Genomic DNA, 54922 nt, shown 5'->3' with positions numbered 1-54922 from the left:
TCCACTGTTTAATTCCTCGTCTATTAAAAACCAATTAAAGGGAATTATCAATAGATATCTTTATTATTTTAACATCTTTCTAGTGCGGTTATTTTATCCTTTTGATATGTATGGAATTTATAAAGATCATGACTGATAAAAAACAACTAACTGAAATGGATAATGCGCCCAAGCTTTGGTTTACCAGTGGGGAGCTAGCTGCTATAGGAAAAGAAAAAGCTGACGATCCAACACGTTACCCTGAATATAAAGATATGGATATCCCTACCACAGCGAAAGGCGTTAGAGTCCGTCTAGAGTCAATCACAGCTCTTCATCCCCACTTTCGCAAGAAGAACCCTAATAAGCGTGGCGACCTCTATCATATTGATGCATTTAAGGTGATCCTAAACACTGATGAAAAAGAGCTCATCAAGCAAAACACGCTATCTTCTGAAAGTGCAGATCTTAACCTTTTACTTGAAATCTACAAATCACTGTCAGTTGAGAAAAGAAAAGCGTTATTAAAGAATGCGCTCACAATGAAACAGGAAGACCTAGATTAGTATCTTTTAATACCTTTTGTTATTTTAATAACTGTATTTTCGTCACTGACTCAGAGGCACTATGCAGTTATCTCATCACAACACGCTAGACAGCAGCTATGACCTATTGACAGCTAAAGCCATTGATTATGATGTCATTCTCATTAACAGAGCGTCACCGAGACGTTTACAGCGCCATTTTCGGATAGGATTTCATCGCGCTGAACGAATCATTAATCAACTTGAGTATCTCGGTGTTATAACACCTTTAAACCAATATGATTATCGTGAAGTGCTCGGGTATCCGACTCACGACCGCTCTTTTGATTCATCAGCCTTTGCAGCACCTATAGAGACAGCACAAACCCCATTATTCGCTGAATTACCACTGGATACACAATCCTTAGAATACCGTTGCTTGATTCAGGCTATCGTCTGGCAGCGTATTGTAGTCTGGGTTGAAGAAATCGAGATCGAGAGCGGTACAACCAATATATTGAAATCTGTCTCACCGTTTGAATACCTGATTGATACCCACAGCGATGACATTTATCAGGATACACTCCGCAACAACGCCAGTTCTTACCGTTTTCTTGCCACCCTTCGCCCTGAAGCCCCATTGGAAGTGTTACGACAACATGGACGAATTAGTTTTCAGCCGTGCTGGAGGCTGCCCCGTATAGCACAAGAAGAATGGCAAGGTTTATGGATACCGAATGAAGCAGGATGGGAAAGCCTAAGTGAGGAAAACATTCATCAAACAAGAGGGATTGGTGAGTGGCCTGACTTGCCCCATAAAAGCATGAAACCGTTGGTGCATGGGCTGCAAGAGGATGGCGGGGACTATTTACGGTATTTGATTTATTGGAAAAGTCAGTTTTAACCATTGCGAATATAATCAATTAATAATCACAATTTCTAAAAAAGTTTATCATAAACTATGATTTATATAAGCATAAATCATACTCCCTCCACCATTGACTTTAGTTCATAAATTTAAAAATCTACTTACCATCATCCCAAGAGTTCAGAAAATCAGCCAATATATCTCCATGACAGGCCTGTGGCTTACAAAAGCATCCCAACCTTTTCCCAGACAAACTATAAACCTTTGATTTATCTACATTTAAAAATTTATCATAATCGAAGTCATACTTGAATTTTCTGATAACTTCATCTCGATCTCCATCCTCAAACATTGAGTAGGGATTTCCCCAGTATGATCCCCTACCAATGTATTCATAGTGAGGAGTACATTTTTCAGCTTTATACTTTGTATCAGACTTTATATTAATCACCCTAGTTATCTGAATATGTATAAATCTCAGAGGGATTTTAGATTTTGTCAATAATTCAAACTCTAAAACAAATTCCTCTCCATCATCAAAAACAATCGCATGTGTTATATCATCACATGACCACTTTGGTAAATGATTAGAACTTACAGTACCTATATTCTCCGAACAAAAAACTTCAATCAGCTTGTTTGGATCTTCAGGATAAAGCAATTCCACATCATCTAAATTCGATGTTATCTTACCCACTTTCCTTGCAAATTTTGAATAGCAATTAAAAAGCTTAGGGTACAAAATCAATATCTTAGCCATTAGTACAGGTGCTTAACATTAAAGTTTAAATCAGTATGTTCGTTTAGGTATTCTATCACTAAACGCCTGTGACATAAATGAGGTTCGTGCTCACTACAAAGTAAACAGCCTTGATCAAATAGCGGGAGTTTTGCAAAGCGTTCGATGTTACGCTTTGCCATTAAATTTAAGAACCTATCTTCATACATCTCCCAAGATATATCACCTTTTTTGTATGGATTAAGTATTTCTTTAGTTGGTGCCAATTCAGGCATATGAACATATTCTGAGCCACATAGCTCCTTCAAAAAGAATTTCAAATCATCTTTTTTTGCAAAACCAGCCAATTGAGATACATTATTCAGACGCACATCAATTAGTGTTTTTACTTTTGATTTTTTCAAGTATCCAAAAAATGTTTCAGCTTTCTTTTGAGTAAATCCTATTGTATATATACGCATAATATCCCTCAGAAAATTGTAGCAACAAGTTTATAACAATAACCTAAGTATTGTTCCCCTAAACTCAGACATAGAATACCTGACAGTTGCAAATTTTTCGCTACAATCTCATCAAATTTAGGATCCGTCACTGCAAAATCATAATCTATCCCTCTATATGTGAATGAAGCTCTCCTTTTATCATCCACGGTATAATAAAGCCTTAAGTTTTGTACTCGCACTAGATACAACGATTGAGGCACAAGATACAAACCAGCTGTTATATGAGTAAAATCGATTCTATTCGTTGTCCCCCAAAGATCTACAGGGGAATCTAGTAGAGTATGCAATTGCTCAGAATTAAATGAATAATTTTGAATCCACTCAGTGTCATTAATCAAATAATTTTCAGGCTGATGAGGAAGAGGGACGTGCTCTTCTAATTCCATAAGCACTTTTTGAAATGGCTTAACATTAAAAGTACCGTGAGGGTTTCTGATTTTAGCTTGTTGATGACTTAACTCCCCACCTTGTATATTTGAAACTGGTCTTATCCATCTACCTGTACTAACACATTTTCCTGCAACACAATGTTGGCCATGCTTAATAGAATTAGCTAATACCACAATTTCATATTGAGCCATATAATCTCCTAATGAACACAACATTACTCAAAAATAAAGTAAATATTTATTAGTCAGTAAGTTATATCACATCCATAAAAATTTACTTTGAAAGCAATCACTCTTTGAGTGAAATTCATTAGGATAAAGTCAAATATTCAATTATTAGCAATAACTGGCTAGCTAAATTAATCAGATAACGCAGGTAAAAAGACTTTCCTCAGTGGCACAAGCAATTTAGTCTCAATATCAACGTGCTCATAATACTCAATCAAAGTGCGCACTAAGTCATCTAATGTCCAAAGTGATAACGGGATTTTTGATCGCTCCGCTTCATAGCGTGCATCTTTAGTAAATCCTCCCGTACTGACATATAAGCCACGATCATCATGATGACGCCCACCGATAAATCCTCTTAAATCTTGGCTGCCTATTTGCCCTTTACGATGCTTAACTTCAACCACAATTCTTGGGTTTTCAAATCCAAAACCGTCAGGCGATGCGATAATATCTTTGCCTCTATCTGAACCACTATTTGGCGAAACTTGGGTTTTATATCCCATCCCACGCAGAATACCGGCAACTAATAATTCCATTTCATCCGCATCAAGGGTAATTATTTTATCTTTAATACGTTCTAACGCTTGAATTTCCATATCCTTTAATGGATCAGATACAATTTCTTCATCGTCTATATTTGAAATATTAGCGTTTTTTTCGCTGTCAGATAATGGTTTATTACCCAATAATTCTTTCACTGCAAAATCAGGAAGTTTAAAAACAGTCAATGTAGAACCTAGGGTATTTTTGGTTTTAGTTGATAAGGTATCCCGATCAATTTCATCAGTATTCCATTTAATCTGACGCGCAATTCCCATCCCCATAGAACAAAGATCAGCACGGTATTGAAACTCAGAAACAACCTGCCCTAATAAATAGGTACGGTTAGCAGGTGAATAAGTAATTACCCAATCGCTAACTTTAATTTCATTAACAAAACGCCATACTTGAGATGCGCCTGAACGCGCTGTACCGAGTTTCGTTGCTGGGTCTACTTGACGGTATAATTTCAGTATCTCTTTTCTTGATTGCCCAATTTTCAATAATGGAGCTAAGCCAGACCAGCCTAAACCAACCAGTTCTTTTTCTCGAAAATCATCATATAACTTCCCTGAATCACCACGAACCATCCACATTTTATGACTCATTAATCTATTCCTGCGTTAAAGATAAATCGGTTAAAGTAAAACCCACTAATTTGATTTCAACAATTCATTCGATAGTAACTCCGCTTGCGCCAAGACGGTTTCCGTTGCCAATACAGACATATCAGGCGGATAGCCATAACGGTTAAGTAACCGTTTAACAATAACGCGTATTTTTGCTCTTGCAGACTCTTTGATAGTCCAATCTAATGTGACGTTATTGCGGATCATTTCAGTTAGTACAACCGCTAATTCCCTTAGTTTTGATTTTCCGATTAGTTCTTGAGCACTATCATTTTCAGCCACAGCCGTATAGAAAGCATATTCATAAGGTGATAAATTCAGGTCATTCGCTTCGCTATCAACCTTATTGATATCTTTCGCCAATTTAATTAACTCATCAATGACTTCAGCTGCCGTCAAAATTTTATTTTGATAGCTTTTAATCGCCCCAGTGAGCATATCCATCAGCTTTTTACCTTGAATAACGCTCATTTTTGTTCGCACATTGATTTCATCTGCTAATAATTTTTTCAAGGTTTCCAACGCGATATTTTTATGTTGGTAATCCTGCATCTCCATTAAAAAATCATCAGAGAGAATTGATATATCTGGTTTTTTAATCCCTGCGGCATCAAATACATCGACTACCGTATCAGTCACTAAGGCTTGATCAATAGTCTGTTTAACGCGAACTTCCATGCTGTCATCACCGATAATGCCACTTCCTCCAGTTGAATCAAACTTGTTCAATCTGGCTTTTACAGCTTGGAAAAAGGCTATTTCAGGTGCCGCCTCCATCGCTTCAGGGTGTGGCGTTGCTAATGCAAAGGCTTGAGATAAAGCGGTTACCGCTGTTAAAAAACGCACTTTCCCCTGACCTTCATCAATCCCTAAAATAAAATCTTCTGCTTCTAAGATAATGGCTAGTTTACGAGATGTGGATGCGGTGAAATATTCACGATAATCAAAACCAAAGAGCATTCCGTCAAGGATGTCTAATTTCTCTTTCATGACCTCAACGGCTTTTTCTTGAGTAAGTGCAGGATCACCTTTACCACCCGCATCTGAGTAAAACGACAGTGCCGATTTTAAATCAGCCGCAATTCCCAAATAATCGACAACTAAGCCACCTGATTTATCTTTATAGACTCGGTTAACACGGGCAATCGCCTGCATCAGGTTGTGCCCTTTCATCGGTTTATCAATGTATAACGTGTGCATACTCGGTGCATCAAACCCCGTTAACCACATATCGCGCACAATGACTAATTTCAGCTTGTCATCTTCATCTTTCATGCGATTAGCGAGTACTTGCCTGTCTTTCTTAGTCGTATGGTGTTTCGCGATATCAGGGCCATCAGATGCGGAAGACGTCATCACGACCTTAATCACACCATCATTGAGATCATCACTGTGCCATTCAGGTTTGAGTGCCACGATTTCCTCATACAATGCCGCAGCAATCCGACGTGACATAGCAACGACCATGCCTTTACCGTGATCCGCATTCGCCACTAACCGTTCTTCAAAGTGCGAGACTAAATCTTTAGCGATCGCTTTGATACGCTCTTTACTGCCAATAATACTTTCAACTCGCGCCCATTTAGCCCGTTGTTGCTGAGTCTGTGTTAAGTCTTCATCGGTGAAGCTTTCATCGAACGCTTCAATCAGTTCGCGGCCTTCATCGCTAATTTGGACTTTTGCTAAACGACTTTCATAGTAGATAGGCACTGTCGCCCCATCTTCTACAGCCTGAGCGATATCATAGATATCAACATAGTTACCAAATACCGCGGGAGTATTTACATCTGTTTTTTCAATGGGTGTCCCCGTAAAGCCTAAGTAAGTCGCATTTGGTAAAGCATCGCGCATATATTTGGCAAAACCATAAACAGTGCGCTTACCGACAACATTACCGTGCGCATCTTTCACATCGACTTCTTTTGCGGAAAAACCATATTGAGAACGATGTGCCTCGTCAGCAATGACAATGATATTGCTGCGATCAGACAGTAGTTCATAAACACTACTACCATCATCAGGTTGGAACTTTTGAATAGTGGTAAATATCACGCCACCTGAGCCAACTTTCAGTAATTCTTTTAATTCTTCTCTATTTTCAGCTTGTTTCGGGGTTTGACGTAACAATTGTACCGCAGAAGAAAAAGTGCCAAATAATTGGTCGTCTAAGTCATTACGGTCGGTGATCACCACAACCGTTGGGTTATCGAGGGCTAAAACAATCTTCCCTGTATAAAACACCATTGAAAGAGACTTACCCGAACCTTGGGTATGCCATACCACACCTGCTTTTCTATCGCCTGCTTTTTGTTCTAATACGAGGTGTTGTTGGTTTCTACCTTGTTGCTGTAACGCTACTTCCGCAGAGGGTGAATTCGCATTGACATTTGAAGCGCGAATGGTCGAAAGTACCGCCGCATTCACTGCATAGTATTGGTGATAGGCAGCCATTTTTTTGACAGTTTTAATAGAAATGATACCGTTGCTATCTTCCTGTTTACTGGATTCAAACACGATAAAATAGCGGATCATATCTAATAGCGTAACAGGGTTAAGTAAACCTTGAATTAACACTTCTAACTGTGGCTGAGTATTTTTAGCCTCAGTCATGCCATTATGGGTTTTCCATGCCATAAAACGGCTAAAATCGGCAGAAATAGTCCCTGATTTTGCCTCTAATCCATCAGAAATCACACTAAAGGCATTGTAGGTAAATAATGAAGGAATTTGCTGTTGATAGGTTTTAATTTGATTATATGCCCCTTCAATAGTGGCATTTTCATCAATCGCATTTTTTAGTTCAATTACGACCAGTGGTAAACCATTAATATAGATAATCACATCAGGGCGACGTTCTTTGCGATCTTCTCGAATTGTGACCTGATTGACTACTAGAAATTCATTATTATCCGGTTGATTAAAATCCACCAGCCACACATATTCGCCTTGAGTATTGCCATCTTTACTGACCTCAATGTTGATCCCTTCTGTCAGTAAACGATGAAAACTCAGGTTATTTGCCATTAAATCAGGCGAGTTAATTTGTGTGACTTGTTTTAAGGCTTCCTCACATTTATCTTCTGTTAAATGTGGGTTTAAGCGTTGTATCGCTTCTAATACTTTTTGCTGAAGAATGACTTGCTGATAAGTACGCAGGGGATTTGTACCCGATGGCTCAATGTCTGGACCATACACATATTCATAACCTAAGGCTTGTAACTGCTCAATGGTCATGGTTTCGATATCGGATTCTGTCATTTTTGACATTATTTTGTCATCCTTTAGCAAAAGGGAATAAAAAAGCAGCGCCGAAGGTACGCTGCCTAATACGATTATTGTTTTATTTCTTCTGGTGTATAATTAACGCGTACTTCTCCACTCATTAATTTAGGGAGTAACGTGTCGCGAAAGTTTTCTAAAGTTTGGATTTGCTTTTGATTTTGATTAATTTTATTCCACATTGCTCCCACAACATTATGATAATCATTTAATTTTTCTTTTGGAGGTAATGCAAATAACACATTTCCAATATCTTCAGGTTTCAATGATGGATAAGTCGATGTAGAACCTTCAGCTATAGAATGCAAATATTCGGTCATATCTTCGGATGTTAATAAATAATAGATAAAATATGGTGTAATAGTGTCACAAGTTATCGTACAAAACCCCGTTGATACCACTAGATTTGCTTCAGGTTTAAAGCAAAAACCATAATGGCACTGGTCAGGTCTTACAGTTGAAATTAATATATCAAGATGTTGGACTAATCTTTTAGCTCGACTAGGTGCCTCCGATAAAATTAATGGTTTCAACTCACTAATATAGCCTTTAGTTAGAGAGCTTGTATCTAAATATAGAATATTTTGATGATCATATTTTTTAGTTATCGAGCTTTTATTTAATGTTACAAAATGACTAACTTTAACCTCAACCCAATCATCCTGCGCCTCTTCCACAAACCACTGACGAAAAAGTGTTTCTGCCATCGCTTCTAACGTTTTATTTTGACGATGAAGTAAGTCGATTTTGTTGTCTAATGAGGAAAGAACAGAAGCAATGGCTTTTTGTTCTATACAATCAAGCGTTGTTTCTACCTCAATTGCATTTAGTAATGTCTGTGTTAACAAAGGGTGGCTTGAACCCTGAGCATACTGGTTTAAATCTAAATACTTAAATAAATAGTATAAATAATTAGAATTATTATTACCTAACGCCTTGGCTGATAATGCATTATCAGAAACCCATACAGGACTTTTCTCCAAATACGTCGCCCCACAATACGCCCCAACTCGACCAATAATCAGTGTGTTACCAACATAATTATACTTATCAGTGAAATCTAATATTCCATTACCACCATAAACAGGTATTTTCCCTTTTTCTTTTGGTCTACTTTTACCATTTCCAAATTTGACTAACTGTTTAAGAGCCACATTTTGCCACTCACTCATACCATCACCTTCGCCAAATTCTCAGCAATCGCCTGATTAAGCTTTGCCTCTTCTTCTAATTGTGCTTCAAACTCGGCTTTTAGTGCAGTAAAACGCTCTTTAAAGTCAAAGTCATCTTCTTCATCAGCAAGACCCACATAGCGACCTGGTGTAAGCACATAATCCAGCTCAGCCACTTTTTCGATAGCGACAGAGGCACAAAAACCAGCAACATCTTCATATTCGCCACCTTTATTACGCCAATTATGATAGGTATCTGAAATCAGTTTAATATCTTCATCAGATAACACTTTAGTTCGGCGGTTAATTAAATGACCAAGATTTCGTGCATCAATGAACAGAATTTCACCGCTGCGATCTTGATAAACCGAAGAGTTATTACGATCACGGCGCATAAACCATAGAGCGGCAGGGATCTGCGTATTTAGGAACAACTTAGCAGGCAAGTTAACAATACAATCAATCACGTTAGCATCTTTTACTAATGCAGCACGGATATCGCCTTCACCCGACGTTTTCGAGGTTAGCGCGCCTTTAGCTAGTACCACTCCCGCTTGCCCTTTCGGTGACAAGTGGTATAAAAAGTGCTGCATCCATGCAAAGTTTGCATTCCCTGCTGGTGGCGCACCGTATTGCCAGCGGGCATCTTTACGTAATTGTTCACCAGACCAATCAGAGACGTTGAACGGTGGATTAGCAATAATAAAATCCGCACGTAAATCTTTATGGGCATCGTTTAAAAACGAGCCTTCATTGTTCCATTTTACTTGCTCAGAGTTAATACCCCGAATAGCCAAGTTCATTTTCGCCAAACGCCATGTGGTTTGGTTAGACTCTTGACCATAAATAGAAATGTTATCAATATTCCCTTGGTGGGATTCAACAAATTTTTCTGATTGAACAAACATACCGCCAGAGCCACAGCATGGATCAAAAATACGTCCTTCATAAGGCTCTAGCATGTGAACCAGTAAGGAAACAATTGACTTTGGCGTATAGAACTGACCGCCCTGTTTACCTTCTGCTAACGCAAATTCACCTAAGAAATATTCAAAAACATGACCTAGTACATCCGCAGAGCGTGATTTAGCATCACCTAGTGCAATATCTCCTACAAGGTCAATTAACTCGCCAAGTACCGTTGCATCAAGGTTTTGACGTGCATAAACTTTTGGTAATACCCCTTTTAATTGCGGGTTATCTTCTTCGATGGCTTCCATAGCATCATCGACTAATTTACCGATATTGGGCTGTTTTGCATTATTGAGTAAATTTGTCCAACGTGCTTTTTCAGGCACAAAGAACACATTGTAAGCAAGATACTCATCACTATCTTCGGGATCTGCCCCTGCAAACTCGCCTTGACCTGCTTTAAGCTTCTCATAATGAGACTCGAAGGAATCAGAAATATACTTTAAGAATATTAATCCCAGTACAACATGCTTGTATTCTGCTGCATCTATATTCTTACGCAATTTATCAGCGGCTTTCCACAGGATAACTTCTAACGGTTCAGATTTGGTTTCTTTCGGTTTTTTAGCCATTGTTCCATTACTTACATCAGTAAAAATAATGGAACTATTGTTACCTATTTATAGCCAGAAATCTAATAGAATAGGCTGATAACTTGTGATAGTTATCAAAAGGATGGATTATCAGCAAATGTCATATTTCATACTTCAACGCTGCTTTCAAATTATAAATATTAGATAATAATTTTTTCTCAATTCTTCTTGAGGCAATAACTGCATCAAGCTACTATGGTCAATCTGTTTTATTTCAAATAATAAACGCTAAGCTTAACGCAAAAAACACTATTTTCTGTATAGCTCTACACTCTATTTATTTCCACTCAATATCTATAGCATAAACTTGTAGTTATACGTTTAGTTATACATAAATTTCATTAAAATAAAATATAATTAAAAATCAATTAAATAGATATCAGATTCAACTTACGCCAGCCCAAATTTGGTGGGTCAGTGATAGGACAACAGGTTTAAAAACAGGAAGTTAGCAAAATCAGTTGGACTAGACACTGGCAACATTAAGACTAGAAAGTGCACGTGAAATGCACGCGCATTTGAAAGTTACTAAAAGCCCACTTCGGTGGGCTTTTTTATTGCACCTCAAAAAATTAGAGGTTATGCGTCTCAGCCAACAATATTAAATTATCTACTAGTGATACATTTCGCCATTACTCCTGCGAAAATAACATAACTAAAATTCAGTAATCTGCTTCATTTATCATAGATACGTATTCATATCGCTAATATAATGGATTATAAGGTTTTTTAGTATTCACATGATTTATGTTACTGAGGCTCATAATGCAACAACGTAAAAAGACCGTTCCGATTTTAATTGCACTTATCGTCATACTCGCAATTACTGCTATCGTGTTTAATCGCATGTATATGAAATACAGGCATGAAAACAAAGTATTGCAAAGTACCATCGGTACCGAGACCCTTATCAATAATGGTTTATCATATGAAAAAACCGGTATTGATAAGACGGTCAAAGCGCTATATGAAAATACAGCAAAGGATTGTGGTGCAAACTCACCAGCCTATGAGTGTTCAGGTTTAGTTACCCATGGCCTGAGATTGCAAGAACAACAATCGCCATGGTCACACCGACCAATCGATGAAAATAATAGTGTCGCATTCTCTTTTTTACGCGAAGATCATAAGTTTTCATCTTCTGCTGACTACGGCAGCGGTATTATTTTCTTCCCTTTAAAATCAATTCCGCAAGGTAAAGATAGCTATACCGTTCTTTGTGCATACCCTGCTGACGGTTCAACGGATGCTAAAAAAACAAATAATTTTGGTTGTGGGCCTTTAGTTGATTCCACAATTAATGATTATTTTTCTAAGGACATTCTTGAAAAAGTTAAAACTATTGGGATTGAAAAAAACTCAGGTAACTGCCTTGATTATGATCTAACCACAGCGCAAAAATGGTTTGATTTTCATGTTAAAAATCATTATTTCCAAGATAAATCTATCATTATGAATATGTTCTCTTGCTCATACCCAATGGCAGGTAATGAAAAGAGTGCAGAATCATTCAGTGTAGTCACTGATATTAGAAAGTTACTCGATGAGAAAGAAGAATATAAACCTAACAACTGGAATAACGAACTACTCGTTGCCGCATGGAATGGCAGTAGACCAGAAACCCTTCCAGTTATGGCTATATTTTATACGATTGGAGAAACCTCAACGTTAAATAATGCGTTGTTATATCAACGTAGTTTCTTTGATAAGACGGGCGAGATCATTCCTCTTGTGGGTATAAAATTCCCTGCAGATAAAAATGATGAAGCGGAATTTGTTGAGTTTGTAAATCAAGTCGATAAATAACATCATACTAAGCGTGCATCTCGTGCACGCTTTTATTTTTAACTAATTCGATACCAGCCCATCAACATGATATAAGCATTTGTTACTGCTAAAACTGCTCCTGAACCTAAGTTTTCTGTATTCCCTGAATAGGTATGAGAGTGCCCCCCATGTTGAGATGTACTACCACTCCACGTACTTGCTGCATTAAAGATATATTTACGCGACCCCGTATTATTATTCCCAGTATATCCTCCATTACCAGCTCCACCTGCTAAAGAAAATGCCCCCGTTGCATATGAGTATTGCGCGGAGTCGCTTCGCATATACCCAAGCTCACCCGTGATATTCATCGTGCCTCGCGTGTGATCGTGAGCACCACCGGAAGCCGTTGTACCTGAGAATTTCAATGGAGTAGCAGGGAGATGGTTTTTACCTATAGTCACTGAATCCGAACCACCGGTTGTTAACACATTCGCACCACTTGCAGCAGCTAATCGAATGGTTTTATTTTCGCCGATGTACTGCCATTTCGTACCAGGGAATAAGGTATTGGGGTTCTTGTTTTGCGCGAACCACACAACAATACCAATAGGGTAAATGGTATTAAGATTGACCGCGTTTTGTAATGCATCGGTGACGGCTTTCTGACTCATCACGCTAGTTGTTGATGCGCCAGTCGATTGGACGACACTACTTGTATTGAGCTTATTATTAAGCCCGTTATTAAGCGCTGTGTTTGTTGCATAATCCCCCGACGGTTGATAACTCCCCTTAGCTTGGTACCGTGTATCCCCTTCCGCTTTGGTGTAACTGTCACCTTTGAGTGCATAATTACCTGCGGGGGCATAATTGCCTTTGGGTTGATAATTAGTGTCAGATTCTGCTTTAGAATAGCTGTAACCTGCAGGCTGATAGTTGCCTAATGGCTGGAAGCGCTTGTCAGATTCCGTTTTGGTATACACATTGATATCACCGGCACTTAAATCGGCTTTCAGTTCCTGCCATGCTGTACCAGCGACAGGCTCAACATTGTTATTTTCAATCTTCGACTGCCACGTTTTGTTTTTATGATAAACAATAGCGCGGATTGGGTATGGCCTGCCTTCTGCTGCCCACTTAGGAAAACCAAAGCTCTGCAACTCGCCAATGGCTTGCGTAATATCGTGAAATATCCCGTTCATCTTTTCACGTTCAATATCTTTGGCAGCCGGATCAGTTTGTTGGTCACGCTCATAATCGTAACTATAGCCTTGCGTGTATGAAACTGCGCCATCGGCTTGCACATCATCAGGAATAGAAGTCCTGTCCCCTTGTGTTGCAAAGGGGATTTTAAAGATTTTTGTCATGAGTTTTAGGCTCCGAAATTACTGCTAAGGAAGTTTTTGCGATGTTGGCCGTGACCGAAGGCTTTTTTCGTCACGATACGGTATTTGACCCCCACACCCGATGGGCGAGGCATAAGATCAAAGTTTTCAAGAAGGACCCGTAAACGTTCGTCCGGGTTGAAATTAAACACGTAATACAGATAGGTCATATCGAGCGGATCAAGCACAAATACCTTGCTGTCGTCCAGCCAGAAGAACCGTTTAAGAAATTCGTTAATATTGGTGACCGTTGGGCTTTGCGTGAGGTTAAAATAACGCATACGCACGATGAGACGCTTTTGGTCGACAGTCAGCGATAAGGTGTAATCGGCATTACGTCGAAAGTTGGCTTTAAAATTAGCGTTCTTTTTACCGAAACCAAAGCCGATTTTCGTTTTATCGCTAGGCGGGACATCAATCCCCAACGGCACATCGAGTATGCGCGCCCAAATATTTAACCCAAACTCGTTCGCAGTATCGATATTAAACACATCACGGTACCAATCACGCCAAAACTGGACTGTGGATTGTTCAAAATAGTCCGCTTTGTATTTGGCTAACGCCTTAAGGTTTGTCGCATCTTCATATTGCCAAAGGATCGCCTTTAATAAATCAGAGTGAAAATCAAATGATTGGATTTTGCTCATACCAGCACCACCTGTACCGCACTGCGTTTAAGCCTTGCCACCTCATTCATTTTGATTTCATAGTTATTTGATGACCAGGCTTTGCCATCGGTTGAAAGCTCGACTCGTGTAATAAACAACCGAGGCTCGACGACATTGATACCGGCTGATATTTCAAAAGGTGATACATCGCGCCCCACCACTAAACCGCCCTCGCCATCGAGCTCCCCATTTGCCCATAACTCAACTGCGGCGGGAATAATCGTTTGTGCATCGACGGTAGCTTTTTTCACCATTACTCGGCAGAACAAAACAATTTCTTTCGCCCTATCGAATTTAACGGGATAAATTTGGCCGCTGATGGTTTCTAATACGTCAACTTCTTCACTACCGTTAAAAGCTGCCCCGAGCGTTTTTGTATGCAACAGCGAACGAGCAATCGCCTCTTTATCGCCTCCTTCAACACACACATAAATGCTATGGGGAACTAACGTGATCCCATCAAACATCATCGGTTGGTCTGTGTAATTTTCTCGATACGACAACGAACGTACCCCTTCCAATTCATACAATGCAGAGGTAATCGCCTCCCCCACACTGACGGTGTTTTTGGCTAACGTCTGCTTACGTCGTCGCCTTGATTGCAAGTCTGATTCAGCATCTCGCCCCAACACCGCATTGCTGGGGTTATGAACGGTTTCCCAACCTAATACCGAACTGGCCACTTTATTGAGTTGGCCCACACCGCACTCAATCGCTCCCGTTTCAATGGCGCGCATATCCCCAGTGACTGAGCCATCTTTACCGATAATTAAAGTTTTGGTGGTTTCGAATAAGTCGCCATTCAGCGTGGCTGCTTGTGACCCCTTGGGGATAATGGTCTCGGCAATCCCAGTGAATTTCACCTGCGATAAAAAGGAGTGGGTCGCATCAAAACGCTGCCCGCCCATTAAGGCCCATATTGCATCAAGGAAAATACCACCGGCTAAATCGGGGTTAATTTGATTGGCCAACTCTGCATTATTGCGCACAACGGCGTCCCGATTTTCGACCTCCATGGTGATCAATGCGCCTTGCGGGGTTTCGGGATTAACATCTAAATACTGACCAAACACACTTCTATATTCGCTTTCGACATCATCACGTAAGGTGCGTGCATCCGGCACAATTACACCCTGTGACGTAATATATTGATAATCAGCCATTAAGCGTTATCTCCCCATAAATGGTTTGGATCACCGCGGTATAGTTCAGCGAGTTATCCGCAATTAATGCCGAAAATGACACCACCGATATCACATCATCCAGCTCACGCAGCCGGTCACGAAACGCCGCTTCAAATAACGGAATGTCCGCCTGTCGCCCAAAGGTGGTTTTCCAGTAGGGGATCCCCATGTCGAGCTTATGCAGCATTTCACCGCGGAGTGCTTTCACATAGTGTTCGCAACGATTTTTTGATGCCCGTTCACCACTCACAATCGACAAGTTTCCGTCATTGCCAAGATGGATGTCGTTATTGCTGTCGACATTAAATGTTTTCATACGGCGACTCCTGAATTGCTATTACCACTTTGAATACCGCTGTGTTTATGTGTTGAGCCGATATCTTTACCGTTGTGTTTCATCGTGCCCCCATTTGAGTCGCTGTTACCGTTTACGGCCTGATTGCCATTCACCGTGACATTGCCGTTAAACGTGGTTTCGGGCACATTGACTTCAAGAACGGGCGAATCTAAAACTGCTTTACCCTCATGCAGTGACAAACACACGGAGCCATCCATTGACTGAATGACTAACGCATCAGCATTTTTGCCATCAATTAACCAGTCTTTAAGCGTGTCGGGAAAGAACATGGCATCGCTAAAGGTATGCAAACGTGCTGTATTGGGTTCATCCTCCAAACCACCACGCTGAAAGATTAAACTGATGTCGCGGTCATTGGCTTTAAGCCAGCCAAAGTCCCCGGCTTTAATCGGCATACGGATAAAAAAACCCCCGCCACCAAAACGGAAAACGGGAATATTCGGAACCGCTGCTCGTCCGATTTTTTGACCTTCCGTCGACACCATCATGACGAGTGGCTTAATAACTGCGCGGTTAGTTTTATCGTCATAACTCACCACTGTCGCGGGGAGCATGTCGTCAATATTCATCAATAGGCTACGAAACGCAGCCATAAACTGCCCTGCCAAGCTGCCTTCGCTAGCAATATCATTATTGGGTTGGTTCATGGTTTACACTCGTTTGCAGGTCGCTTGGTAAAAGAAGGGATCGTCGTGTGAGGCAATGTCGAACTTGAGTTGCTCAATAATGTAGTCGCCATTTAAGGCAGGATTAAACTTGCTTTCAAGGCGTAACATGCCACCCAATGACGACTCACTATCAATTAAATAAGTGACATCGACACCTTTTTCCGTGGCTTTCGGTATCCCTACCATGCCCGATTTTTGGTTAAGAATACGCAAGCGGCCACTTAGAGCTTTGTTTTGGTCTTTCACATACAACATGTCATCGTCGATAAACGCTTTCACATTGCCCGTATCTTGCAGTCGTTCCACTTGTTTGAGTGCCGGCCCACAAAAATACCAATTGGCAATATTTTTATCGGTGGCTTGATAGTCCAGTTTAACCCCGCAATCCTGTGCTATGTTCTTAGCCAACTCGCTCATTTTACTTATGGCACTACCCGATGAAGAAACAATATCTCGGGCGTTTGTATTGTTGGTTTTCGCTTTTAAGGTCAATGTCACATCCGGCGGTGAGGCGATTTCTGCACTAACAATATCCCCGACATAAATGCGAAAAATACCGGTGCTAACACGACCAGCTTCGACAATTAAACGATGCGATTTCTTCGCTTGGGTATAAGGGCTAGTTTCGGTCAGCAACATATTGCGTGTTGTCGCATTGAGCCCATCGATATTGACCGTGCATTCATTTTGCAGGGGATTGGCATATTTAGTGCCGTTGGCACGAATACGCAGCCCCTCATACCATTGCAGCCGACCATTAACTTCAATCCCTAATCGGATACGACGTAAATCAATCATCATCCCCCCACCAAACAAGACTGTGCGATTGCCCAAACTGCGCCCACCACGGATATTCATCATTTTCTGTGATAAACGCAAAATTACCGTTACCTGATAAATAGCGGTAGGGGATCAGCGGTTGATTGGGCATCACACGAATGCCTTGCAGTAAAACCACATCATTGCGTTTGATATCGCAGCACATTGTTGTTCGTGCCACTTTAACCGTCAGCTCCCACTCATCACCGCCAAGGCTCACGCGCAAACGTTGATTAGGCACGGCATTTAAAGGGATCTCTTGCATGGATTACCACCCTAACGTAAATTCACCATCAGCAATTTTGGTTGCTGCCGATTTTTTCTTTTTGTCCGGCACTGTGGATGTTTGCACTTTTCCACGATTCACCGTACTCGATTGCTCTTTTTTTGCCACCTTACGGGGCGGCAGGTCGCCATATTCTGGCTCAACCGTTCGCCACTCACTAAAGCGCAGCGAGAGTTTAATCGCATCGGCCATCTCTGGAATTTCATCGTGATAGAGATTCACTAGCAACATCGGTTGGTAGGTTTTCACCCGCGTTTGGATACCCACTAACTGATGTTTATCGTAGGCTTGCTGTAGGGTTTCAAAGGCACTTTTCATTTCGCCGGCTAAAATTAAATCCATGCCAATTTCAACGGGTTGAACCACCACATGATCACTGCGTGTTTCCCCCGACTCAACGGTAAACTGTGTCGCTTTGTGTTCGTCACGGACGTTAATTTGAATCGGATTGGCCGTTTCAAATAACGCCGAAAAGTTATCGACATTGAAGATTTTCACCTCGGTGATCATTTGCTTACCCCCGAACTGGTTTGATGGGCTAAATCTTGTAGCTGGGATTGCAGCGCATCTTTCGTGCCATTCGCCATACCTTGCGCGTCCGTCGCTTGGGTTTCCACTTTGATTTCCCCTATGGATAGATTGGTTTCGTTAGTAGTACTGGATTGATTACTGATAGCTTGGCTGGTCATCGGGTTGATTGGATTAGCTGACATGCCATTAATTTGTTGGCTCAGTCCTTTTACTAACAACGCAGTATCTTCCTCAGATAACTTGGGCTGTTCGGGAATTTGGTGCTCTATCGTGCCGTCGGTCGTGACTTTGCGTTCAACCGTTTGAGTCACTTGTGCATCCTCAAAACCAAACCACCCTTTGACGGTACTCCAGCCATTTTTAATGGCGTCTAAGCCGTCATTAATCCAACCTAAATACTGTTTGATTTGCGCCCAAAGCCATTTAAAAATACCCACAACAGCATCAGAAACGGTATCAAAGACGCCTTCAAACTGTTTGCCCCAACCCGTTAGGTCATCAATAAACTCATTGAGCCATTTCCAAAATTGCTTACCTCCATCAACAATAAAGTTAAAAGCTGACACTGCCACATCGGCGACGACCTGAGACAAGGCAATGACAAAATCAAAGAAGGCTTTAAACGCATCCCACAACGCAATAATGACGGCTTTAAGTTCGGGGTATTCATCCAAAATACGCCCTATCATCGAATCATTACCGTCAATAAAGTTCATGATATCGTCATAAACTAAGGCAAACGCCGCAGCCAGTAAGGCAATAACCGCGATAATCGCCAAAATGGGCCATGTTGCTGCCAAGGTTGTGGCTGCCGCCGATAACATCGCAGGCACATAAAACACCGCAATAGCCGAACCTATTGCAATAAAGAACCCTACAATGAGCGACTTGTTTTCTTTGCAAAAGCTCACAAAGCGGTTAACCCACTCTAGCCCTTTGGTTAAAACAGGAATAACCATTTCTAAGAAGCTGTTTTTCAATAAGCCTGATGATTGCTTAAAGCCTTGCATGGCTTTGTTGAATTTGATGGATTGTTCAATACTCTCTTTGTTGATGCCTGAGTATTCTTTTTGAATGCCCATCATGCGCTCGAGTTCTTTGCGCCCTTTCATCATCAGTTCGACGGTTTTATCATCTGTCACGCCCAACCCCGCAAGCGTGGCCTTGGCTTTGTCGAACTTCATCCCCTGTACTTTATCTGCGGTCTGAAGCACTTTCTCCATTGAGTTTTTCGCAAACCCAAAGGATTTTGCCATTGCAGATAAATCGGCTTGAGCCGCATCACGTGTCCCACCAAGCTCTGCCATTGAACCCGCGAAAGCGTCCACATCGGCAGTCGCCACGTTGATTTTTTTACCCAGTTTATCGAGCGTTTCAATATCAGCCGAACGTGAAATTGACTCCCCCACCAAGGCAGTCGCCCCCATCAATAAGCCAACCGCCCCCAATGCCTTTTTGGCAAACGATATGACAGTATTACCAGCTTGCTGGTATTTGGTTTCGGTATTCTCAAGGGCTTTTTGCACCGATTGCTGAGCTTTAATTTCACTGGTCGCCGCTTCAATTCCCTTCACTTTCATGGTGTCCACAAGACGAATTAACTCACTGTAATTACCTTGTAGCGCTTGAATAATGGCGTTGGACAGTTGCTTCGCGGTGATACCTTGGTGTTCGGCTAACGTGAGGTCGGTGACACCTTGATTAAGTTGAATAACGTCTTGCTGCAGTGCCTGGTAGTTTGCATCGAGCTCGCCCAAAACGCCCTGAGTGGATTGCATGCCTGCATCAGATATTGACCGCTGTGCCTCAAGGTTAGCCATCGAATCTGTTACTGTCTCTAATTGTGTTTTAACCAAACCAGTTTGGGCAATAACCTCATCTGCATTAGTGACAAAATCAATCGAATGTTCAACCGATAAGCCTTGCACCGATTGGCGTAAGTCTGCCATCACACGTTCAATTTCTGTGGCGCCATCGGCAGTGGTAGTCGGGATTTTTTGCAGCTCGTTAATATACTCACTGACCGAGCCTTTTACCTGTTCTAATGCGGTTTTTTGGTCACCCGCAGATAATGAGCCGAGGTCGTTTTTTAATTGGGTGATTTCAGCTTGCAGTGATTGCCCCCAATCCCCTAGCGCATCTCCCGCGAAGACCCAAGCAGCGTCTGCATTTTGCCGTTGCTCATCCAATGCGCTTAATGATGAACCCACCGCATCTAACCTATCCACGATGTGGCTTGTCTCAGTACTGACCTCGCTGGCATTGGTGGTGAACAAAATGGCATGTTCGGTCGACAGCCCTTGCAACGATTGCCAAAGCTCTGTCATGACACTCCCGATGGTCAGTGAACTTTGCTGCGCCGCCTGTTGGGTTTGTTTCATGCCGTCAATAATGTCATCGGTCGAACGTTGCACCTTTTTAAATGCCCCATCCGCTTGCCTTGTATCAAACTCAAAGACCTGCACAAAGGTATCCATTAATGACATTAGCGATCCTTTGAAGCCGCAAGGGCTTCGTTATAACGGTTAGTGATGGCAATTTCCCACAGGTCCATTGCTTCTTCTAAATCTATTGAGGTTTTGAGTTCGGTGAAGGTGGCGAGACGTTCGCTGACGATGACGGCAAAGAACCCATCAGCGTTTTTATAATCGACGGGAGTGAACCGCTTACCTTGCTGAGCAGGAAGTGGAGGAAACCTGGGCTCCCGTCGTTGCCGAAAAAACTGGTGTTGTATTTCAACATTTCCAGCTCTAAGCGGATCAACGATTCGCCATCGGGCACATGGTTATCAATGAGGGTTTGTGTTTTAAGGGGGATTTCTTCACCATCGATAGTGACGCACACATAGGCCATCATTTTCAGCATGGCCTCTTTACTCACTTCGTAGTCACCAATTTTGGGGGCGTTAGATAACGGGTATTTGGCTAGGATTTCACGCCCGACTGTTGCGGGTAGGCGGCTAATCACAAACAACTTTTCAACGCCATCAACGTCTTTGATAGCCACTTCTTTAGGTTTTATAAGCATGGTAAAACACCGATAAAAAAGGCGGGAAACCCCGCCAGAAATTGAAATAAATTAACGGACGCGTGTACTATCAAAATCTTGAAACACAAAGGTATAGGCTTTGGATTTCAAACGTCCCGCAGAGGCAGCAGAGTTGCCACGACTGCCATTGGTAATTTTGCCGTTACGCGCCGTGACCGTTGAACCATCACCGTAAGAGGCGACAAAGGTAATGATATCCCCTGCGTGTCGACGCCCTTTTTTCGCGGTATTCGCCTCGAGCAAAATAGACAAGTTTTGATCTTCTTCGCTACCAGCTAAAACGTTGATGGTGACGGTTTGTGGTGTCGGTGTGGACCAACTCACCAAGTTACCGTTAATGTCCATACCGGTTTGTGCAATATCGACAGCCGGTAAATCCAGCGGGTCAGCATCGTCAGCAAAGGCGGTAATTAAAATCCCAGTGGGAAAGGTTTTGCTGGCTTGAATGGTAAAACTCAAGCCGGTTGCAGATACATCATGCATGTTCTACTCCTAGACTAAATTATGAGAGCCTTCGACCTTACGAACCCAATCGCCTTTGCCGTAAATCAGCACGTATTTCATGACATACTCAGGCAAGTCGCTTTCACCCGTGTTTTCAACAATCTGCGCGTTATACCAATAGCCTTTATCTTGTACGTCATACCACGCAAGGTCATCGCCAGACGCATCCGCAATAGCAAGCTTTTGCACCTCAGAGAGCGTTTTACCGGCTAAAATCGTGCCGTTATTAATCGCTTTGGTGACCGCACCAGCAATCACCATCAATGCACGTGCTTCACCGTCTTTATTAGCAGGAACACCGCGTGTCGCCAACAACACACTAAACCATTGTTGAGCAATATAGGCCTTCAACCATTGCTCATTGGCATGCACACTCATATCCAGCGGATTAGAGGAGCCACCACACAAGAAGCCCCGCTGATAGAAACGAATTTGCGAGCCGGCTATTGCGGTTTCACCGTAATAGTTCACGCGTAACTTATCGAAGCGATCCGCATCCGTATCGGTAGTGACCTGTGCAGGAAAGGTGACACCCAACTGACGAAACATGTAGTTTGTTGTAGCATTAGTCCGGTCATAATCGGTTGCTGCCATGACCGCCATCGGTAAGGCTTGGATAAAATAGTTATCCTCCGTTTTAAGGTTTAACCCAACCGAAGCCGTCCCCATCAAGGCGGCGCTAAAATCTTCAACCTGACTTTTGCTCACACTGAGGTGTAATTGGTATTTGACATTTTCACCGGAAACATACTGCGCCAATGGCACCGCTTGCTCTAACGTCAATTCATCCAAGAATGTCGCACTACCAAATGAATCGGATACTTGCTCAGCAGCCATAAACGCTTCCAGCGGCGTTTGTGCGGGGTTACCTTCAGATGCAGTACCGGAAGACAACCCCATGGCATTCGCCAGTACCGAATATTCAACACTAATGGATGCGCGTTCTTGCACACCGCCACTCAGCTCAAAGGCGCTATCGAGTGAATTAAACGTCAAATAGCTACTGGAAAATTGTGGTTCTCTTTCTGCATTGAGTTTTGCTTGAATAGTGGATGCAATATCCGCATAAGATTTTGCTTCCGATAAATCAATGTCTTTGTAGCTTTTAGTGACGCTACCAATCGTGACTGATAGCGTTCCATCCGCAATAATTTTTAAATCTGCTAATGCGGCGGCTTTTGTCCCAAATAACGTAGGCGCTCGCCCGACGGGCTCATAAGACGCAATTTGTAATTCCTTCGGCTTACTCACCGGTGCAGGGCTAACATAGCTAAAGTATTGTCGTGCAAAGTTAGCTTCGGGAGAATCAATACCCAGTAAATCATCGACCTGACCACTGGCGAATTCTAAAACTTTACCGGCGGGAATTTTGGGGTTAGTGGAAAATAGACGGCCGGTTAATTTACGCATCGGAACAGCAGACGCGCCAATAACCGCCGATGCGATATCAACGTATCGAGTTTGTTTAATTGGCATAATAAAACCTTATATGCGGTGGATATCAGGATAGAGCGCGCTTATGGCAGCTGTATCAGGGAAAAGAGAGCGTTTATACGTCACATTAAAATCAAACGAGGGGTTTTGTTCGTAGTCACCATAGTCGTTCACAAAGTAAGGCTGGCGAACGGATGTTGCCCGTTGTACACCAATACCTTGCTTTCTCAGTGTGGTCACAAAAGGCAGTGAATTGACAACCATTCGGGCAATGGCGGCAATATCATTGGCGGTATACGGGCCTAATTGGGTAATGAATGCCTGAACTTGGTACGTTTTTTCGGATAATTGGTTTTCTTGGTGATTGGCATTGTTACCTTGGACATTGTAATTGCGACCTTGCCAACCATGCCCACTTTCATTGATGGAAAAGAACATCACCATATTATCTTCACGACCTTGCTTGGTGGATTGAAAACCCGCTTTCACAGGGATATCAATACCAACTTCAGTTAGCTGCCGTAATAGCTGTTTGCGGATCGCAATATCAACGTCATTATCCGTCATAGGCACCTACCTCGATGCAAATCACCGATTTCCAGCCGTCCTGCTCATACCAATCCGCATCCCCCATCACATCGTATTTCTTGCCATTAAAAACAAAGTAATCGGGAGACGTACCACGCTGAATGCCTTTGATATCATGGGAGGTATAAAAACGTCGATAAACCATGTTTGAATCAAAGCCCATTGATTGAGCATCTTGAGTATCGACGGCTTGCCAACTCCCCCGAATATCCACTGGCTCATGATATTGGTTTTGGTCATGCCCTCGCTCATCGGGCTCACGGTTTTTAAAGCGAAACCACTGGGCTGTTTGCTGAGGAATATAGCGAGAAGCGATACGGTGTAAATTTCCGAACATTACTTATCCTCCACGGTAAAACTGACGGCTTGTAACATCTGCCCTGTGTCGACTAAGGGCTTATCGGTGGATTTCCCTTTGCTATGGCGCCGCGCTCTGGCTTTTATCGTTGAATCATCCAAGGCAGGTGTGGTTACCGCTTTAATGGCCAGTTTCACATCCCCAGCCGCTTTTGCGCCTACTTGGGTTAGCTCATCGGTAACGGAAATATTGCCAGCGGCCGCCGCTTTGGCCACACGGAAAATTAACTGACCATACTCTGCTTTTTTATCACTCATCGTCGGGCGAAAAAAAGAACGGGGAGGAATGCCACCGGCGGGGTAACCCAATTCTTGAATAGCCGCAATATAGGCAATGGGCGTGCCATCGGGATACTTCGAGTGTTCAAAGAAACCCACTTTCAGTTGTTTCTTGGCTAACTCATCATAGACTTTTTTCAACTGAGCTAATTTCGTCATTAACGTAACCGCCCCCCTCGTGTGAACCGGCCACCCACACCGCGAAATGCCGAACGTTCACCTGCACCACCAATATATTGCGGTACGCTACAGCGCTTAATGAGTGCTAAGAACTGTTGGCCGTAGGTCGTCATTTTGAACCAGTGAGACCAATCGGAACCTGCAGGGGGCGCAGAGAATGACACGCTGATTTTGTCCATGGTGATGCTGGTGACAACACCGGTTGGCGCGGCGCCCTCTGCAATTTGTTGATTTAAGTCCAACATGTGGGCGACAACCAGCATCCACAATTCATTGGTACAAACACCACGACAAGGGGAAAAATAGTTCAGCGCGGATTGGGCAATAATATAAATATCATCATCAGGCACCCCGCAGAACTGTGGACGGAGCACACGAAATGACGTTAGGGGAAATGTGCTCGCCTCCATCATTATTTACCCTTTTTGTTGGTTTTCGGGACAGCTTGTTTTTCTGCTTCCAATGATTCCACGGTATCCGGCGCTGACTTATCGCTGGCTTCCATATTGGTGGCCACTTTTTCAGGGTCTTCTTTGCGGTTTTCAACGCTGATAAACCCGTTTTCTTTATGCAGTTGAAATACATGGTTATCTTTAAGTTGAGCGTATTGTTCGTCGCTGATTTCCGTGACACGCCCACGCGGGGTATACATGTGCTTGGTCATGATATTGGCTTGACCCGCAATAAACACTTTGCCATCCGTAACCGAGTAGTTTTGGTCATTCGATAGCGTGCAATAGACATAGAGAGACATGGCTTTCTCCGATAAAAAAGCCCTCATTTGAGGGCGTAAAAAAAAGTGGTCAGGTTAGATGCCTGTGAGACGGGTGATAGCCCAAGGTCGGGTAACAAAGACACCCGCTGTCGCATTGGTCGCATCCTCTAAATACCCTTTGATTTGCGCTTGTGAGCCCAACAATTGGTATTTAACGGGTACCACTTGTAAGATGGTCGCGCTGGTTGCGGTTGAGCCATCATCGATGGTATCTGCGAACATATACGCCACATCCGCACCACCATTCGCCCCGACAAATTCAGGTGAGAACACAAAGCGCAGGTTTGGATAGTTCTCTTTCACCCATTGATACACCGTTTCACCACGCGCCACAGGGTTAGCGACGTTTAGCGTTGAACGGTAACCTAACGGTAACGTCAATGTGATAGCGATATCGTCTTTGATAATCCCGCCTGAACTCATTTCAATGCGCGAGAACATATTGGTAATATCTTGGGTGATATCGGCAAACGTGCCGCCCTTCCATTTTTTCGATGCGGTTTCATAAGCGGGTAGATTCGGTTCATTCATCAAGCCAAATACACGTGTTTCAGGGCTATTAAACCCATAGTAACCAATCCGCTCACGCCCTTGCTCTAAAGATTCCGTCGCTGAATTACGTTTTTCCGCAGCGGCTTCAAACCCAGCTGCAGATTGGCGCGCTTCCTCTAACTTACCGACTTGAAAACCTTGTTCAAAACGCACGATACCGCGACGTTCTTGGTCTTGAATGTAAGACGCTAACGGCACGTTGGTATGGTCGCCGTAAAGTTCAGCCTTACCGGTTGGTGTTGCCACGTTCAGAATGATTTCCTCATCGTGCCATTCACCCGCATTCAATACACCGGTGATTTCATCCAACACACGAACACGGGTGGCGGTACGAATGAGACCAGGAAGAACGTGTTGCAACATTTCACGCTGAATCAACCCACCTTGCATGGCTGCGCCCGTGATCGCGGAGTCCATCGACGCCAAACCACCAAAACCAATTTGCTCCAGTTCGCGATATGTCCACTGTTGGTTAGGTTGGATATTAAGTTGACCATGCTTGCGAATATCGCGGCCAGACATATAAAACTTTTGCTTGCTAACTGGCATTATTCACCTTCCTTTACTGCCGCTGGATATGGGATTTCTGTTAAGCGAATAACGCTCAAATGGGCTGATTCACTGGATTCAACGTGACGACTAACAAAACCAATCACTCGGTCACCAGCAGCAGGAACAAGCTTGGAGGAAAGTGAGCCGTCCGTTTCATCAAAGACAACTGGTGCATTGATTTTACCTACCCCTTCTTCGAGTTCGACGTATACTTCGCCCATTGCCAAAAACTCGCCTTGGGTGCCATTGCGCGCATGGTTCACTTCAATACGATACGCTTTCGGGTTAATCATGATCCCCGCAAATGCCCCCTTACCACCCACTTGCACAGACTCCACCGAATCATTTTTGTAGGTGTAAGCCCGACCGAAGATATTTTGCTTTTCATCCGCTGAGCTGAGAATGGCGGCAACGGCACGGATAGGCCCTGCATGACTGATTTCACCCACTACGCCAGACGTTAAGCCATGCGCCACTGATTTAGGAATTGCCATTATTTCGCTCCCCATTTATCCATAATTGATTGATTGCTCACCGCAGAGTCCATCGTCACTGTGGCTTTCTGTGAATCAGGCACACGCCCTTGCATCCACGCATCTAAAGCAATGGCTTCATTGCCCTTGCCACATTGAATACCGAGCTTATCAACGCCATACTCCGCCACTTGTTGCTTGGTCATGGCAGCATGGTCGAACACACCAAGGAATGGGGTCAGCTTATGGGCTAACGAATCACGCTCACCGATTTGCTTTAACAGTGCGCCAGTATCCATCGTGGGCTTTGACGCTTCCAAACGCTTAATTTTGCGCTTTAAAGATGCAATCTCATCCATTGTGCCGATGCCGTTTTTCAAGCGTTTGAGTCGGCGATTTAAGCTATCAGTTGTCGCTTGGTCGAGATGCTCCTTGGCTTCTTCAATCGCTTCAACGGCGGTCTCAATCGCCACCTCGGCAGCTTCTACGGCTTCAGGTGTACCGGTTGTGGCTTCCTCTGCTGCAACTTCAGCGGCTGCCACGGCTTCTTCCGCTTTTTGCTCTTCTTCAGGATCAGCATCAGTAGATTTCTTTTCTTCTTCCAGATTTTCATCGGTTGAAGGCTTAGTTTGTGCAATCACCTCTGCAATAATGCTTTTCAGCGCAGTGACTTGCTCCGCTGTAAACGCACCTTCATCAGCGGTTTGCTTCTCTTTGTTTTCTTCTTCGTTCATGCGAATAAGTTCCTTTGTGTCGATAGTGATAACGAGGTGATCTTGCACAGCGACGTCAGGGCCAGTTCGCCCTTCATCCACTAATGCGAGGTGATTGCCACGTAGGTGACGCTGAATGGCGTCATAGTGTTGGCCTTCATAAATGCCAGAGGTGAATTCATATTTACTGCGATAACCAGGTGAAAGGTCGATTTTGCCGCTATCGATATTGCTAAGCGCCACATCTGAAAAGATCTTGATATTGGCTCTAAGATACGGAGGGTCAAAATAGACATTCTCACCAATCACCCCTTGAATGCCTTTTTTCTCCACTGGGGTCGCGTGTTTGCCTAACATTTCATGTTCAATGATGAACGGGGTAAGTTTGAAAGAGTTAATTGTCGCTTCGCTGGCCAGTTCTTCCGGTGGCCGCAATACGCGATAGATTTTATCGGGTACCGGCGCACCAATCTCTGCCCCCAAATAATCAAAAACCCCAACTTTTGAGATGGGGTTATCTGTCACTTCGAGCCAGCCGTTGTTGTCATAGGTTCGTTTTGTCATGTCTCCTCACCACTTTCTATTCCACTGAAATCGATAACGGGCGTCCAAAAGCACTTGCAGTTAGGTAATTGCCCCGGCAATCCACGCTCACCCGTTTTGGGGTCAATAATCGGTGGGTTGTCTAAATCAAACACTTCACCATCCAGCTGTAGATGCCATTCTCTAGGTTCAGCGCTTCCACCAGAGTGATGCCAAATAGCCTTACGAATTCCCGCTGATTTCATGCGCTCATAGTTTGCCGCAGTCGTGATTTTTCGCGTTTGGTCAACGGCGATAAAATTCGCTCGGCTCTCTGTTACGCAGCCTGTGTGCCTGATTTCATCTAATAAGGTTTTTGCGCCCTCGCCTCCTTGGGAAATAGAGCGTAACGCTGCACTCTCGATACGTTGATGAAATTGGCTAGGGATGGATTTAATCAGGGAAACATTTTCAGCCGTGGCGGCTATCATTCGGTCTTTTAACGCATCAGGCATTGCAGGGGTTTTAATCGTAATGCCACCGGAAAGCTGTTTAAGGGAATCGTCTAAATTACGCTGCGCACCTATATCGGCTTGTGAAACAAACTTATCGGCCATGGCGCTAGACTGCGTATTAAAAATTTTATCCCACTTGCGTTTTAGCCGGTTGAGCCAAATCCGTGTTTGACTCGCAATGCTGGCATCCATCGTGGCGCCATCAAAATCCTCCTTCAATTCACTAAATACGTTTTCATAGTCTTTAATCATTGAGCTGATTAACCGTGACATCTCACGTTGATAACGGCTAGATGGCGCTGCTGAATACTGTAGGGGCTTGCCCTTCAATACCGCTTGGCGGGAGGTTGCCCACTTCGCCTTTTTCGTTCGGACTCGTATTCGTCTCGACATAGTCACTCTCGTTCACATCAATGCCGTAATAGCTCGACTCTTTATCTGCAGCCAGTTTTTTACGGATATCCAACCCATCAATTGCACCCGTAGCCGCTAGAGCCGCGTCCATCTGAGCTGATTTCAACTCAATATCGGCACTCTCTGCCGCCGTTGGGCTATCGAGTGGCGCCCACGTAACCGATATTTCAGTCAGCGGTAATTCTTCGCTGCGCATCAACATGTCGTAATGACGCTGCAAAAGTTCTTCTAAGTCGTTTGATTGCACACTTTCCAGCTCTTCACGGTAGTTCGACTCTTCATATTCACCCGTCGCATTAAAGCCCTTCGGTGTTGTACCCAGTAACTTAGTTGCTGGCACATTTGCCGCCGCGGCCACCAGCTGGTATTGCGTCATAATGGTGGCATCTAAATCCGCTAGCGAAGTATCGAACTGCTGTGCAACGTCCTCTTTCCCCATTACCTGCACGCCATAGTTATCGCGCATCTCCATAAAATAAAGCATGTTTTCCTGAATGGTGTTCTTATCCGCACCTTCAGGGTCTGCCATACCGATAGTCAATAACCGTTTGGTCATCGCCAGTTGTGGGGCTTCATTTGCTGTACGTTCGGAAGCATAGACCCGCTCATAAATACGCTCTGGTACCGAAACACCAAAGTAGTTATACAGCGGCTTTAGCACGTTAGGCACGGGAAACGGGACAAACTTAATAAAGTGCGATTTATGGTATTTGCGCCCCGCGATCACATAATAGGTTGGGTCGTAAAAATCCATGCTGGCAGGGTCTTGGATATTGGAATCAGTTAAATCAGGCGTCACCCATTGTGGGTCAATTTGCTTGATCCCCTTGTACATCCCTTTAGTCACGCCATCGAGGTTAAACGGGTTTTCGTACCATTCTTTCGGGTTTGATGTCTCTACAACAAACAGTGCTAATCGGCCGCCATACACACGCCCAAAGTGAATAAGCTCTTTCAAATGATGCTGTATGCGGTACTTTTTATCGCGCTTGCGTAGCTTCTTGCTGATAGCGCTGTCATCGTCATTATCGCAATCAATATCATACCCTTGGCGAATGGCATCACGGGCAGGCATATTACAGGCCTTATCCACCAGCCAATGTTTCGCAATAATGGCGCACATATTGTTGCCAATAAACATTTGGCTCGCATACCAAGCCGCTTGCGATTCGGGCACGCCATACACTTGCTCACCTTTAAATGAGGGAACGGAAGTATCAATACTGTCCATCCCCACACCGTTAATCATCGGCTGTGGTAGAGCTAACCCGTTAAACCCATTTTCTTTTGCTAATGCAGGGTACAAATCTGTGGTAAATGCTGACCGCTTAGGCGGTGCAATCTGTTCTGCAATTTTTCGCCTTTTAAACGGCCACATAGAATTACCTCTTGGTTGTGAAGAAACCGCCTTTTTTCTTCTGATATAAATCACGCAACGCTTGTGTCATCGCATCCACCGTGTCGTCATGGCCAGCGAATGGGAACGTGGTAATTTCCTCCACGGTTTCCACTATCCACGGCGCAATGTCTTTGTGTGGTAGCCACACGTTACCCGCCTCCCACTCGGCGGTACATGCGTGAGCGCGCGCGATTTTGCTGCCGTCTGGCTCAACAGGAATTAAGCCTGACACGGTAGATTTCAACGAATCAATTACCGCTGGGCCATTGGCTTTGTCTTCCACCAGCTTACGGCGCCCTTCAGGGAATTTTTCCACGAGCAGCTTCACGGCATCCTTAGTTTGGGTGAAGCTCATGCGTTTTCGGATTTGATAGAGCAAATAGGCATTGGCATCTTTCTTGCCCCAAACCTGCCCCACTACATAGTCGGTACCGTCGCTGTCTTTAAAGGTCATATCCCAACTATGAATAACCTTGTCGAATTTATCAGGTAGGTCTTTAGGTAAGTAATAGCGAACAAACTCTTCATGGAATATCTGGCCATCACCCGGCTTCGGTGATTGTTGATACATGGCAGACCAAAAGTAATCACCCAGTATTGCTTTAGTTTCAAGCAGTTTGTCGATTGGGTGAAGTTCTGGTACCAGCGCTTCCCCTTGCTCATTAATGGCAGGGAATGCAAGCACCTTGGTTTCAGGGGCTTTTTCTTTTAATTGGCCAGATAAGTCATCGGTCGCCCAGCGGGTCGCCATGATGATCTCGCCACTGTTTTTTGATAAGCGGGTCTTGAATGTCGATACGTACCAGTTCCAAATCGATTTTTTAACCGTCGGGCTAAGTGCTTCTTTCGAGTTTTTTATCGGGTCATCGATAATACCTAGGTCAACTTTCTTACCTGTTAATGGCCCACCCACACCGGCACATACATAGCTGCCTTTGTGATTGGCAATGCCGAATTCGTCAGAGTTACGTTTAACAGCGATGCCATTCTCGGGCTTGTTGCCTAACCAGCTCTTAGGAAATAACGCACGATATTCAGCCGACATCATAATTCGCTGAACATCGGTGTTCATATCACCGGCTAAATCAGACGAATACGACAACGCCCCAACACGCATATTCGGGTATTTTCCAAAGAAATAAGCGGGAAGATAGCGGGAAACAATATCAGACTTGCCGTGCTGTGGCGGTGCACCCAATATTAATTTAGGGCGCTTCCCTTCCATCATATCAACCAAGAACTGGTCGAGCGCATCACATACCGTTTGAGAGAAATGGCTTGTGATGTATTCAGGGTTTATATACTGAATAAATTCATGCAAACTACGGCGTGCTATCTCCCTTTCGATCTCTTCATCAAGTAGGCTGAAATCGATATCCATAGTCACACCTAAAATGGAATAAATAGCCCTTTCACCTCCAAATGACAGTGAAATGGAAAGTGAGTTTTTGATAACAAATTAGCAATAAATAAAAAGCCTAAATTCAGGAATAAGATTTAGACTTTTATCAGTTTGAGGTGACATTTTAGCTGAGTTGAAAAGTCGCAGGGCATGTAAGAGTCATTATGTTAAATAACCACTTTTTTTAAAAAATAACCGCTCCCAAGAACTAACTGTTTTAGTTAAATCAAACCGCCATGAAAAACACTCTCAATTTAAAGAGTAATGTTAGAGATCTTTTGCATCTAAAGAGGAAATTATGCTTTGGACACGGTTCAAATCTTTCCCATATAAAACAACAGTTCCTTTGATTTCATCAAGAAATAAAGTATTACCATTATTTGTCCAGATATGCACTTTTGGGCGAGCGCCACGGGCTGGAGGACCAAATTTCTTTGTCATAGCACTAAGTACACCTGCTTGGCTAAAACCTGTTATTTGAGATAGAGATAATCGTACAACTGATACTTTTTCATTCAATAAGGCAACTGTATTTGATTTAACCTCCATACCACCATAGCTCTTAATATCAAGATGACATAACCTAACATCTCCAAAAACTTCACCTTGCAAGCTATTGCACCTAATACTATCCCCAATACTAATATCTTTTATTTCTAATGGATGGTCTGTATGGCTTGTTAAGCCAGGAACAGCACATCCCGAAATTAATACTGATAACAACAAAACTTTAATTCTATTCATTAGATACACCTGAAAATTACATATAAAAATAGTTAATAATGCAGGTATATAATAATTTGGTATTTAACTATCAATAGCTTGATGAAGTGGCTTATATTATGCATTTAAGTCGAATTGATAAGAATCATTCAGTTTTCTGGCTTTTTCTCAACTTCATAAGTTGTTCAAAACTCAAGTGACTAAGGTCAATTCCTGTCGATTGAATAGGCCCACCATCTTTACCGAAGTGCTCATTGCTAACTTGCTCTTTAAACGCTTGTACAACAACGTGTTTGCCTAATAACTCAAGATTACGTACCTTATCTGGCCATTTTATTTTCTTCATGATACCGACTTGGTCGCGCTCACCATCCTTAGACTCAAACATTTCCGCTAAATCCATACCACTTAATGATGTGCGCCAAACTTTAGGCCATAGATGTATTGGCTTAATGCCACCATCATCATGAAGAATATCCAATACATCCATCTGGTCTATATCAACCAAGCGCTTAAGCACATAATCAGCATCAATCTCAATTCGTTCATTCCTATTTAACTTAAGTTCAGACATTCTTAATTGGATATCAGGTTTTGACAGGTTTTCAGATGCTGTACGGTTTGCAGTTTTTTTGCTGTACCCCGCACGAATAGCCGCTTGTGTGGCGTTTAAATCGATGAGGTACTCGCGACAAAACATTTCTTGTTTGTCTGTGAGTGCCATTTATTTACCTTAACTAGGATGATGAAATGATTAATTTGAAAGATCTTAAAAACACTTATGGAGAAGATAATTTTAAATGGAAGCTAATCTCTAGCCTTTTAGGTGTTATTAGCTATCTTTTTTGTTGTTACCTTGCATCAATATACACTGACACATCTATCGATACTGCAATTGTATTTCTCATTGCCGCAGCTATGAGTATGCAATTATGCATTGCAGATATAAAAATAGTTAAACCATTTTGGTTTTTCTTTTCTAAATTTTTTCAATGGGTGCCAATTATTTTTGCAGTTGTTCCAGCATTAAGTAAGGTAGCTACAATATAATAAAAACCAGTTGTAGTGAGTTATTAATACATCACTATAGTGTGTTGCTTTTTTGCGCAAATTGCGCAGCTGGCTTTTTAATATATCGTCGTGCTGTTGTGTAATTAAGTCCCTGGTCTTCACACCACCCTTTAGGGGATACTCCTGATTTAGCATGTTCGGTGAGGAACTGTTGCTGTAGCGTCCCCCAATCCGGTTTAGCCATCGTGTTTATCTCCTTAGCCCATTAGAAAGTCTACTTGTAGGAATAAACTTTTTGATTAGCTATTTCCCTCAATAAAAAACCCGCACTTGACGGGTCATGCATTGATTTATTAAGTTTTCACAAGGAATAAATACTATTGAAATATCAATATTCTTTGCCTATCAAAACCATAGCTACTTGCAAAACTAAGGTATTCCTTTAATAACTCTGGTGGCATAGTTGGAGTACGCGATAGTACCCACAGATAATCTTTGTTAGGGCCAACAACTAATGAATATTGATAGTTATCATCGAGCTTAATAATATTATAACCGCCATAAAAAGGACCGAAGAATGAAACCTTCAAAGCCCCTACATCAGAAGATTCAACAAAGTAAGCTTTTCCGATACTTTCTTTCCATTTTTTATTCTCCGAATCCCATCCTTTGTTTACTACTTTTACGCCTCCATCATCACGAAGGGAATAATTAGCAGAGACCTTACTTAATCCTTTTTCAAATCGATTATCTATTCTAGCTACCTCATACCACTCCCCAAGATAACGAGACAAATCAAAATTCTTAACAGGTGAAATATCCTTTGGCACTTTAACACTGCAACCGTTAAGTAGCAGCATACTTAAAAACATTAATGTGGACTTTATCTGCATTGTAATCTCACTCAGAATTCGCTGATGAGATACTTTCGCATAAAAAATGCTGCTGAGCGACCTATTCAATATTCGGTAAGTACATCTGAGCTTCTTTCACTACTCGCTCTCTTGCGGTTAGTAGTAATTGCTTCCTACCACCAACTCCCCAGTTAGCCATTGTTCTTGCACAGCTACTTACATTTTTGGTTTCAGTGTTGATGACGTGATCTAACTTATTAAGCTTAGCCATAACATCCAAACCTTTCCTTGCTGCATCTTTGAATGTGTTGTAAACGAGAATTTCAAACTCAGGCTTTAACCAAGCAGCATATCTAATGACAACTAACTCTAAAGCCCATACTCCATGATTTAGCCCACCATTGATAACTTTAACCGCAGTGCAATTTTGCATTGCGCTTAATTTATCAACAAATGCCTTTATCTGCTTACTTCTCAAGAACTGGCTAGGGTTTTGATTTTCTCTTGCTTCCCCATTAATTACTGCTGAGGCATGCAAATCGTTCAAGCTGTATCTGCCTTCATTATCAACTCTGACGGATACTCCATTAACACTTACTCTTGGATAACTCATGATGTATTACCTTTCAAAAAAGAGACCTCAGTTCTCACAGAACAAGCCTGACCCGAGCACACCTATAACAGGCTGTCCTCTGAAGTCGCTTTTGTGAATGGTCTCGGGGTTGTGATGTTTGCGTGTGAGATACGCTTTGAATAGAGATAAGCAATCGGTACGCACGGATTGAGGTTGCCCCAATATGAGTACCTATTTTTATTTACTGATTTTATTGGGTTTATTTTTTGCAACCATCATCACGTATCACTACGTTACTTTTGTCACTTACGGCTTACCCGTCAGCAAGATATGGACCTCACTTAATTGCGAAGAAGCCATTAAAAAGCCCCGCTATTGCGAGGCTCATGGTGAATTCTTGTTATCTATTTAATATCTGATGGCATGTCGGGCATTGATTTAGGAATTTCTTTTTCACCATATTCTTCAGCTATGGCCATTACATCCTTATATGGGCGAACATACGGACCAACTACAACAGTAATGTTTTTCCTTTCTGCCTCTTCATGCGTTAACTTCATAGCTTCGACTGTCATCACCAAGGCTACTTTCAAAGCCGCACCTGTCCATGGTAAATACTTAATATCGTCCTCTTCACTACCTGCCATGACAGCCTCCCTAAATGCTACTCACTTACTAGATTCTACCCTACAAAAAAGACTGATGCCTTGCCTAACCAATTTGGTATGGCTATTGATGTTAATAATAAGAGAAAACCAATTACAAAGTATTGGAAAACATAAAGCATGCGGATAAATAGCTCTTTTAATATCATAGAGTGTACCCTTTATTGCTAATGTTGATTAGTCACCAAAACAAGTATTAACACTTAAAATATAGCAGCTCATTTTCATTTGTCAGGTACCGCAAGCCACACCAATCCCACATAAACATGATGGTTTAATACTAGTATTACAGCTCTATGCAGATAAAAATGGTAATCAAATTGTTCTGCTATAATTAAAAGTGATCTTTTGTAACTTATAACTTCACACTAAAAGGAAGAAAATATGTTGAAAAAAATCAGTTTCCTCATCTGCTCATTAGCTGTTGCTTTCACATTAACTGCCTGTAACACCACTAAAGGTGTTGGTGAAGACATAGAGGCTGGAGGAGAGGCAATACAAAGAGCAGCTCAGTAAAAAATCTACTCTCATGTCTAAAACACTAGAAGTTATATTTATTCTTCTAGTGTTTCTCTGGACATTTAACGACACTCAATTCTGTATTTTCTTTTCCGTATTTGCTTACACTTAATTCATGTGAAAACTTTGCTAATCATCTATGCTGATAGTGTATTCAAATTATTGCTTCGTTTTATTTCGCCCCTAAACTGGGGCTTTTCTTTGTTTTTACTGCGTATTTTCTCATACCTCCCTTATAAAAACTGGTATAGGCTGGCTATTATGTATTATTATTTTCCATCATTTACTATATCTACTCTCATTTTTAATATAGATGACAACGCCTTCATTGAATAAAGTTGTGACTCAAACAATCTTTTTTCACTATCTGGTAGTTTATTAAATACTCTACTTTGTATAAATTTGACTAAATATCTAATTCTTACATCTAAGAGTGCTGAATCATTTAGTAATTGTTGACTTCTGTTTTTCATACCACTTTCGTACAATCATTTACATTAATTATGGGTATTTAAAGGGTAGATGTGAATCCAGATATTTCAAATTATCAATGACTGATCATACCAGGCTAAAGGCTGCTGTGAGACCTATCCAATATCTGACTACTAAAAAGCCCCAAAATGGAGGCTCATTGTTCACTTAATCGACTATAAATTTAAATTCTTAGAAATCATTTTGCATACTTTGAAATACCGACTATGTTTAAAGAGATATTCAATTGTATAAAGCAACATCTTTTAGCCTACTGCTGTGTAGGCTTTTTTTGTTAAGGATATATTTTACTATTTGATAAGAATTCCATCACAAAGAGAGCTGTATCAATATATATGTATACTTACCCCATTGCGCTCTTACTCATATCTATCCCTATCCTTATCTACATCCTATTCATTATTAGTAAAGATAAAAAACAACCAGATATAACGACGCTTTTTTTAAAGTTTTCCATCTACTTATTAAGTGCCCTTACCCTCATAAGTTTAATTTTTTTTGCAAGAGCATTTACCGATTGGTATTAACGTAAACACTCCGTTCTAATGTAATCCTGCAATCCAAGTATCATTTGCTTGGACTCTGCAATTCGTTGTCTGAGTAACCAATAATTTCGGATAGCGGAGTCAGTAGGTCTGGCGGTGATTGCATCATCCAAGCCGGTGGCGGTAATGCTTTTGGGTTTTTTACAACTGGCTTTGATATACACCCGCTCAGGATTACGCTCAGCAGCAATACGCAACTTATCAATTTCACTTTTTGCATTGGCTAGTTCCTGAATATGTTTAGTATCGAGTTTATGAAGTGATTGAATTCGTTCTTGATAAGCTTCATTGATTTTGACTTGCTCTGTCAGCTCGACGAGTAATACGGCATTCTTGGTGTTTAGCTCACCTATTCTCTCATGTTGCTTCCACATTCCCCATATGGCTACCCACGCTGCGATAAATAACGCGACTCTGACTGTATTCATAGCGATTACCATATAGGAGATTAAAAATTAACTTGCTGACCTTTATAATGATCGATGGCTTTCTGGCAGCGCTTTTCTAAACTGACTTTATCAATACTGCATGTATTGTCTGTGAGTCTGTAGGCACCAAATACAATCATTGATATCGCAAGTAGCATAAAGAAAATTACAACCACTATAGGTTTCCATGACATATGGCCGCCTCCGCCTCTCTACGATTAACTAGCCCACGCCATACCTTACCACCAGCGTAAACCCATTTTTTTAGTTCTTCACAAGCACCGTATTGGTCACCTACATTTAGCCTTTTCAACATTGTCGACTTAGCAAATGCGCTGGTACCAACATTAAATGCAAATGAATAAAGCGCTGCTTTTGTATATTCATCAACAGGAACTTTAACCAGGCGATCTACTTGCAGTTTAGTTCTCATAAAATCCAACTCTAACAATTCGTTGCATTCTTCTTTTGAATAAATTTTATCAGGGACAATGTCTTTTCCCGTATGCCCATAGCAAACCGTTAATACCCCGCCGACATCTTCATAGGGTTCATATCTAACACCTTCAAAATGTGCAATCACCGTTAAAGCGATAGCCGAAGCTCCTGCGCCAACAAGCACCGTTAATTTTTGTTTGAGTGACATTAAATATCCTTAGGGGCTTTCGCCATAAGTTCGGCGGCTTTTCGTGCAGTAGCTGAAGGGTTTTGTGGGTCGGTTTTATTGACGAGTTCTTCAAATAAACGTGTTCGCTTTCGTTGCTCCCGTCTATTAATAAAGAAAGTGGCCAATCCTAGAATGATGCTGAACGCCATCCCGATAATAAAGCCCCATTCATAAAGCGATAGGCTCGCGAAAAATGCTGTAAGCCCAGCACTACCGTAGACTGCGTTGCTATATTTATCCATACGCATGATTTCACCCCCTACGGAGTGCCCAAAATTAAATTAATAGAAAACCACCAGCAAATTAATTACAGTAATTAAACATGTTGATAGTAATTTGCTGTAGCTATATACGAAAAAGGCCACGCAATGCGCAGCCCTTGGAATTTTTGTGGGTTAATATAACGACAGGAAGTTACAAATCAGATTCAATGCTGAACGGTACTTTATTATCATTAGGGGGTGTGACTATCACTGCTGATAAAACTTCAATACCGAAAGTATTTGTTTTCGTCTCAACTATCGCTTCACCACTCTCTCTTATTTTCCCCAAAACAAGATGGGAGCATACCTTTACATTCCCTTCTACATCATCGGTAACAATAATACCTGGGCAGGACTTTCTACCACCAACAGCTTTAGTGTAATCACTATTAATAATGGTGGTTACCCCACTAGATAGAAAAGCTGCATAAGATAAAAATAAATATAAAACAATAAAAATTAAAAACGTAAAACACAAAAGAGATTGTGCGCATATTTTTAATGATATAGAAAACTTTCTTTTTCTATAAAGTATGTAAGTCAATATTAAAGAGCCTAAAGCTGATGCTAGCCCTGATGTTTTTAAAAGATGCTTAGATACTGAAACATACTGTCTTATATCTACATACCAATATACACAAAACAGAATTAATAAAATTCCAATCAACGTGTATTTAATCAATATTGGATATGTGTATTTGTCTGTTTCTTGCATAAAAATTCAATCTATGACGTAAAATTATTGTTAATATACTCGCTCAACACTTCATTATTATCAATATAAAAATAGAAATCCACACCATATGACCTATTGATATTGATTATTGTGGAGGCATACGTTGAGAATGTATGCGTTTAGATTCCCCATGGCGTGTGTGCTTCTATCCTGATAAGTACAGATAACCCATGCGAGTTAGCCAATCAGCCTTGACATTCTCCACAATGAAAAGGTAACTCCCAGCTTTGCGGGTAGATTTCAAGAGCGGCAGGTCTACCACTTGAAGTTACCTTATCATTATAGAAAAGACACACTTTTACAGTCGCCCATTTTCACAGCGCTAGATATTTTGAAATGTGTTTTCTTCGATATTTTCTTTGATTAATCCCGCTATCTCTAGTTGCGTTAATATCAACTGACAGCGAGATTTTACTAATTCAGTATAACCTGAGATTTCTTCTATTGTTGCCCACCAAGAGTGTGGAACAACTTCTAAAACAATTTTTGCCTCTTCTGTCATATCAATATGTTTTAACATGATATTTTCAAACCTTTGGTCAGTTATTGGTCGTGAATACACATGTAACTCTGAACAAAGGTGACAGCAAGCTTTACTTGCTTTAGAAAGCAAAAAACCCAGCGCATTGGCTGGGTTAGTTCGTCACAGTTACTAAAACGGCAACTTATACGTAAATAGTGGATCATTGGTTCAAAGAAGTCAACACGTTCTTACCATTATTTTTCTTTTTCCACTCACTATCGCGTATTTTAAATGCATTATAGAGATGTGGATAAATTAAATACTCGGCAGAACGGATGATTTCTTTTACCTCACGGCGGCATGTGGCCATCGAGGGTTTTCGATATTCAAGGGTGCGATTTCTGCGAACCATCTGGCGTGGCTGTGCAATACCATAATAATAACGAGCAATGGCACGATCGGAGCTCACAAAAGCATAGCGTAATAACAATAATGTGAATGCGACTTGGTCTATATGATAAATTTTATCGACCACCTTGGTGATTAACATTCCATCGTCGTCATTACACATTTCCCTTTCGGGATAATCACGCTTTTCCACAGTAGCCATAAATTCAGCGATGATACTGCTTTGGCGTTTCTCTAATCTACCGCTGTAAACCCAAGCACCGAATTTGGATAGCCAACCTTGCAACCAAGCTTCTTGTTCAGTATCAAGTACAAGCCCATCAGAAATACTTTTTATACTCGACATGCTCGCAGCTCCATGACTTCTCTTTTCGTTTGTTCCAGTAGTTCAGTTTCGGTACCGTGAATTTCCTGCCATGTTTTAGGCGCGGCATGAAAACCAGTGTCATAACTAGGCCTGTGATGAGGGGGGCATAACGGTAAAACATCTTTATGGCTAGCTCGTTGAGCCATGCCCTGCCCTGTTCGTGTATGATGAATTTCCGCTGGTGATGGCCCATACCCCATATTGCGACAGCAAATACAGCCAAGTTCGGCTACATCTGATAGCCACTGTTTATCTTCTTTGGTCTTTGATTTTTTGGTCATTGGTCTTGCCTCTAGGTAAAATCTAATAACTTAGCCGCCGCATTTTCAGCTGCTTCTTGGGTGGGAAATTTACGAAATAGAATGAAGTTCCAAAGCACATCGAGGGTTGATTTATAGAGTTCGCCAAAGGCTAGGTCATCCATTTTGGCAAAGCTGATTGATTTGGCTACACGGCGTAGGCTACCGTCTGGCATTTCAAAGGTTTCATAATGGCCGGATTGCTCTACCACCCAATAGCGGAAAGCATCAAAGGATTTGGTCGCTGAAATATTGTGAGCGCGTTTCTGTGCTATATCATCGAGGTAAACATCAGCGGCAGATTGAAGAGCATCGTCGTTATCGGTGTAGTAAGCGAGGAATTTAACGTAACCACGCACCAATTCTTTTTCTTCAGGCGAAATGGTACCGCCGGTTGGTTCCCAGTATTCATACCCTAGATTGAGTAAAGCGAAGTATTTACGGTGAAAGCGTGGGTTACGAGCTTTCTTGAAATCAGCTGAAAGCACATCACCACACTTGATTTTTGAATGCAAAAAATCCCTTGCCGCTGGATTAGCAGGTACAAGAGTGTCATTAGACATTTTGATAAAGCTATGCTGTGCCATACGTTTCTCTCAGTAGACACAGCAAGTGTTAAGATTGGGTGTTCAGACCAATTAACCCTATTCTACTTTTTACTTCAAAAAAAAGCTATCCACCAATTGTGTTTGCCTTCTTTTTCATTTTGCACCTAGAGAAATGGCATACATCAATATCAAATAAAAATACTCAAGTTGAGTCATAATAGTCATCACATCTACGGTTATTATGACCACACAAAAGATAAACTTTAAATCATAAAGATTGAATATGTTCTGTTATTTTATCTTTAGCTTTATTGTATCCACCGTAAGGAACCATATATGTATCAAATACAAATATATCACTTGCGATTCTCTTAATTGACTCTTTATTTTCTAACACTAAAGTTTCAATTGTATCTTTCGCATTAAGAATGTCATTTTTTTTAAAGTCACTCAATGTCACATTAAATAACGTATCCATAGCTAATATTTGTGCGTTTAAATTGGATAGGTTGAAAAATATATCCATAGATGACATGGCCGAGTTAATTAAAACCTCGTGGCTAAAATATTTGGGGATTTCCGGAACCCTATCTGATGGAATTGGTGTACCATCAGCCTTCAAAAAGTAAATGTTCTTCCATAATAATTCACTTGAAAGTTCAGTATCAATTTCAACAATATCACTAGATAGCATCTTGTTTAAATCTATAAAAAAATTAAATAATTGCAGCAACATGTACGCCTCTTTACCAGCTGTCACCATCACGGCTTTATTTAAATTTTCAGTTTGCTTCTTTCTGTTATCTTCATCATCTTTCTTTTGCTTTTCATATAATTCAATTGATGTATCTATTGATTGCTTAGCAGCTTGTAATGATTTACTTGCGATATCCGTCGAACGCTTAGTTAGTTCCAATGAATTACTAGCTATTTTATTTGCCTTATCTGTTTTCTTTAGAGCCCTGGCTGTAAAAATCAACGATATAACAGCGATAGCGCCACCCCAACTCCAACTCTCATAAATCAAGTTCCATACATCCCCAATACAGCTATCTTCTAAAGCTAAACATTCAAGCATTCATATGAATCCATTAATATTATTTTCCTGTTATTCTACCTCCAATTTTATATCATGCCACCCTCTGGTTACCCAACACTTAGAATCACCATCAAGACAACATTCCGTCACAGGTAACCGTTCACCACATTTACCACAACAACGGTTAGATAATTCCGCAATCTCGCGCTTAAGTCTTACATCATCATTTCGTATGAACATTTGAATATATTCTCTTTCATCATATGGCCCACGTCCTGGTCTACGCAATGCACAATTACGCTTAATCATTTCATGTTCTTCAGATTCAACTTGCCACTGCGGGGTAATAAAGCCAGCTTCACGCTGGCGTTTGCATTTGCGTTGGGCAGCTTTGCGTTCTGCCACTGTTTTTGCCATTGGTCTTGCCTCTTTTAGTACAACTGCTCACAAATAATTTAATCACTAAAGTTAAATTCAAATAAAAGAGAACCGTGCCTAGAATGGATCACAAAAATGTCCCATCGTATTGCATACCAAATTGGTGGGGATATATTCACCCTGTATATTGAAGAACCAATCGTGTATGGCTGAATTAAATCCCTAAAGCCAACGACTAAATTTTTTAGTAAATCCGAATGCTTTGCAGCAATACCTAGCTGAAAAAACCATTCTTCCACTATCTTAATCATGTCGTTTTCGCTGATTTGATCTAACGAAACATGCCAATCCTCAATGGGGTTCTTATCGCTATGGCGAACAATTACTGACTGAACTGAGCTAAGTAAAGTCGTTTTTTCTTCAACATAAGTGCATTCATACTCAGGGGCAACATTAGGCTCTCTATTCAACGACTCAACAGCGCATAAGTAGCCATTGATTTTTTCAACATCCAACAAAACAAACTCTTTAGGCATCGGTTTATATTTCATTTTTCATCGCTTTTATTTAGTTTATGTTCCACTATATACAATATATTAAGCCAATAGCTAATCATCTATCCCGATCTAAAATTTTAGCCCTAATTTCGTTTAACGCTTGCTGACCAATCAGTCGATATTTACCCTCTTTATCAATTAACTCTGACGTAGAAACCCCTCTTTTAGTTTGGCCTATTAACGGCTTGATTGGTGGGATTGGCTTACCTTCCTGTATTTGGTTGTAATAGGCTATCAGTTGCTTCTTGATGGATTCCCTAATCTCTTTATCGGACAAGTTATACTGTGTCATGCGTCGCCTTGCTTCTGGCACAATCCAATACATAACCGCTGATTTCCAAGGGAATGACTCAACAGATGGATATCGCCACTCCATGTTGCTATAGCGCTTCATTTCAGCCATAACCTCACAAACTGAAGGTAGACCCATAGCTTGCATCATTCCCTCGCGGCACCAACTGATAAATTTTCCACAAGAGGGGAAAAAGTCGGATTCTTGCTGCCTAGCCACACTCATTCCAGCTTTCAATTGCTCAACGGAAGTTATGCCATTTTCGATAAATGCCAGCACCCATTGCCGTTTGGTTGCTGAAATATCTTCTTGGTTTGAAAATACGGTATGCTTTGCAGCTGGAAAAATTTGCACTAAGTTATCAAACAGCATATCAACCAACTTTTCCGCATGTTCATTGATGCCAGCAGGTTTATTGACTGGCTGAATTAGGCTCGATAATTTTTTGCCATTTCGGGTTTCAATTGCTGAGAGAAGACTTTTCATAGTGTGTTCTCCCACGCTTCAGGGCTATTCCAATGAGCTTGTGCAGGCAAACAATCTTCACCCTGTGGAATTTCAGCAAATTTTAATACTAGTTTGTCCCATTGCTTTCGAAGTGTGCTTGGGCTAAGAATATTTTTGCACCAAAATGGGTCCTTATTGGCCCTATCAAACAACCGGCAAATCTGCCTATGCGTCCTGCCATCAATCGTGCGCATCAACCGTACCTCATTGGCCCATAAAGCCCAGTTAGGTTCTTTTGGGGGTTTGATGTCGTCATCAGATTCAGATGCATTTTCGTAAAGCTCAGTCACCCGTTTGGATATCCACTGCGCACAAAGCAAATCATCCGATGTTCCCCATTGTCGTTTCTTTGCACTGAACACAACGGCATCAGGGTGGCGAGCCACAAACGAATTATCATTCGTATTTTCGTCAGGTTGTGAAACGACCGGACAAGAAGGGTTTATATTCTCTGTTGTAATCTCTGTAGGATCGAACTGCGGATTTGTTTCACCGCCACCGTCGAATTTGTCTTGTGGCGGCCGTTCATTTTGTTGTTTCGCCAAATCCCCATTGTGACTTTCCCCGATTGCGCTTTGCGCATTTGGGAGATTATCAATGGGTTGCGTCATAATTTGGTCAATTTGGTCACAATCTATACGGTAATATATTTTGTGTTCTAAACGCCTATCTGTTTCAATTAAAATCCCACGTTTAACAAGATGCTTTCTGGCGGTGAGTTGCTCGCGATAGCTTAACCCAGTTTCGGCTGTAATATCTTCAGAGGACTTATAGACCCCTAATTCAGAATCCGTTTTATCCTGCCAATAAAATATCTGGCTAAAAAATATTACCGCATTGACGCTACCAAAGCGTTTAACTAGACCAGGGTAGTAAGCCACTGGCCGCCCAAAATCGAGCAACAAGTCTGATGGTCTCATTTCACACCCCCAGCGCTTTAGCGATATCGCGGCAAGCGTTCTGGTACTGCTCAGGCGACAATTTCTTTAAAAGTAGCTTTTGTTTTTGTTGTTCATATTGCTCCCCAATATTGAGCGCTATCGCCCTTCTTCCCTCAAAAATATCTTGGATTTGTTTTCTGTCTGCTGGCTTTCCATTCAATAAAAAGCCATTGCAGTAGGTAATCAATTCAGTCGTTCTTAGCATTGGTCTTGCCTCTTGAATTAGTGCACGCTGGTCGGGCGTGATATTGCATTGAGTGCGTTAACGGCATTATTTATTCGATGTGACATGTCACGCCCCTCTAATAAAATTTCGGTCATAGCTTCTGCAAATCGCTGTATGGCCACTGATGCTAAATAGTTTTTCGTGTCGCCTCGCACTCGAGCTAACCTCGAAGCTGGCAACGCCATTTCAATCGCAGGCATCAGCTCTGCTAATTTCTTCATTGATGCGTTAGAATCGCCTCGTAACCACCGAAATATCTGTTGTCGGTTATTGTTAATCGCTTTCCAATCCGCTTGCCCGCGTTCATCTTCAATCACATGCAAGCGGCTCTGTGATTTGTCTCGCGTGATCTGCAAATACGCTCGGCTTATCTCAATCGCCACGTGCTCTTGACCATGTTCTGTAGCCCAGCTCTCAATTTCAGAGCGGACAATATCGATATCAAAACTCATCTCTGCGTCTCCTGTCGCAAAATTGATTATGAATAATCAGTTTTTTAAATTTCTTGTTGATATATTCGCTTTCATACAACTCTCTCATTGCCATTGATGAGCCACGTTGGGTCACAATTTAAAACCTTCGCAATTTCAACAATAAACCGGGGTCTTTTAATAAGGCCCGACTCGATTTGCTGAATTGATTGCTGTTTTAGCCCAACTCTGTCTGCAAGTTCTGACTGAGTTAAATGGAGCTCTATACGACGAGTCTTAACTCGTTCAGATAACGTTTCCATCCTCACCTCCTTTTACAAAATTTCTTGTATTCAAAAACAAATTAGTTTGTTTGTCAATTACAGGTTTTCTTGTAATTATCCTCTAGAGCTATAAAGGGGTTTATATGTCAATTTCTGAACGCGTAAAAAATAAAAGAATCCTTCTCGGTCTCACTCAAACAGAGTTAGCCGAAACCGTTGGCACTACACAGCAGTCAATAGAGCAATTAGAAAGCGGGAAAACAAAACGTCCTCGCTTTCTACCCGAACTTGCAGCTGCCTTAAAATGTTCTGTTAGCTGGTTGGTTACTGGAGAAGAAGACAAAAACGATACCCTACCTCCTGAAAATGAATGGGGAGGGATAAAGTCTTGGGATAATAAAACGCCTTTGGATTACGATGAAGTAGAAGTGCCATTCTATAAAGATATTGAATTTGCTTGTGGTACCGGCGGTAGTATTGATGTGGATTACAACGGTTTTAAATTAAGGTTTGCCAAATCAACACTGCGCAAGATTGGTGCCCCTACTGATGGCTCAACAATTATTTGTTTTCCAGCAAGTGGCGATAGTATGGAGCCAGTAATACCAGATGGTTCTGCTATTGCCATTGATGTATCTAATAAAAAAATTATTGATGGAAAAGTTTACGCTATCGATCAAGATGGCTTGAAACGTTTAAAAATGCTTTATCGAAAACCAGGTGGAAAACTTATTATTCGCAGTTATAACCGTGAAGAATACGACGATGAAGAGGCTGATGAAAACAGCGTCATGATTATTGGCAGAATGTTTTGGTATTCTGTTCTTGATTACTAAGGTAACCCTATGGAAAATTTCAAGTTAAAGCTTAAAAATCATGTAGATCATGTAAAACAAGTTGGGCAACATTGCTCAACAGAGGAGACAACTAAACAGGCATTAATCTTGCCTTTCCTTGATATCCTCGGCTTTAGCCCTTATGACCCTCAAAAAGTCAAAGCAGAATACGGTGCTGACTTCCCTGGTGTAAAAGCAAATGAACGTGTTGACTATGCACTATTCTGTCAAGACGTCCCCGTTATGTTTATCGAAGCCAAATGTTATTTTGAAAAATTAGATAACCATTGTCCTCAGCTTTCTAGATATTTTAACTCGACTCCTGAAGTTACAATCTCAGCAATAACCAATGGGCTAGAGTGGCGTTTTTTCACTGATTTAAAACAAAAAAATGTTATGGACCCTACTCCATTCTTACGCATTAGAATGGATGAAATTAGTGATTCAGACGCAAGCCAATTATTCCGTTTTAGACATGATAAATTCAAACCAGAAGCATTAAGAACACTGGCTGAAGAGAGCGTATATTTATCTGCTTTCACTAAAACCATTAGCTCGAGCCTCAGAGATGTTGATAGTGAATTCGTTCGCTATGTCGCGAGCCGTTCTAATGTTGAAAGACAATTAAATCAGCGTTTTATTGACTCTATTACACCACTAGTAAAACAAGCCGTTGAGCGTTCTGTTAGTGCGATGGTAGTTTCTGGCTTATCTGGTAAATTTACTTACGGTGAAGAGCCTGTTGAAGCGGCAGCAGAGGAAACTCAAGAGTCTAATGAATTAAAAGATATTATCGATCCCGATAATCCAAACATTATTACCACAACGACTGAATTAACTTTATTTGAAAAAATAAAGCAGATCACTGGATGTGATGAAATTGAATATAAAGATACTGAGTCTTACTTTGGTGTCCTATATCAAGGCAAGGTTAATCGTTGGATAGTTAGATTCTACGATAAGAAAAATAGCGCTTATATCATGGTTCCTATAGAGATTACTGATCTGCTAGGTAATGAAATAAAGCGTGCAGGTTTAGAATTAACGAATAACCGAATCACCATTCAATCCCCTGAAGATATATTAAGAATAACAGGCATCATTCTTGACTCGTTTGAATATGTGAAAAATGATGAAAACTTCAGAAAAAAGTCAGCTAGCGAATAAGTTATAATTTATCTATATCCACCCTTGTTCATTAAAGCACAAGGGTTTTTTGTATGTTTCCTAAATTTTCATCTCTCAGTTTAAAGGCCTCAATAACCCATTTGTAGTATTCCCTGCTATTTAAACGTGACCGCCTCCCTGTTTTCACAAAATTAAACAAAATAAATCATCCTGTAAAAACAATTAATTACAATTAAAATCACGACAGAATACAATTTAATACAAATTTAATTGTTTACAGGCATACAAGATATTTTGTATATTACAAATATCGAAACAAACACAGCAAGTGTTTAGATAAGTGTTCAGACTTAAAAATTAGCCCGCATCAGGGAAACAGTTAGACCAACGCTTGAGGCAAGACCAGACAGCTCGGAAAGACGAGTATTGATTTGCAGACGTAAAAAAACCCACCGAAGTGGGTTCCTTTACCTCGGGTCGCCGACCAAAGCTAACCGAGAGTTCTACTAGCGCGACCAAACGCTAGAAGAGGCAAGACCAATGATAAATCACTGATCACAGTTATTTTAAAGGAGCTGCTATGAAAGCACAACCTGAAACCCTAAGTGTTACGCTTTATATCCACGCACAAAAGCAATTTGACGGTTCATATAAATACCGCCCTTATCCATTCAAATATGATATTGAATCTGGTTTAGGCTTTGCCATTGCTGAGCATACTATCGACATTCCCTTTACTGCTCCGTCAAATACTGAGCTAGTTCAATTAGAGATTGACTCACTCAAAGCTGAGCAAAGCAAAATTCTTGCTGATGCTCAGGTGAAATCAAGCCTACTGGAAGACCAAATCCAGATGCTGCTGTGCTTAGAAGGCAAACCCATTTCTAAAACTGACGAACAAATCCCTTATTAAGAGGCCAGACCAATGACAACTTTTATCTGTGTATTTGAGCCTACGACCGAGGCTCGAACCAATGGCGCTGTACCTTTAACCATCGCTTTCAATGCAGCGAATGCCAAAATTGCTGCAGCAACTGCAATGATTAAGCTATCTGAGGTTTACCCTGATTCTATGGATAACTTTAATATTGATAAGCCGATTATTTGTGAAGATGCTGTAGGTTCCCCTCGCCCTGCACTCGATCAGTTTGATGAAAAATTTGCTGTTGAAAATGAATTTGACGGTGAGAAATGGCAACCCATTAAATATAAAGAATTTAAAAAGCTTGCAACTAAACCTCGCGTAGCTGCTTTACTGATGTTTGGTAAAACTCAAATTACTGATAAAGAATACACTTTCATACTGAAGTATCTCAATGAAAGTGTAGAGGACCCAAAAGTTCGTAATATTGCTACTGGCCTTGCAGAAATCACCAAAGTGTCATTAATGGATGCCGATGAAACAATAGAAATTGCGCAGGCAGTTTATGAATATGCTGATGATAATGTCACCGTCGAAGAAGCTACCGCACTTGGTGAAAGTTGGTTGAAAGATGAGCCAAAAGTCGAAACTATTGAAATAGAAACGACACCAGAAGAACCAATACTAAAGCGTGATTACGCAATGATTGATACCGAAATCGCCCTTGCGTTAATTGGTGGTGTAGATTTTGATGCAATCCGTAGTGCTGATATCCGCAAAGCTAAAGAGCTAATTAGCAATGATGATAAAGCATGGAAACGCTTATCAATGGATTTGCGCACATTCCCTAGCGTTCTAGATATCCCTCGCGAGAACATATTTGCACTAGTGACAGAAGCACGTGAACAACCTGAATTATTTGATGATGCTAATGCCCGTAAAGCGTTTATTGATTCAAAACTTGGTACCAATAGCCCTAAGGTAACCTCACTCGGTAGTGGTCGTTTTGCAGTTGATAATTTAGATACTAAGCCGGCTAACGATGAAACACCTGAGCAACCGGCTAAATCAGAAAAAACAAAACGTACAAGCAAGAAAAAAGACACACTGGCTAAAGTAGAAAAAGAACCAGTTGTGATTGAGACACCTGTTATTTCTACGCCAATTGCCACTGAACAAGATGACTTTCAACAACGCGCAGCAGTCATTGATGAAGTGATCGATAGTAATAATGACCACCTCAATATTTGGAAACGAGTTCAGCGTACTGATGCGCGATTTACCAAACCGCTTGATGGGGTTGGTTATACCGGAACCAGTATTAACAGCACTTACATGTTTATGCGTGCGACTGAAATATTCGGCCCTATTGGTGAAGGCTGGGGTTATGAAATCGTTGAAGAGAAATTCGTGAATGGCAAGCCTCTTACTGAACCAGTTCTCGATGAACGCAACAAACAAGTCGCAACGCGTTTTTTACGAGACGGTGACGGCTCTTTATTCTGCGAACAGAACCACTCACTCAAGATCCGCTTTTGGTACACCATAGAATGTGAAACGCGAGGTGAATTTGAAAGCTACGGCGCTACACCTTACCGCTATCAAACCACCTATGGTATTAAGGTTGACGGTGAAGTGTTTAAAAAATCGCTGACTGATGCCATCAAAAAAGCCCTTTCCATGCTTGGCTTTAGCTCTGACGTCTATATGGGAATGCATGATAACCCTGAATATGTTGCAAGCAATAAGCTCGAGTACGAAATCAAAGCCGCTAGCGATAACGCTGAAGATGCTACCCGCATTCGTAAAGAGTTAGACGAGAAGTTCACGCGACACACTGAAACGATGCGCAGCGCGGTGACGCCAAACGAATTACGGGGTATCACATCCACCCTCACCCGCGAAATTTCAACACATGCCAAGTTGGCCAAACAACGTGGCGACAGTGAATATGAAAAATATTTAAACGGCCGTTTGCGTCGACTAAATGAAATTGAAAAAGAATGTTTAGACCAACTGAAACAAAAAGAAGAGGCAATCTAATGACCAAGACAACTGCTATTGCAATGGCTGCTGACTACAGCAAATTACAACAACTCGTCGAAACAGGTGAATTCACCGCAGAAGATGTCGCCGATACCTTAGAGGGCATCGAGTGTGAACTAGGCGATAAACTGGATGCAATTATGCTTCATGCCCGTAATTTAGAATGGCAAGCTAAAACGCTGGATGAAGAGTCAAAACGTTTGGCTGATCGTAAAAAATCATTCGAAAACCAAGTTAAGAACTTGAAAAAATATGCATTGGATTGCTTGTTAACATCAGGCAAAGACAAGTTAAAAACCACGAAAAACACCTTTACGGCTCGCGCTGGTGTTGTGCGTGTCATCATCGATAACGAAGCAGCTTTGCCCGATGAATTGGTGGATGTTCAGACCATTACTGCCCCCGACAAGAAACGCATTAAAGAAGCAATTGAAAACGGTATTGAAATACCTGGTGCTCACTTAGAAGTTGGTGACCGTTCATTAATGGTTCGTTAATCACTTTAGCGCCCAGCCATGGGCGCATATCAGGAGATATTTTTATGGCCATGAAATTAGAGGTCATCATTACTCATGATGAAACTAACAATAAATGCAGCGTTGAGTGGACTACGGCATCGACTCAACAAGTCACCCGCCAAGAAGAACAAACGCTATCACTGGTAAAAAAAGCGCTGTTACTTCAACTGGGTTACCCAACGGCACCGGCTGTTATCCATTAATGTGACATGTCACAAACGAGGCAAGACCAATGCTAAGACACGAACATCAAAAAGACCAGGAAATCAAAATCACCCTACCCGATGGCTCGCACGGGTTTGTTTCAACAGATAGACGTTGCAAGGTTTCTTATGACTTTCCTGCACATATTAGAATAGAAATACAGCCTACTCAGGCAGAACTACAAAGGAGTAAACAATGATTTATGGTTTATTCCTGCTAATTTGCAGCGGTGCTGATTGTTTATATAAGTCTAACGGATATACCTATCCCGATGAACAGAATTGTTTAATGGATAAAGACGCCCTAACTCAACGAGGTGTTTTGTCTGAATGCTATCCTATCGAAGCGATTATTCGGGCCAATAATTGATTAAGCATAATCAGTTTTATTCTGCATTTTTTCTTACTGTGGTGGTTTATTCAAAACCAATGGATAACCACCATGAAACAACCGCAACTAACCCCTTGGGAACCCAAGGAACAATTATTAACTGAGTTTGATATTAAGTTAGGCAAATTAGCTGCCAGTGTAAAAAACAGACCATGTACTGAAGCTGATATCAAGCATGCCTGCGACATTGCTGACCAACTTATTTTAATAATGATGAGGCAAGACCAAGATGAGACAAAATATCACAGAAGGCTATGATTTTTTTCCCCACGACATTAAGCAAGCGGATATAGGAGGAAGTTATGTTATATGAATGTTTGCCTATTTCCGCGTACTGCAATATGTACGGAGAAACACCAGAGTCCATTAATAAGCGCATACAACGGCAATATTGGATAGTCGGTGTACATGTTTTAAAAGTTGAAGGTTCAAAAGAACGTTGGATTGATATTGCTGAGGTGAATAAGTGGGCGCGAAAAAACAAACAGGCTACGCACTACCAAGAGGGGTGACGGTTCGTAACAACAAAACCAGCCAAACTATTGTTATCACGTTTACTTATAGAGGGGCGCTCTGTAGAGAGCCTCTCTCTAGACTAACCGTCGATAATAAAAATATTAAATATGCTGAAAGGCTACTCGCTGAAATTCAAAATAACATTGAAAAAGGCACGTTTAATTACGCTAAATATTTTCCTAACTCTAAAAAATTAATGCTTTTTGGCGTTAATAATCGCGAAAAAAGAGTGATTGATTATTTAGATGAGTATTTAGTTATTTGCGAAACTCGAAATTTATCACCCTCTACGATTGGCGGTTATAAAAAATGCAAAAGTGCCCTGTCTGATTTGCACCAATTACATGTTTCATCACTCACACCGGCGATCCTAAAAAATTGGATACAAAAGCAAACGACAGTATTAAAAACCATCCGTAATCAGCTCTCATTTTTGCGTAGCTCACTAGATGAAGCCATTACTGATGGCATTGTATCAATCAACCCAGTCAGCCTTGTATCTGCTTCAAGATACCAATCAAATAACAGTGACAATGAAAGCAGTTATATAGTCGACCCGTTGTCACCTAAAGAAGTCTCTGCCCTACTCTCTGCGGCAAGACATGAGCAATGGAAAAACTTATTCCAGTTCGCCATTAATACTGGCTTAAGAAGCTCTGAATTATGTGCATTGAGATGGAGTGATATCGATTTCATAGAAAATACCGCACACGTACAATCTGCCAGCGTCGTTGGTGTTATTAAGAAAACCAAAACTAAAGCCGGCACCAGAAAGGTTGAATTAAATAGTGAGGCCATGAACGCCCTGAATGAGCAGAAGCAATTCACGTTTATGAAAGATGGTGTGATTTTCGAAGACCCGAAAACAAATAAAGCTTGGGCAGGTGCCGATGCAATTAGGAAGAAAGCATGGGTGCCAACGCTGAAGAGAGCAGGTATTCGATATCGTAACCCATATCAAACTAGGCATACATTTGCCACAAGGCATATAAGCCAAGGCGCTAACCTATTTTGGCTAGCAGGACAAATGGGACATAAAGGGCCTGAGATGCTGTTTAGGCACTATGGGGGATATCTTAAGGAGTATGATGGGGGTACAGTACAAAATATTAATCTATTTAATATGTACTAACCCATATAATTATTCATAAATAACTTCTATTTGATACTTAAGTAACTTGTTATAATTTTACTAATTACAGATAATATCTATCTTATTTTAATCATAGAACTAAGTAAATACAGAAGGTTTTTAGTGAAAATCGAATTTCTTGTCCTTTCAACAAATGATGATTCCTTTTGCAATAGTAAAAACGCCTTTATTGATTTTCTAAAAGTTGATTCACTTATCAATATATCCGGAAAAAAACTTACATATAGAAAAACTGCAAAATCGAAACCTTTGATAACAGTAAAATTTGATGTTGAAACAAAAAACATCCCATCAAATAAAGAAAGATATTTTATTGTTGCATTAGAAAATACAGATGACAATTTAGTTGATGAATTCTCAGAGGTTAGTAATAAAATAAAAGAACTGAGTAATCGCATAAACCCCGGCTCAACAGTAATTAATATTTTATGGGATGATATTGGTAGGCATTATGCCTATAAATCCTACCCATTAATCAATGAAGTTGAAAATGTAATGAGAAAATTAATTAGTAAATTTATGCTAATTAATGTTGGTATGGAGTGGTCTAAAGAAACAATTCATCCAGATTTAGCTAAAAAAATTGAACGATTTGAAGAAGATGATATACATATTAATGATTTATATAAACTTGATTTTATAAATCTATCAGAGGTTCTCTTTAAAAAGAAACGGGATATAAGCTTAGATGAGCTTGACAAAGTTCTTCAAAAAAATGAGTTTGATAGTAACGACCACGATAAAATTCGTAAATATCTCCCAAAATCAAATTGGGAAAAATATTTTTCCGATATCCTTGGCGAAGGTTCTCAGCACCTTGAAAAAAAATGGGCGTTACTTTATAAATTAAGAAATAAAGTGGCACATAACAGATTTTTAACTCGTGAAGACTTTGAGAAAATCAAAGGATTAACCTCTCAAATAAAAGAAACGTTAACTGTTGCTATGAATAAATTAGGTGAAATAGACCTAAATGAAGAAGATAAAACTCAGATACTAAATGACTACCACTCGAAGAACCCTGGTTATTTATCTTTCTTAGCAGAAAAAGCCATTTCCGAATATTATGAAAAAAATGGATACGAGATTATAGCGCAAAATACTCATAAGTCGCCGTTTAAACCTGAGGTGGATTTAATAGTAAGAAAAATGAATGTAACTATGGCAATTGAAACCAAGTATTTTAATTTGAGAGCATCAGCTGGCTTAATAATCAATAGATTACGTTCAGCTATTGCGCAGACTCAAAGATATATAACTCAAGCAAACGTCGAGCAAGCCA

General features: G+C 41.2%; 69 protein-coding genes and 1 pseudogene (1 of these 70 running past the window's edge). 16 read left to right on the top strand and 54 right to left on the bottom strand.

Annotated elements, in window-relative coordinates:
• The first annotated feature begins 128 nt into the window (after positions 1-128).
• Complete coding sequence (locus J6836_RS03455) at positions 129-545, top strand: hypothetical protein (RefSeq protein ID WP_140171336.1); 417 nt, start codon at positions 129-131, stop codon at positions 543-545.
• Positions 546-606: 61 nt separating this feature from the next.
• Positions 607-1407 carry a DNA translocase FtsK gene (locus tag J6836_RS03450; protein ID WP_163860996.1) on the top strand — a complete coding sequence of 267 codons (801 nt, stop codon included), beginning with the start codon at positions 607-609 and terminating at the stop codon, positions 1405-1407.
• A 121-nt stretch (positions 1408-1528) separates the two neighbouring features.
• Here J6836_RS03450 and J6836_RS03445 read toward each other — a convergent pair whose 3' ends face one another.
• The 7 genes from J6836_RS03445 to J6836_RS03415 form a co-directional block, all read right to left on the bottom strand.
• On the bottom strand, positions 1529-2131 hold the full coding sequence (locus tag J6836_RS03445; protein WP_069367795.1) for a DUF4326 domain-containing protein: 603 nt from the start codon (positions 2129-2131) through the stop codon (positions 1529-1531).
• Positions 2131-2571, bottom strand: a complete 441-nt coding sequence (locus J6836_RS03440; protein ID WP_069367794.1) for a DUF488 domain-containing protein — start codon at positions 2569-2571, stop codon at positions 2131-2133. The genes J6836_RS03445 and J6836_RS03440 overlap by 1 nt, the downstream gene beginning before the upstream one ends.
• An 8-nt stretch (positions 2572-2579) precedes the next feature.
• On the bottom strand, positions 2580-3194 hold the full coding sequence (locus J6836_RS03435; protein ID WP_219246862.1) for a dual OB domain-containing protein: 615 nt from the start codon (positions 3192-3194) through the stop codon (positions 2580-2582).
• 167 nt (positions 3195-3361) lie between these two features.
• Positions 3362-4381 (bottom strand): restriction endonuclease, encoded by a 1020-nt coding sequence (locus J6836_RS03430; RefSeq protein ID WP_163860995.1) that lies wholly within the window; start codon positions 4379-4381, stop codon positions 3362-3364.
• A gap of 45 nt (positions 4382-4426) precedes the next feature.
• The gene (locus J6836_RS03425; RefSeq protein WP_219246859.1) at positions 4427-7669 is read right to left on the bottom strand and encodes a type I restriction endonuclease subunit R; all 3243 of its coding nucleotides are present in this window, start codon (positions 7667-7669) and stop codon (positions 4427-4429) included.
• Between the two features lie 65 nt (positions 7670-7734).
• A complete protein-coding gene (locus J6836_RS03420) occupies positions 7735-8853 on the bottom strand; it encodes a restriction endonuclease subunit S (RefSeq protein ID WP_163860993.1) in 1119 nt (372 codons plus the stop codon).
• A complete protein-coding gene (locus J6836_RS03415; protein WP_163860992.1) occupies positions 8850-10397 on the bottom strand; it encodes a type I restriction-modification system subunit M in 1548 nt (515 codons plus the stop codon). Before J6836_RS03415 ends, J6836_RS03420 begins: the two co-directional genes overlap by 4 nt.
• 786 nt (positions 10398-11183) lie before the next feature.
• On the opposite strand from J6836_RS03415, the gene J6836_RS03410 reads away from it, so the two are divergent.
• A complete protein-coding gene (locus tag J6836_RS03410) occupies positions 11184-12224 on the top strand; it encodes a hypothetical protein (RefSeq protein ID WP_219246857.1) in 1041 nt (346 codons plus the stop codon).
• 38 nt (positions 12225-12262) lie between these two features.
• Here the strand turns inward: J6836_RS03410 and J6836_RS03405 are convergent, their stop codons facing one another.
• The 25 genes from J6836_RS03405 to J6836_RS03285 form a co-directional block, all read right to left on the bottom strand.
• Positions 12263-13552 carry a phage baseplate protein gene (locus tag J6836_RS03405; RefSeq protein ID WP_219246855.1) on the bottom strand — a complete coding sequence of 430 codons (1290 nt, stop codon included), beginning with the start codon at positions 13550-13552 and terminating at the stop codon, positions 12263-12265.
• A gap of 5 nt (positions 13553-13557) precedes the next feature.
• Entirely contained in the window at positions 13558-14217 is a 660-nt protein-coding gene (locus J6836_RS03400; protein WP_219246853.1) for a DUF2612 domain-containing protein, read from the bottom strand.
• Positions 14214-15401, bottom strand: coding sequence for a baseplate J/gp47 family protein (locus J6836_RS03395; protein ID WP_219246851.1), 1188 nt, complete (start codon positions 15399-15401; stop codon positions 14214-14216). Before J6836_RS03395 ends, J6836_RS03400 begins: the two co-directional genes overlap by 4 nt.
• A complete protein-coding gene (locus J6836_RS03390) occupies positions 15394-15738 on the bottom strand; it encodes a hypothetical protein (RefSeq protein WP_219246850.1) in 345 nt (114 codons plus the stop codon). The genes J6836_RS03395 and J6836_RS03390 overlap by 8 nt, the downstream gene beginning before the upstream one ends.
• Positions 15735-16427 carry a Gp138 family membrane-puncturing spike protein gene (locus J6836_RS03385; RefSeq protein ID WP_219246845.1) on the bottom strand — a complete coding sequence of 231 codons (693 nt, stop codon included), beginning with the start codon at positions 16425-16427 and terminating at the stop codon, positions 15735-15737. The genes J6836_RS03390 and J6836_RS03385 overlap by 4 nt, the downstream gene beginning before the upstream one ends.
• A gap of 3 nt (positions 16428-16430) precedes the next feature.
• A complete protein-coding gene (locus J6836_RS03380) occupies positions 16431-17246 on the bottom strand; it encodes a baseplate hub protein (protein ID WP_219249351.1) in 816 nt (271 codons plus the stop codon).
• Positions 17239-17532: a phage baseplate plug family protein gene (locus tag J6836_RS03375; protein WP_219246844.1), complete on the bottom strand. Its 294-nt coding sequence runs from the start codon at positions 17530-17532 to the stop codon at positions 17239-17241. The genes J6836_RS03380 and J6836_RS03375 overlap by 8 nt, the downstream gene beginning before the upstream one ends.
• Before the next feature lie 3 nt (positions 17533-17535).
• Complete coding sequence (locus J6836_RS03370; RefSeq protein ID WP_219246841.1) at positions 17536-18063, bottom strand: phage baseplate protein; 528 nt, start codon at positions 18061-18063, stop codon at positions 17536-17538.
• On the bottom strand, positions 18060-20570 hold the full coding sequence (locus J6836_RS23070) for a hypothetical protein (RefSeq protein WP_255586314.1): 2511 nt from the start codon (positions 20568-20570) through the stop codon (positions 18060-18062). Before J6836_RS23070 ends, J6836_RS03370 begins: the two co-directional genes overlap by 4 nt.
• Before the next feature lie 82 nt (positions 20571-20652).
• The gene (locus tag J6836_RS03360; protein ID WP_219246839.1) at positions 20653-21111 is read right to left on the bottom strand and encodes a hypothetical protein; all 459 of its coding nucleotides are present in this window, start codon (positions 21109-21111) and stop codon (positions 20653-20655) included.
• Between the two features lie 51 nt (positions 21112-21162).
• The gene (locus J6836_RS03355; protein WP_096863412.1) at positions 21163-21615 is read right to left on the bottom strand and encodes a phage tail fiber protein; all 453 of its coding nucleotides are present in this window, start codon (positions 21613-21615) and stop codon (positions 21163-21165) included.
• Between the two features lie 9 nt (positions 21616-21624).
• Positions 21625-23112 (bottom strand): DUF3383 domain-containing protein, encoded by a 1488-nt coding sequence (locus tag J6836_RS03350; protein WP_219246836.1) that lies wholly within the window; start codon positions 23110-23112, stop codon positions 21625-21627.
• A 9-nt stretch (positions 23113-23121) separates the two neighbouring features.
• Positions 23122-23637, bottom strand: coding sequence for a phage gateway protein (locus tag J6836_RS03345; protein ID WP_219246833.1), 516 nt, complete (start codon positions 23635-23637; stop codon positions 23122-23124).
• On the bottom strand, positions 23627-23995 hold the full coding sequence (locus tag J6836_RS03340; protein ID WP_219246831.1) for a phage collar protein: 369 nt from the start codon (positions 23993-23995) through the stop codon (positions 23627-23629). The genes J6836_RS03345 and J6836_RS03340 overlap by 11 nt, the downstream gene beginning before the upstream one ends.
• A complete protein-coding gene (locus tag J6836_RS03335; RefSeq protein ID WP_219246828.1) occupies positions 23995-24453 on the bottom strand; it encodes a hypothetical protein in 459 nt (152 codons plus the stop codon). Before J6836_RS03335 ends, J6836_RS03340 begins: the two co-directional genes overlap by 1 nt.
• Positions 24453-24884: a DUF4054 domain-containing protein gene (locus J6836_RS03330; protein WP_219249347.1), complete on the bottom strand. Its 432-nt coding sequence runs from the start codon at positions 24882-24884 to the stop codon at positions 24453-24455. Before J6836_RS03330 ends, J6836_RS03335 begins: the two co-directional genes overlap by 1 nt.
• 2 nt (positions 24885-24886) lie before the next feature.
• A complete protein-coding gene (locus tag J6836_RS03325) occupies positions 24887-25228 on the bottom strand; it encodes a hypothetical protein (RefSeq protein WP_105881054.1) in 342 nt (113 codons plus the stop codon).
• Between the two features lie 54 nt (positions 25229-25282).
• Complete coding sequence (locus J6836_RS03320; RefSeq protein ID WP_219246825.1) at positions 25283-26350, bottom strand: major capsid family protein; 1068 nt, start codon at positions 26348-26350, stop codon at positions 25283-25285.
• A complete protein-coding gene (locus J6836_RS03315) occupies positions 26350-26847 on the bottom strand; it encodes a structural cement protein Gp24 (RefSeq protein ID WP_219246823.1) in 498 nt (165 codons plus the stop codon). Before J6836_RS03315 ends, J6836_RS03320 begins: the two co-directional genes overlap by 1 nt.
• Complete coding sequence (locus J6836_RS03310; RefSeq protein ID WP_219246821.1) at positions 26847-28103, bottom strand: DUF2213 domain-containing protein; 1257 nt, start codon at positions 28101-28103, stop codon at positions 26847-26849. Before J6836_RS03310 ends, J6836_RS03315 begins: the two co-directional genes overlap by 1 nt.
• Positions 28100-28828, bottom strand: a complete 729-nt coding sequence (locus tag J6836_RS23065; protein ID WP_219249345.1) for a phage head morphogenesis protein — start codon at positions 28826-28828, stop codon at positions 28100-28102. Before J6836_RS23065 ends, J6836_RS03310 begins: the two co-directional genes overlap by 4 nt.
• A 37-nt stretch (positions 28829-28865) precedes the next feature.
• Entirely contained in the window at positions 28866-30368 is a 1503-nt protein-coding gene (locus tag J6836_RS03300; protein WP_219246819.1) for a phage portal protein, read from the bottom strand.
• A gap of 4 nt (positions 30369-30372) precedes the next feature.
• On the bottom strand, positions 30373-31770 hold the full coding sequence (gene terL, locus J6836_RS03295) for a phage terminase large subunit (protein ID WP_219246816.1): 1398 nt from the start codon (positions 31768-31770) through the stop codon (positions 30373-30375).
• Positions 31771-32058: 288 nt separating this feature from the next.
• Positions 32059-32535 (bottom strand): hypothetical protein, encoded by a 477-nt coding sequence (locus J6836_RS03290; protein ID WP_198641487.1) that lies wholly within the window; start codon positions 32533-32535, stop codon positions 32059-32061.
• Between the two features lie 124 nt (positions 32536-32659).
• Positions 32660-33238: a terminase small subunit gene (locus J6836_RS03285; RefSeq protein WP_219246814.1), complete on the bottom strand. Its 579-nt coding sequence runs from the start codon at positions 33236-33238 to the stop codon at positions 32660-32662.
• 26 nt (positions 33239-33264) lie between these two features.
• Here J6836_RS03285 and J6836_RS03280 point away from each other — a divergent pair, with 26 nt between their 5' ends.
• A complete protein-coding gene (locus J6836_RS03280; RefSeq protein WP_198641485.1) occupies positions 33265-33564 on the top strand; it encodes a hypothetical protein in 300 nt (99 codons plus the stop codon).
• Between the two features lie 46 nt (positions 33565-33610).
• Here J6836_RS03280 and J6836_RS03275 read toward each other — a convergent pair.
• From J6836_RS03275 to J6836_RS03265, 3 genes and pseudogenes are all read right to left on the bottom strand, one after another.
• A pseudogene (locus J6836_RS03275) lies at positions 33611-33769 on the bottom strand (terminase small subunit); the annotation flags it as partial.
• Positions 33770-33902: 133 nt separating this feature from the next.
• Entirely contained in the window at positions 33903-34418 is a 516-nt protein-coding gene (locus J6836_RS03270; RefSeq protein WP_219246812.1) for a lipocalin family protein, read from the bottom strand.
• A 61-nt stretch (positions 34419-34479) separates the two neighbouring features.
• Positions 34480-34992, bottom strand: a complete 513-nt coding sequence (locus J6836_RS03265) for a KilA-N domain-containing protein (RefSeq protein ID WP_219246810.1) — start codon at positions 34990-34992, stop codon at positions 34480-34482.
• Between the two features lie 184 nt (positions 34993-35176).
• Between J6836_RS03265 and J6836_RS03260 the strand changes: the two genes are divergently transcribed.
• Entirely contained in the window at positions 35177-35365 is a 189-nt protein-coding gene (locus J6836_RS03260) for a hypothetical protein (RefSeq protein ID WP_219246808.1), read from the top strand.
• Here J6836_RS03260 and J6836_RS03255 read toward each other — a convergent pair.
• Complete coding sequence (locus J6836_RS03255; RefSeq protein WP_219246806.1) at positions 35358-35600, bottom strand: hypothetical protein; 243 nt, start codon at positions 35598-35600, stop codon at positions 35358-35360. The two genes, J6836_RS03260 and J6836_RS03255, sit on opposite strands and share 8 nt — an antisense overlap.
• A 402-nt stretch (positions 35601-36002) precedes the next feature.
• Between J6836_RS03255 and J6836_RS03250 the strand changes: the two genes are divergently transcribed.
• A complete protein-coding gene (locus J6836_RS03250) occupies positions 36003-36134 on the top strand; it encodes an entericidin A/B family lipoprotein (RefSeq protein ID WP_048607741.1) in 132 nt (43 codons plus the stop codon).
• A 272-nt stretch (positions 36135-36406) separates the two neighbouring features.
• Here the strand turns inward: J6836_RS03250 and J6836_RS23315 are convergent, their stop codons facing one another.
• The 18 genes from J6836_RS23315 to J6836_RS03165 form a co-directional block, all read right to left on the bottom strand.
• The gene (locus J6836_RS23315; protein ID WP_375084198.1) at positions 36407-36610 is read right to left on the bottom strand and encodes a crAss001_48 related protein; all 204 of its coding nucleotides are present in this window, start codon (positions 36608-36610) and stop codon (positions 36407-36409) included.
• A 542-nt stretch (positions 36611-37152) separates the two neighbouring features.
• Positions 37153-37602: a lysis protein gene (locus tag J6836_RS03245; RefSeq protein WP_425299721.1), complete on the bottom strand. Its 450-nt coding sequence runs from the start codon at positions 37600-37602 to the stop codon at positions 37153-37155.
• A gap of 20 nt (positions 37603-37622) precedes the next feature.
• Complete coding sequence (locus J6836_RS03240) at positions 37623-37796, bottom strand: hypothetical protein (RefSeq protein WP_166686134.1); 174 nt, start codon at positions 37794-37796, stop codon at positions 37623-37625.
• Positions 37778-38248: a lysozyme gene (locus tag J6836_RS03235; protein WP_042844804.1), complete on the bottom strand. Its 471-nt coding sequence runs from the start codon at positions 38246-38248 to the stop codon at positions 37778-37780. The genes J6836_RS03240 and J6836_RS03235 overlap by 19 nt, the downstream gene beginning before the upstream one ends.
• Positions 38248-38517, bottom strand: a complete 270-nt coding sequence (locus tag J6836_RS03230) for an HP1 family phage holin (RefSeq protein ID WP_219246802.1) — start codon at positions 38515-38517, stop codon at positions 38248-38250. Before J6836_RS03230 ends, J6836_RS03235 begins: the two co-directional genes overlap by 1 nt.
• A gap of 166 nt (positions 38518-38683) precedes the next feature.
• A complete protein-coding gene (locus J6836_RS03225; protein WP_219246798.1) occupies positions 38684-39247 on the bottom strand; it encodes a hypothetical protein in 564 nt (187 codons plus the stop codon).
• A gap of 343 nt (positions 39248-39590) precedes the next feature.
• Positions 39591-39788, bottom strand: a complete 198-nt coding sequence (locus tag J6836_RS03220; protein WP_219246795.1) for a TrmB family transcriptional regulator — start codon at positions 39786-39788, stop codon at positions 39591-39593.
• A 163-nt stretch (positions 39789-39951) separates the two neighbouring features.
• Positions 39952-40485, bottom strand: coding sequence for an antiterminator Q family protein (locus tag J6836_RS03215; RefSeq protein WP_219246793.1), 534 nt, complete (start codon positions 40483-40485; stop codon positions 39952-39954).
• Positions 40473-40787 (bottom strand): Ref family recombination enhancement nuclease, encoded by a 315-nt coding sequence (locus J6836_RS03210; RefSeq protein ID WP_219246790.1) that lies wholly within the window; start codon positions 40785-40787, stop codon positions 40473-40475. Before J6836_RS03210 ends, J6836_RS03215 begins: the two co-directional genes overlap by 13 nt.
• 11 nt (positions 40788-40798) lie before the next feature.
• Positions 40799-41392, bottom strand: a complete 594-nt coding sequence (locus tag J6836_RS03205) for a DUF1367 family protein (protein ID WP_219246786.1) — start codon at positions 41390-41392, stop codon at positions 40799-40801.
• Positions 41393-41621: 229 nt separating this feature from the next.
• Positions 41622-42431 carry a hypothetical protein gene (locus J6836_RS03200; protein ID WP_219246785.1) on the bottom strand — a complete coding sequence of 270 codons (810 nt, stop codon included), beginning with the start codon at positions 42429-42431 and terminating at the stop codon, positions 41622-41624.
• A 30-nt stretch (positions 42432-42461) separates the two neighbouring features.
• On the bottom strand, positions 42462-42809 hold the full coding sequence (locus J6836_RS03195; protein WP_219246783.1) for a hypothetical protein: 348 nt from the start codon (positions 42807-42809) through the stop codon (positions 42462-42464).
• A gap of 38 nt (positions 42810-42847) precedes the next feature.
• A complete protein-coding gene (locus J6836_RS03190) occupies positions 42848-43321 on the bottom strand; it encodes a hypothetical protein (RefSeq protein WP_219246781.1) in 474 nt (157 codons plus the stop codon).
• A gap of 61 nt (positions 43322-43382) precedes the next feature.
• Entirely contained in the window at positions 43383-44105 is a 723-nt protein-coding gene (locus J6836_RS03185) for a replication protein P (RefSeq protein ID WP_219246778.1), read from the bottom strand.
• Positions 44102-45046, bottom strand: a complete 945-nt coding sequence (locus tag J6836_RS23060) for a hypothetical protein (RefSeq protein WP_219246776.1) — start codon at positions 45044-45046, stop codon at positions 44102-44104. Before J6836_RS23060 ends, J6836_RS03185 begins: the two co-directional genes overlap by 4 nt.
• 1 nt (position 45047) lies before the next feature.
• Positions 45048-45272 carry a hypothetical protein gene (locus J6836_RS03175; protein ID WP_219246774.1) on the bottom strand — a complete coding sequence of 75 codons (225 nt, stop codon included), beginning with the start codon at positions 45270-45272 and terminating at the stop codon, positions 45048-45050.
• A 17-nt stretch (positions 45273-45289) separates the two neighbouring features.
• Positions 45290-45745 (bottom strand): toxin YdaT family protein, encoded by a 456-nt coding sequence (locus tag J6836_RS03170; protein WP_068445417.1) that lies wholly within the window; start codon positions 45743-45745, stop codon positions 45290-45292.
• A gap of 71 nt (positions 45746-45816) precedes the next feature.
• Positions 45817-46026, bottom strand: coding sequence for a helix-turn-helix domain-containing protein (locus J6836_RS03165; RefSeq protein ID WP_110592087.1), 210 nt, complete (start codon positions 46024-46026; stop codon positions 45817-45819).
• A 104-nt stretch (positions 46027-46130) separates the two neighbouring features.
• Here J6836_RS03165 and J6836_RS03160 point away from each other — a divergent pair, with 104 nt between their 5' ends.
• From J6836_RS03160 to J6836_RS03115, 10 genes are all read left to right on the top strand, one after another.
• Positions 46131-46823, top strand: coding sequence for an XRE family transcriptional regulator (locus J6836_RS03160; RefSeq protein WP_110592088.1), 693 nt, complete (start codon positions 46131-46133; stop codon positions 46821-46823).
• 9 nt (positions 46824-46832) lie between these two features.
• Positions 46833-47990 carry a type I restriction endonuclease gene (locus J6836_RS03155; RefSeq protein ID WP_048607774.1) on the top strand — a complete coding sequence of 386 codons (1158 nt, stop codon included), beginning with the start codon at positions 46833-46835 and terminating at the stop codon, positions 47988-47990.
• A gap of 541 nt (positions 47991-48531) precedes the next feature.
• Positions 48532-48864, top strand: coding sequence for a hypothetical protein (locus J6836_RS03150; RefSeq protein ID WP_219246772.1), 333 nt, complete (start codon positions 48532-48534; stop codon positions 48862-48864).
• A 12-nt stretch (positions 48865-48876) separates the two neighbouring features.
• Positions 48877-50856, top strand: a complete 1980-nt coding sequence (locus J6836_RS03145) for a hypothetical protein (RefSeq protein ID WP_219246770.1) — start codon at positions 48877-48879, stop codon at positions 50854-50856.
• Positions 50856-51356 (top strand): siphovirus Gp157 family protein, encoded by a 501-nt coding sequence (locus J6836_RS03140; protein WP_219246767.1) that lies wholly within the window; start codon positions 50856-50858, stop codon positions 51354-51356. The genes J6836_RS03145 and J6836_RS03140 overlap by 1 nt, the downstream gene beginning before the upstream one ends.
• Positions 51357-51400: 44 nt before the next feature.
• Positions 51401-51580 carry a hypothetical protein gene (locus J6836_RS03135; RefSeq protein WP_096863384.1) on the top strand — a complete coding sequence of 60 codons (180 nt, stop codon included), beginning with the start codon at positions 51401-51403 and terminating at the stop codon, positions 51578-51580.
• Between the two features lie 442 nt (positions 51581-52022).
• A complete protein-coding gene (locus tag J6836_RS23055; RefSeq protein WP_219246765.1) occupies positions 52023-52229 on the top strand; it encodes a hypothetical protein in 207 nt (68 codons plus the stop codon).
• Positions 52230-52273: 44 nt separating this feature from the next.
• Entirely contained in the window at positions 52274-52483 is a 210-nt protein-coding gene (locus J6836_RS03125; RefSeq protein ID WP_068445436.1) for an excisionase, read from the top strand.
• Positions 52438-53619 (top strand): site-specific integrase, encoded by a 1182-nt coding sequence (locus J6836_RS03120; protein ID WP_219246764.1) that lies wholly within the window; start codon positions 52438-52440, stop codon positions 53617-53619. Before J6836_RS03125 ends, J6836_RS03120 begins: the two co-directional genes overlap by 46 nt.
• A 123-nt stretch (positions 53620-53742) precedes the next feature.
• Positions 53743-54922 carry the 5' portion of a YraN family protein gene (locus J6836_RS03115; protein ID WP_219246762.1) on the top strand. The gene runs 173 nt beyond the window's last position, so only the first 1180 of its 1353 coding nucleotides appear in the window; it begins with the start codon at positions 53743-53745; the stop codon falls past the right edge of the window.

The organism is Providencia sp. R33, assembly GCF_019343475.1.
GTDB lineage: Bacteria > Pseudomonadota > Gammaproteobacteria > Enterobacterales > Enterobacteriaceae > Providencia.
This window is presented reverse-complemented; position numbering and strand designations above follow the sequence as displayed.

Excerpts from the sequence above, each read along its gene's own strand:
- J6836_RS03455 (WP_140171336.1), top strand. The coding sequence starts at position 129 with ATGACTGATAAAAAACAACTAACTGAAATGGATAATGCGCCCAAGCTT.
- J6836_RS03450 (WP_163860996.1), top strand. The coding sequence starts at position 607 with ATGCAGTTATCTCATCACAACACGCTAGACAGCAGCTATGACCTATTG.
- J6836_RS03445 (WP_069367795.1), bottom strand. The coding sequence starts at position 2,131 with ATGGCTAAGATATTGATTTTGTACCCTAAGCTTTTTAATTGCTATTCA.
- J6836_RS03440 (WP_069367794.1), bottom strand. The coding sequence starts at position 2,571 with ATGCGTATATATACAATAGGATTTACTCAAAAGAAAGCTGAAACATTT.
- J6836_RS03435 (WP_219246862.1), bottom strand. The coding sequence starts at position 3,194 with ATGGCTCAATATGAAATTGTGGTATTAGCTAATTCTATTAAGCATGGC.
- J6836_RS03430 (WP_163860995.1), bottom strand. The coding sequence starts at position 4,381 with ATGAGTCATAAAATGTGGATGGTTCGTGGTGATTCAGGGAAGTTATAT.
- J6836_RS03425 (WP_219246859.1), bottom strand. The coding sequence starts at position 7,669 with ATGTCAAAAATGACAGAATCCGATATCGAAACCATGACCATTGAGCAG.
- J6836_RS03420 (WP_163860993.1), bottom strand. The coding sequence starts at position 8,853 with ATGAGTGAGTGGCAAAATGTGGCTCTTAAACAGTTAGTCAAATTTGGA.
- J6836_RS03415 (WP_163860992.1), bottom strand. The coding sequence starts at position 10,397 with ATGGCTAAAAAACCGAAAGAAACCAAATCTGAACCGTTAGAAGTTATC.
- J6836_RS03410 (WP_219246857.1), top strand. The coding sequence starts at position 11,184 with ATGCAACAACGTAAAAAGACCGTTCCGATTTTAATTGCACTTATCGTC.
- J6836_RS03405 (WP_219246855.1), bottom strand. The coding sequence starts at position 13,552 with ATGACAAAAATCTTTAAAATCCCCTTTGCAACACAAGGGGACAGGACT.
- J6836_RS03400 (WP_219246853.1), bottom strand. The coding sequence starts at position 14,217 with ATGAGCAAAATCCAATCATTTGATTTTCACTCTGATTTATTAAAGGCG.
- J6836_RS03395 (WP_219246851.1), bottom strand. The coding sequence starts at position 15,401 with ATGGCTGATTATCAATATATTACGTCACAGGGTGTAATTGTGCCGGAT.
- J6836_RS03390 (WP_219246850.1), bottom strand. The coding sequence starts at position 15,738 with ATGAAAACATTTAATGTCGACAGCAATAACGACATCCATCTTGGCAAT.
- J6836_RS03385 (WP_219246845.1), bottom strand. The coding sequence starts at position 16,427 with ATGAACCAACCCAATAATGATATTGCTAGCGAAGGCAGCTTGGCAGGG.
- J6836_RS03380 (WP_219249351.1), bottom strand. The coding sequence starts at position 17,246 with ATGATTGATTTACGTCGTATCCGATTAGGGATTGAAGTTAATGGTCGG.
- J6836_RS03375 (WP_219246844.1), bottom strand. The coding sequence starts at position 17,532 with ATGCAAGAGATCCCTTTAAATGCCGTGCCTAATCAACGTTTGCGCGTG.
- J6836_RS03370 (WP_219246841.1), bottom strand. The coding sequence starts at position 18,063 with ATGATCACCGAGGTGAAAATCTTCAATGTCGATAACTTTTCGGCGTTA.
- J6836_RS23070 (WP_255586314.1), bottom strand. The coding sequence starts at position 20,570 with ATGTCATTAATGGATACCTTTGTGCAGGTCTTTGAGTTTGATACAAGG.
- J6836_RS03360 (WP_219246839.1), bottom strand. The coding sequence starts at position 21,111 with ATGCTTATAAAACCTAAAGAAGTGGCTATCAAAGACGTTGATGGCGTT.
- J6836_RS03355 (WP_096863412.1), bottom strand. The coding sequence starts at position 21,615 with ATGCATGATGTATCTGCAACCGGCTTGAGTTTTACCATTCAAGCCAGC.
- J6836_RS03350 (WP_219246836.1), bottom strand. The coding sequence starts at position 23,112 with ATGCCAATTAAACAAACTCGATACGTTGATATCGCATCGGCGGTTATT.
- J6836_RS03345 (WP_219246833.1), bottom strand. The coding sequence starts at position 23,637 with ATGACGGATAATGACGTTGATATTGCGATCCGCAAACAGCTATTACGG.
- J6836_RS03340 (WP_219246831.1), bottom strand. The coding sequence starts at position 23,995 with ATGTTCGGAAATTTACACCGTATCGCTTCTCGCTATATTCCTCAGCAA.
- J6836_RS03335 (WP_219246828.1), bottom strand. The coding sequence starts at position 24,453 with ATGACGAAATTAGCTCAGTTGAAAAAAGTCTATGATGAGTTAGCCAAG.
- J6836_RS03330 (WP_219249347.1), bottom strand. The coding sequence starts at position 24,884 with ATGGAGGCGAGCACATTTCCCCTAACGTCATTTCGTGTGCTCCGTCCA.
- J6836_RS03325 (WP_105881054.1), bottom strand. The coding sequence starts at position 25,228 with ATGTCTCTCTATGTCTATTGCACGCTATCGAATGACCAAAACTACTCG.
- J6836_RS03320 (WP_219246825.1), bottom strand. The coding sequence starts at position 26,350 with ATGCCAGTTAGCAAGCAAAAGTTTTATATGTCTGGCCGCGATATTCGC.
- J6836_RS03315 (WP_219246823.1), bottom strand. The coding sequence starts at position 26,847 with ATGGCAATTCCTAAATCAGTGGCGCATGGCTTAACGTCTGGCGTAGTG.
- J6836_RS03310 (WP_219246821.1), bottom strand. The coding sequence starts at position 28,103 with ATGACAAAACGAACCTATGACAACAACGGCTGGCTCGAAGTGACAGAT.
- J6836_RS23065 (WP_219249345.1), bottom strand. The coding sequence starts at position 28,828 with ATGATTAAAGACTATGAAAACGTATTTAGTGAATTGAAGGAGGATTTT.
- J6836_RS03300 (WP_219246819.1), bottom strand. The coding sequence starts at position 30,368 with ATGTGGCCGTTTAAAAGGCGAAAAATTGCAGAACAGATTGCACCGCCT.
- terL (WP_219246816.1), bottom strand. The coding sequence starts at position 31,770 with ATGGATATCGATTTCAGCCTACTTGATGAAGAGATCGAAAGGGAGATA.
- J6836_RS03290 (WP_198641487.1), bottom strand. The coding sequence starts at position 32,535 with ATGAATAGAATTAAAGTTTTGTTGTTATCAGTATTAATTTCGGGATGT.
- J6836_RS03285 (WP_219246814.1), bottom strand. The coding sequence starts at position 33,238 with ATGGCACTCACAGACAAACAAGAAATGTTTTGTCGCGAGTACCTCATC.
- J6836_RS03280 (WP_198641485.1), top strand. The coding sequence starts at position 33,265 with ATGATTAATTTGAAAGATCTTAAAAACACTTATGGAGAAGATAATTTT.
- J6836_RS03270 (WP_219246812.1), bottom strand. The coding sequence starts at position 34,418 with ATGCAGATAAAGTCCACATTAATGTTTTTAAGTATGCTGCTACTTAAC.
- J6836_RS03265 (WP_219246810.1), bottom strand. The coding sequence starts at position 34,992 with ATGAGTTATCCAAGAGTAAGTGTTAATGGAGTATCCGTCAGAGTTGAT.
- J6836_RS03260 (WP_219246808.1), top strand. The coding sequence starts at position 35,177 with ATGAGTACCTATTTTTATTTACTGATTTTATTGGGTTTATTTTTTGCA.
- J6836_RS03255 (WP_219246806.1), bottom strand. The coding sequence starts at position 35,600 with ATGGCAGGTAGTGAAGAGGACGATATTAAGTATTTACCATGGACAGGT.
- J6836_RS03250 (WP_048607741.1), top strand. The coding sequence starts at position 36,003 with ATGTTGAAAAAAATCAGTTTCCTCATCTGCTCATTAGCTGTTGCTTTC.
- J6836_RS23315 (WP_375084198.1), bottom strand. The coding sequence starts at position 36,610 with ATGAAAAACAGAAGTCAACAATTACTAAATGATTCAGCACTCTTAGAT.
- J6836_RS03245 (WP_425299721.1), bottom strand. The coding sequence starts at position 37,602 with ATGAATACAGTCAGAGTCGCGTTATTTATCGCAGCGTGGGTAGCCATA.
- J6836_RS03240 (WP_166686134.1), bottom strand. The coding sequence starts at position 37,796 with ATGTCATGGAAACCTATAGTGGTTGTAATTTTCTTTATGCTACTTGCG.
- J6836_RS03235 (WP_042844804.1), bottom strand. The coding sequence starts at position 38,248 with ATGTCACTCAAACAAAAATTAACGGTGCTTGTTGGCGCAGGAGCTTCG.
- J6836_RS03230 (WP_219246802.1), bottom strand. The coding sequence starts at position 38,517 with ATGCGTATGGATAAATATAGCAACGCAGTCTACGGTAGTGCTGGGCTT.
- J6836_RS03225 (WP_219246798.1), bottom strand. The coding sequence starts at position 39,247 with ATGCAAGAAACAGACAAATACACATATCCAATATTGATTAAATACACG.
- J6836_RS03220 (WP_219246795.1), bottom strand. The coding sequence starts at position 39,788 with ATGTTAAAACATATTGATATGACAGAAGAGGCAAAAATTGTTTTAGAA.
- J6836_RS03215 (WP_219246793.1), bottom strand. The coding sequence starts at position 40,485 with ATGTCGAGTATAAAAAGTATTTCTGATGGGCTTGTACTTGATACTGAA.
- J6836_RS03210 (WP_219246790.1), bottom strand. The coding sequence starts at position 40,787 with ATGACCAAAAAATCAAAGACCAAAGAAGATAAACAGTGGCTATCAGAT.
- J6836_RS03205 (WP_219246786.1), bottom strand. The coding sequence starts at position 41,392 with ATGGCACAGCATAGCTTTATCAAAATGTCTAATGACACTCTTGTACCT.
- J6836_RS03200 (WP_219246785.1), bottom strand. The coding sequence starts at position 42,431 with ATGCTTGAATGTTTAGCTTTAGAAGATAGCTGTATTGGGGATGTATGG.
- J6836_RS03195 (WP_219246783.1), bottom strand. The coding sequence starts at position 42,809 with ATGGCAAAAACAGTGGCAGAACGCAAAGCTGCCCAACGCAAATGCAAA.
- J6836_RS03190 (WP_219246781.1), bottom strand. The coding sequence starts at position 43,321 with ATGAAATATAAACCGATGCCTAAAGAGTTTGTTTTGTTGGATGTTGAA.
- J6836_RS03185 (WP_219246778.1), bottom strand. The coding sequence starts at position 44,105 with ATGAAAAGTCTTCTCTCAGCAATTGAAACCCGAAATGGCAAAAAATTA.
- J6836_RS23060 (WP_219246776.1), bottom strand. The coding sequence starts at position 45,046 with ATGAGACCATCAGACTTGTTGCTCGATTTTGGGCGGCCAGTGGCTTAC.
- J6836_RS03175 (WP_219246774.1), bottom strand. The coding sequence starts at position 45,272 with ATGCTAAGAACGACTGAATTGATTACCTACTGCAATGGCTTTTTATTG.
- J6836_RS03170 (WP_068445417.1), bottom strand. The coding sequence starts at position 45,745 with ATGAGTTTTGATATCGATATTGTCCGCTCTGAAATTGAGAGCTGGGCT.
- J6836_RS03165 (WP_110592087.1), bottom strand. The coding sequence starts at position 46,026 with ATGGAAACGTTATCTGAACGAGTTAAGACTCGTCGTATAGAGCTCCAT.
- J6836_RS03160 (WP_110592088.1), top strand. The coding sequence starts at position 46,131 with ATGTCAATTTCTGAACGCGTAAAAAATAAAAGAATCCTTCTCGGTCTC.
- J6836_RS03155 (WP_048607774.1), top strand. The coding sequence starts at position 46,833 with ATGGAAAATTTCAAGTTAAAGCTTAAAAATCATGTAGATCATGTAAAA.
- J6836_RS03150 (WP_219246772.1), top strand. The coding sequence starts at position 48,532 with ATGAAAGCACAACCTGAAACCCTAAGTGTTACGCTTTATATCCACGCA.
- J6836_RS03145 (WP_219246770.1), top strand. The coding sequence starts at position 48,877 with ATGACAACTTTTATCTGTGTATTTGAGCCTACGACCGAGGCTCGAACC.
- J6836_RS03140 (WP_219246767.1), top strand. The coding sequence starts at position 50,856 with ATGACCAAGACAACTGCTATTGCAATGGCTGCTGACTACAGCAAATTA.
- J6836_RS03135 (WP_096863384.1), top strand. The coding sequence starts at position 51,401 with ATGGCCATGAAATTAGAGGTCATCATTACTCATGATGAAACTAACAAT.
- J6836_RS23055 (WP_219246765.1), top strand. The coding sequence starts at position 52,023 with ATGAAACAACCGCAACTAACCCCTTGGGAACCCAAGGAACAATTATTA.
- J6836_RS03125 (WP_068445436.1), top strand. The coding sequence starts at position 52,274 with ATGTTATATGAATGTTTGCCTATTTCCGCGTACTGCAATATGTACGGA.